General features: G+C 70.9%; 53 protein-coding genes (2 of these 53 only partly in view). 25 read left to right on the top strand and 28 right to left on the bottom strand.

Annotated elements, in window-relative coordinates; genetic code table 11:
• On the top strand, positions 1–1,052 hold the 3' portion of the coding sequence (locus tag NON19_RS01395) for an AMP-binding protein (RefSeq protein ID WP_255924652.1). Its footprint begins 610 nt before the window's first position; 1,052 of the gene's 1,662 nt are visible here — the last part of the coding sequence; its start codon lies beyond the left edge, outside the window; the stop codon is at positions 1,050–1,052.
• On the opposite strand, the gene NON19_RS01390 is transcribed toward NON19_RS01395, so the two are convergent.
• Together NON19_RS01390 and NON19_RS01385 are read right to left on the bottom strand one after the other, a co-directional pair.
• Positions 1,042–2,631, bottom strand: coding sequence for a sodium/solute symporter (locus NON19_RS01390; protein WP_255924651.1), 1,590 nt, complete (start codon positions 2,629–2,631; stop codon positions 1,042–1,044). The two genes, NON19_RS01395 and NON19_RS01390, sit on opposite strands and share 11 nt — an antisense overlap.
• Entirely contained in the window at positions 2,628–3,002 is a 375-nt protein-coding gene (locus NON19_RS01385; protein WP_255924650.1) for a DUF485 domain-containing protein, read from the bottom strand. The genes NON19_RS01390 and NON19_RS01385 overlap by 4 nt, the downstream gene beginning before the upstream one ends.
• A gap of 784 nt (positions 3,003–3,786) precedes the next feature.
• Between NON19_RS01385 and NON19_RS01380 the strand changes: the two genes are divergently transcribed.
• On the top strand, positions 3,787–4,341 hold the full coding sequence (locus tag NON19_RS01380) for a sigma-70 family RNA polymerase sigma factor (protein ID WP_255924649.1): 555 nt from the start codon (positions 3,787–3,789) through the stop codon (positions 4,339–4,341).
• A gap of 5 nt (positions 4,342–4,346) precedes the next feature.
• Here the strand turns inward: NON19_RS01380 and NON19_RS01375 are convergent, their stop codons facing one another.
• From NON19_RS01375 to NON19_RS01355, 5 genes are all read right to left on the bottom strand, one after another.
• Complete coding sequence (locus tag NON19_RS01375) at positions 4,347–5,021, bottom strand: anti-sigma factor family protein (protein WP_255924648.1); 675 nt, start codon at positions 5,019–5,021, stop codon at positions 4,347–4,349.
• Positions 5,018–5,551, bottom strand: coding sequence for a sigma-70 family RNA polymerase sigma factor (locus NON19_RS01370; protein WP_255924647.1), 534 nt, complete (start codon positions 5,549–5,551; stop codon positions 5,018–5,020). The genes NON19_RS01375 and NON19_RS01370 overlap by 4 nt, the downstream gene beginning before the upstream one ends.
• Positions 5,552–5,711: 160 nt before the next feature.
• Positions 5,712–6,377 carry a class F sortase gene (locus tag NON19_RS01365; protein ID WP_255924646.1) on the bottom strand — a complete coding sequence of 222 codons (666 nt, stop codon included), beginning with the start codon at positions 6,375–6,377 and terminating at the stop codon, positions 5,712–5,714.
• A 50-nt stretch (positions 6,378–6,427) separates the two neighbouring features.
• Positions 6,428–7,096 carry a hypothetical protein gene (locus NON19_RS01360; RefSeq protein ID WP_255924645.1) on the bottom strand — a complete coding sequence of 223 codons (669 nt, stop codon included), beginning with the start codon at positions 7,094–7,096 and terminating at the stop codon, positions 6,428–6,430.
• Between the two features lie 189 nt (positions 7,097–7,285).
• Complete coding sequence (locus tag NON19_RS01355) at positions 7,286–9,895, bottom strand: SpoIIE family protein phosphatase (RefSeq protein ID WP_255924644.1); 2,610 nt, start codon at positions 9,893–9,895, stop codon at positions 7,286–7,288.
• Positions 9,896–10,268: 373 nt separating this feature from the next.
• Here NON19_RS01355 and NON19_RS01350 point away from each other — a divergent pair, with 373 nt between their 5' ends.
• On the top strand, positions 10,269–11,948 hold the full coding sequence (locus NON19_RS01350; protein ID WP_255924643.1) for a CocE/NonD family hydrolase: 1,680 nt from the start codon (positions 10,269–10,271) through the stop codon (positions 11,946–11,948).
• A 118-nt stretch (positions 11,949–12,066) separates the two neighbouring features.
• Positions 12,067–12,888, top strand: a complete 822-nt coding sequence (locus NON19_RS01345) for an SAM-dependent methyltransferase (RefSeq protein ID WP_255924642.1) — start codon at positions 12,067–12,069, stop codon at positions 12,886–12,888.
• Here the strand turns inward: NON19_RS01345 and NON19_RS01340 are convergent.
• Positions 12,878–13,177 (bottom strand): ArsR/SmtB family transcription factor, encoded by a 300-nt coding sequence (locus NON19_RS01340; protein ID WP_255925005.1) that lies wholly within the window; start codon positions 13,175–13,177, stop codon positions 12,878–12,880. The two genes, NON19_RS01345 and NON19_RS01340, sit on opposite strands and share 11 nt — an antisense overlap.
• A 121-nt stretch (positions 13,178–13,298) precedes the next feature.
• On the opposite strand from NON19_RS01340, the gene NON19_RS01335 reads away from it, so the two are divergent.
• From NON19_RS01335 to NON19_RS01320, 4 genes are read left to right on the top strand one after another with little or no spacing between them, the layout of a single operon-like run.
• Positions 13,299–13,880, top strand: a complete 582-nt coding sequence (locus tag NON19_RS01335; protein WP_255924641.1) for a M48 family metalloprotease — start codon at positions 13,299–13,301, stop codon at positions 13,878–13,880.
• 3 nt (positions 13,881–13,883) lie between these two features.
• Positions 13,884–15,035, top strand: a complete 1,152-nt coding sequence (locus NON19_RS01330) for an MAB_1171c family putative transporter (RefSeq protein WP_255924640.1) — start codon at positions 13,884–13,886, stop codon at positions 15,033–15,035.
• 21 nt (positions 15,036–15,056) lie between these two features.
• Positions 15,057–15,953 (top strand): NsdA family TPR-like regulatory protein, encoded by an 897-nt coding sequence (locus NON19_RS01325; protein ID WP_255924639.1) that lies wholly within the window; start codon positions 15,057–15,059, stop codon positions 15,951–15,953.
• Positions 15,954–15,966: 13 nt separating this feature from the next.
• On the top strand, positions 15,967–16,437 hold the full coding sequence (locus NON19_RS01320; protein ID WP_255924638.1) for a DUF3574 domain-containing protein: 471 nt from the start codon (positions 15,967–15,969) through the stop codon (positions 16,435–16,437).
• Between the two features lie 15 nt (positions 16,438–16,452).
• Here NON19_RS01320 and NON19_RS01315 read toward each other — a convergent pair whose 3' ends face one another.
• Both NON19_RS01315 and NON19_RS01310 read right to left on the bottom strand, forming a co-directional pair.
• Positions 16,453–17,376: a polysaccharide deacetylase family protein gene (locus NON19_RS01315; protein WP_255924637.1), complete on the bottom strand. Its 924-nt coding sequence runs from the start codon at positions 17,374–17,376 to the stop codon at positions 16,453–16,455.
• Positions 17,377–17,428: 52 nt separating this feature from the next.
• Positions 17,429–19,012: an APC family permease gene (locus NON19_RS01310; protein WP_255925004.1), complete on the bottom strand. Its 1,584-nt coding sequence runs from the start codon at positions 19,010–19,012 to the stop codon at positions 17,429–17,431.
• 258 nt (positions 19,013–19,270) lie between these two features.
• On the opposite strand from NON19_RS01310, the gene NON19_RS01305 reads away from it, so the two are divergent.
• A complete protein-coding gene (locus NON19_RS01305; protein WP_255924636.1) occupies positions 19,271–20,182 on the top strand; it encodes an ornithine carbamoyltransferase in 912 nt (303 codons plus the stop codon).
• Positions 20,183–20,278: 96 nt separating this feature from the next.
• Here the strand turns inward: NON19_RS01305 and NON19_RS01300 are convergent, their stop codons facing one another.
• From NON19_RS01300 to NON19_RS01280, 5 genes are all read right to left on the bottom strand, one after another.
• Positions 20,279–21,919, bottom strand: coding sequence for an APC family permease (locus NON19_RS01300; protein ID WP_255924635.1), 1,641 nt, complete (start codon positions 21,917–21,919; stop codon positions 20,279–20,281).
• A gap of 319 nt (positions 21,920–22,238) precedes the next feature.
• Positions 22,239–23,285 (bottom strand): DUF6528 family protein, encoded by a 1,047-nt coding sequence (locus tag NON19_RS01295; RefSeq protein ID WP_255924634.1) that lies wholly within the window; start codon positions 23,283–23,285, stop codon positions 22,239–22,241.
• Positions 23,286–23,484: 199 nt separating this feature from the next.
• On the bottom strand, positions 23,485–23,985 hold the full coding sequence (locus NON19_RS33560) for a transglycosylase family protein (protein WP_372513957.1): 501 nt from the start codon (positions 23,983–23,985) through the stop codon (positions 23,485–23,487).
• A gap of 351 nt (positions 23,986–24,336) precedes the next feature.
• The gene (locus NON19_RS01285; protein WP_255924633.1) at positions 24,337–24,603 is read right to left on the bottom strand and encodes a hypothetical protein; all 267 of its coding nucleotides are present in this window, start codon (positions 24,601–24,603) and stop codon (positions 24,337–24,339) included.
• A gap of 108 nt (positions 24,604–24,711) precedes the next feature.
• Positions 24,712–25,131, bottom strand: coding sequence for a hypothetical protein (locus NON19_RS01280; RefSeq protein ID WP_255924632.1), 420 nt, complete (start codon positions 25,129–25,131; stop codon positions 24,712–24,714).
• A gap of 334 nt (positions 25,132–25,465) precedes the next feature.
• Here NON19_RS01280 and NON19_RS01275 point away from each other — a divergent pair, with 334 nt between their 5' ends.
• The gene (locus NON19_RS01275; protein WP_255924631.1) at positions 25,466–25,966 is read left to right on the top strand and encodes a hypothetical protein; all 501 of its coding nucleotides are present in this window, start codon (positions 25,466–25,468) and stop codon (positions 25,964–25,966) included.
• An 87-nt stretch (positions 25,967–26,053) separates the two neighbouring features.
• Positions 26,054–27,034, top strand: coding sequence for a helix-turn-helix transcriptional regulator (locus NON19_RS01270; protein WP_255924630.1), 981 nt, complete (start codon positions 26,054–26,056; stop codon positions 27,032–27,034).
• On the opposite strand, the gene ligD is transcribed toward NON19_RS01270, so the two are convergent.
• Entirely contained in the window at positions 27,012–27,941 is a 930-nt protein-coding gene (gene ligD / locus NON19_RS01265; protein ID WP_255924629.1) for a non-homologous end-joining DNA ligase, read from the bottom strand. The genes NON19_RS01270 and ligD overlap by 23 nt on opposite strands.
• 6 nt (positions 27,942–27,947) lie before the next feature.
• Entirely contained in the window at positions 27,948–29,069 is a 1,122-nt protein-coding gene (gene ku, locus NON19_RS01260) for a non-homologous end joining protein Ku (RefSeq protein WP_255924628.1), read from the bottom strand.
• A gap of 172 nt (positions 29,070–29,241) precedes the next feature.
• Here ku and mihF point away from each other — a divergent pair, with 172 nt between their 5' ends.
• Positions 29,242–29,553: an integration host factor, actinobacterial type gene (gene mihF, locus NON19_RS01255; RefSeq protein WP_255924627.1), complete on the top strand. Its 312-nt coding sequence runs from the start codon at positions 29,242–29,244 to the stop codon at positions 29,551–29,553.
• Here mihF and NON19_RS01250 read toward each other — a convergent pair.
• From NON19_RS01250 to NON19_RS01240, 3 genes are all read right to left on the bottom strand, one after another.
• Positions 29,550–31,070 (bottom strand): ABC transporter substrate-binding protein, encoded by a 1,521-nt coding sequence (locus tag NON19_RS01250; protein ID WP_255924626.1) that lies wholly within the window; start codon positions 31,068–31,070, stop codon positions 29,550–29,552. The genes mihF and NON19_RS01250 overlap by 4 nt on opposite strands.
• Positions 31,067–33,160 (bottom strand): hypothetical protein, encoded by a 2,094-nt coding sequence (locus NON19_RS01245; protein ID WP_255924625.1) that lies wholly within the window; start codon positions 33,158–33,160, stop codon positions 31,067–31,069. Before NON19_RS01245 ends, NON19_RS01250 begins: the two co-directional genes overlap by 4 nt.
• A 141-nt stretch (positions 33,161–33,301) precedes the next feature.
• Entirely contained in the window at positions 33,302–35,350 is a 2,049-nt protein-coding gene (locus NON19_RS01240; RefSeq protein ID WP_255924624.1) for an ATP-binding cassette domain-containing protein, read from the bottom strand.
• 931 nt (positions 35,351–36,281) lie between these two features.
• On the opposite strand from NON19_RS01240, the gene NON19_RS01235 reads away from it, so the two are divergent.
• The 4 genes from NON19_RS01235 (at position 36,282) to NON19_RS01220 (ending at position 40,668) form a co-directional block, all read left to right on the top strand.
• A complete protein-coding gene (locus NON19_RS01235) occupies positions 36,282–37,256 on the top strand; it encodes a DUF1611 domain-containing protein (protein WP_255924623.1) in 975 nt (324 codons plus the stop codon).
• Positions 37,256–38,338, top strand: a complete 1,083-nt coding sequence (locus NON19_RS01230) for a hypothetical protein (RefSeq protein ID WP_255924622.1) — start codon at positions 37,256–37,258, stop codon at positions 38,336–38,338. The genes NON19_RS01235 and NON19_RS01230 overlap by 1 nt, the downstream gene beginning before the upstream one ends.
• The gene (locus tag NON19_RS01225; protein WP_255924621.1) at positions 38,335–40,137 is read left to right on the top strand and encodes an ABC transporter ATP-binding protein; all 1,803 of its coding nucleotides are present in this window, start codon (positions 38,335–38,337) and stop codon (positions 40,135–40,137) included. The genes NON19_RS01230 and NON19_RS01225 overlap by 4 nt, the downstream gene beginning before the upstream one ends.
• 123 nt (positions 40,138–40,260) lie before the next feature.
• On the top strand, positions 40,261–40,668 hold the full coding sequence (locus NON19_RS01220; protein ID WP_255924620.1) for an MFS transporter: 408 nt from the start codon (positions 40,261–40,263) through the stop codon (positions 40,666–40,668).
• A 188-nt stretch (positions 40,669–40,856) separates the two neighbouring features.
• Here the strand turns inward: NON19_RS01220 and NON19_RS01215 are convergent, their stop codons facing one another.
• Complete coding sequence (locus tag NON19_RS01215; RefSeq protein ID WP_255924619.1) at positions 40,857–41,387, bottom strand: C40 family peptidase; 531 nt, start codon at positions 41,385–41,387, stop codon at positions 40,857–40,859.
• Positions 41,388–41,743: 356 nt separating this feature from the next.
• On the opposite strand from NON19_RS01215, the gene NON19_RS01210 reads away from it, so the two are divergent.
• From NON19_RS01210 to NON19_RS01195, 4 genes are all read left to right on the top strand, one after another.
• A complete protein-coding gene (locus NON19_RS01210) occupies positions 41,744–42,556 on the top strand; it encodes a ScbR family autoregulator-binding transcription factor (RefSeq protein WP_255924618.1) in 813 nt (270 codons plus the stop codon).
• A gap of 401 nt (positions 42,557–42,957) precedes the next feature.
• The gene (locus NON19_RS01205) at positions 42,958–43,206 is read left to right on the top strand and encodes a chaplin (protein ID WP_255924617.1); all 249 of its coding nucleotides are present in this window, start codon (positions 42,958–42,960) and stop codon (positions 43,204–43,206) included.
• A gap of 145 nt (positions 43,207–43,351) precedes the next feature.
• Positions 43,352–43,771 (top strand): RidA family protein, encoded by a 420-nt coding sequence (locus NON19_RS01200; protein ID WP_255924616.1) that lies wholly within the window; start codon positions 43,352–43,354, stop codon positions 43,769–43,771.
• A 123-nt stretch (positions 43,772–43,894) separates the two neighbouring features.
• The gene (locus NON19_RS01195) at positions 43,895–45,118 is read left to right on the top strand and encodes an FUSC family protein (RefSeq protein WP_255924615.1); all 1,224 of its coding nucleotides are present in this window, start codon (positions 43,895–43,897) and stop codon (positions 45,116–45,118) included.
• 12 nt (positions 45,119–45,130) lie between these two features.
• Here the strand turns inward: NON19_RS01195 and NON19_RS01190 are convergent, their stop codons facing one another.
• Genes NON19_RS01190 through NON19_RS01180 form a run of 3 tightly spaced genes read right to left on the bottom strand, consistent with a single transcriptional unit; the run spans position 45,131 to position 47,677 of the window.
• Positions 45,131–45,427, bottom strand: a complete 297-nt coding sequence (locus tag NON19_RS01190; protein WP_255924614.1) for a hypothetical protein — start codon at positions 45,425–45,427, stop codon at positions 45,131–45,133.
• 59 nt (positions 45,428–45,486) lie between these two features.
• Positions 45,487–47,100, bottom strand: a complete 1,614-nt coding sequence (locus NON19_RS01185; protein WP_255924613.1) for an LCP family protein — start codon at positions 47,098–47,100, stop codon at positions 45,487–45,489.
• Complete coding sequence (locus tag NON19_RS01180; protein WP_255924612.1) at positions 47,093–47,677, bottom strand: DUF6542 domain-containing protein; 585 nt, start codon at positions 47,675–47,677, stop codon at positions 47,093–47,095. The genes NON19_RS01185 and NON19_RS01180 overlap by 8 nt, the downstream gene beginning before the upstream one ends.
• A 220-nt stretch (positions 47,678–47,897) precedes the next feature.
• On the opposite strand from NON19_RS01180, the gene NON19_RS01175 reads away from it, so the two are divergent.
• The 3 genes from NON19_RS01175 (at position 47,898) to NON19_RS01165 (ending at position 51,698) form a co-directional block, all read left to right on the top strand.
• Positions 47,898–48,236 (top strand): ArsR/SmtB family transcription factor, encoded by a 339-nt coding sequence (locus NON19_RS01175; RefSeq protein WP_255924611.1) that lies wholly within the window; start codon positions 47,898–47,900, stop codon positions 48,234–48,236.
• Between the two features lie 192 nt (positions 48,237–48,428).
• A complete protein-coding gene (locus tag NON19_RS01170; RefSeq protein ID WP_255924610.1) occupies positions 48,429–50,096 on the top strand; it encodes an LCP family protein in 1,668 nt (555 codons plus the stop codon).
• 351 nt (positions 50,097–50,447) lie between these two features.
• The gene (locus tag NON19_RS01165) at positions 50,448–51,698 is read left to right on the top strand and encodes a S53 family peptidase (protein ID WP_255924609.1); all 1,251 of its coding nucleotides are present in this window, start codon (positions 50,448–50,450) and stop codon (positions 51,696–51,698) included.
• 79 nt (positions 51,699–51,777) lie between these two features.
• Here the strand turns inward: NON19_RS01165 and NON19_RS01160 are convergent, their stop codons facing one another.
• From NON19_RS01160 to NON19_RS01145, 4 genes are all read right to left on the bottom strand, one after another.
• Positions 51,778–51,942: a hypothetical protein gene (locus NON19_RS01160; protein ID WP_255924608.1), complete on the bottom strand. Its 165-nt coding sequence runs from the start codon at positions 51,940–51,942 to the stop codon at positions 51,778–51,780.
• A gap of 22 nt (positions 51,943–51,964) precedes the next feature.
• Positions 51,965–52,321 carry a PRC-barrel domain-containing protein gene (locus NON19_RS01155; RefSeq protein ID WP_255924607.1) on the bottom strand — a complete coding sequence of 119 codons (357 nt, stop codon included), beginning with the start codon at positions 52,319–52,321 and terminating at the stop codon, positions 51,965–51,967.
• Between the two features lie 148 nt (positions 52,322–52,469).
• On the bottom strand, positions 52,470–52,934 hold the full coding sequence (locus NON19_RS01150) for a MarR family winged helix-turn-helix transcriptional regulator (RefSeq protein ID WP_255924606.1): 465 nt from the start codon (positions 52,932–52,934) through the stop codon (positions 52,470–52,472).
• 37 nt (positions 52,935–52,971) lie between these two features.
• Positions 52,972–54,612: an MFS transporter gene (locus tag NON19_RS01145; RefSeq protein ID WP_255925003.1), complete on the bottom strand. Its 1,641-nt coding sequence runs from the start codon at positions 54,610–54,612 to the stop codon at positions 52,972–52,974.
• A gap of 483 nt (positions 54,613–55,095) precedes the next feature.
• Between NON19_RS01145 and NON19_RS01140 the strand changes: the two genes are divergently transcribed.
• Both NON19_RS01140 and NON19_RS01135 read left to right on the top strand, forming a co-directional pair.
• Positions 55,096–56,547, top strand: coding sequence for a lipase maturation factor family protein (locus tag NON19_RS01140; RefSeq protein ID WP_255924605.1), 1,452 nt, complete (start codon positions 55,096–55,098; stop codon positions 56,545–56,547).
• Between the two features lie 82 nt (positions 56,548–56,629).
• A protein-coding gene (locus NON19_RS01135) for a glycosylasparaginase (protein WP_255924604.1) crosses the window boundary here: on the top strand, positions 56,630–56,672 show its 5' portion. It continues 917 nt past the right edge of the window; the window shows 43 of its 960 coding nt (coding positions 1–43); the start codon lies at positions 56,630–56,632; its stop codon lies beyond the right edge, outside the window.

Raw genomic sequence — 56,672 nt, 5'->3', positions numbered from 1 at the left:
ACATGGGGCTGATCGGCTGCTGCCTGTTCCCGTTCGCCTCGCAGAGCGAGCTGTGGCTGATGCGGCCCGAGCAGTTCATCCGCGACCCGGCGCGCTGGCTAGCCTGCTTCGTCCCGGGCCGGGCCGCGCACTCGGCCGCGCCGTCGTTCGCCTTCGCCTACGCCGCCCGGCGGGTGAAGCCGCAGCGGCTGGCCGAGTTGGACCTGTCCGGCTGGCGCAGTGTGGTGGTCGGCGCCGAGGTGGTCGATCCGGCGGCGCTGGACGCGTTCGCCCGGTTCGCCGAACCGGTGGGCTTCTCCCGCGACACCTATCTGCCGTCGTACGGGCTGGCCGAGAACACCCTGGCGGTCACCGGTGCAGAGGGGCCGATCGTGGTGGTGCGCCCCGACTGGTCCTCGATGCGGCTCGGCGAGCCGGTACGGATCGAGGAGGCGGGCAAGCTGGGCGACCGGCCCATCGAGCCGGGCTCCGGCTGGCTGGTCGGGCACGGCGCCCCGCACGAGGCGGACGGGGTGGAGGTGCGGATCCTGGACGACGAGGGGCGGCCGCTGCCGGACGGCCACCTCGGCGAGGTCGCCGTCACCGGTACCTCGGTGACCGAGGGCTACCACGGCGGCCGGGAGGGCGGCTCCACCCGGTTCGTTGACGGTGAACTGCTCACCGGGGACGCCGGGTTCCGCTACGGCGGGGAGCTGTTCGTGCTGGGCCGGATGGGAGACAGCCTCAAGCTGCGCGGCCGCAGTGTGTACATGGACGACCTGGACGCCAAGGTGGCCGCGGCGGCCGGGCTGGACAAGGACCGGATCGCCGTGGTGGCGGTCAACGACCGCGGCCGGACCGGGTTGGCCGTCTTCGTGGAGTCGGCGCCCGGGCCGTGGACGGAGGCGGTGACCGAGCTGCTCCGCGGCGAGCTGGGGCCCGAGCCCTCGCTGACCGTGGTCGCCGGGCGGCGCGGTCTGCTCAAGCGGACCACCAGCGGCAAACTGCGGCGGCGGCACATGTGGCAACTCCTCCAGGAGGGCAGGCTGAAGTCGGTGACCGTCATCCACTAGAGGCCACCGCCGCCCGCAACGCGCCCACCACGGAACGCCATCCGACGCGGCTGCCGAAGCGGCTGCCGAGCCAGCCGCTGAGGAACCCGACCGGCACCGAGACGATCCCGGTGGTCCGCAGCGGGAACCAGTGGAAGTCCTGGTGCGGAAAGAGCGCGTCGGGCCCACCGGACACGGCGCGCGAGAACGTCATCAACGCCAGCACACACACCGTGCCCCCGACCAGTGTGCACAGCAGTCCGGTACGGGTGTAACCGCTCCAGAACAGGCTGTAGACCAGCGCCGGAGCCACCGCCGAGGCGCCGACGCAGAACGCGGTGGCGATGAGCACCTGCAGGTTCCAGTCGCGTACCAGCGCGGCGAGCACGATCGCCACCAGGCCGATGCCCAGGATCGTCCAGCGGGCCACCGTCAACTCGTCGCGTTCGGTGGCCCGTTCACGGCGAAGCACACCGGCGTACAGGTCATGGGCCACCGAGGTGGCGGCGGCCAGGGTCAGTCCGGCCACCGAGGCCAGCAGCGTCATGAAGATCGCGCCACCGATGGCGGCGAACAGCACCGCCTCACCGATCGAGGGGTAGTCCATGCCCAGCGCACTGGACAGCAGCAGCAGCGAGGTGCCGCCCTGCGGATCGTTGGCGGTGATCATCTGGTGGCCGACCAACGCGGCCGCCGCGGTGCCCATCACGGTGACGAACATCGCGATGACCACGGTCGACCCGACCGCCCAGGACATCGACCGGCGCAGCGCGGAGGAACTCGTGCCGCCGTTCATCCGCATCGTCACGTGCGGCAGGCAGGCCGCGCCGAGCACCACGCTGATCTGGACGCTGAAGAAGTCGAGCCTGCCCCGGGCACCGCTGCCGAACTCCAACCCCTGGCGCAGATACGCCTCCCCCGCACCGCTGCCCTGCCGGGCGGCGGACAGCAGCTCGGCGGGGTTCCAGTGGAAGCGGCTGAGCACCAGCAAGGTGACGGCCAGGCTGGCGCCGAACAGCATCACCATCTTGATGATCTGCACCAGGGCGGTGCCCTTCATCCCGCCCATCGCCGCGTAGCCGATCATCAGCGCGCCCACGACGCATATGCAGGCCGCTTTCGCGCCGTCCACCGAGATGCCCAGGATGAACGTCAACAGCGAGCCCGCGACCGAAAGTTGCACCAGCAGGAACGGCAGCGAGGCGGCCAGGGTGACCGCGCAGGCGGCACCGCGCACCGCGCGCCCGGGCATCCGCCGGGCCAGTACGTCGCCCATGGTGAACCGGCCCGCGGTGCGCAGCGGTTCGGCGAGCAGCCGCATCAGCAACAGCAGGGACAGCACGGTGCTCAGCACCAGGACCACCCCGTCGTAGCCGCTGAGCGCGATGACTCCCGAGGTGCTCAGCACGGTGGCCGCGGAAACGTAGTCGCCCGCGACCGCCAGGCCGTTGCGCAGCGGGGTCAGGGTGCGGTAGCCGGTGTAGAAGTCGGCCAGGTCGTCGGGCTCGGAGCCGGTCAGGATGCACAGCAGCATGGCGAGCGTGGCCAGCACGGAGAACATGATCAGGGCCGCGGTCTGCGCCGAGTTCGAGGCGGTCACCGGTACGGCTCCACGGGCTCGCCGAGTTCACCGGACCAGGGATCACCACGGCAGTCGGTGCGCAGACCGTGGGCGGCGAAGGCGAAGAACACGATGAACTGCGAAAGGCCCAGCAGCACACCGACGTTGCCCAGTCCGGGCACCGGCAGGCTCATCACGCCTCCGAGGAACGAGGAGAGCAGGACGTACAGCAGAAAGCCGACCAGCGTCGCCATGCTGGGTGCCCGGCGCAGCTCGTAGTAGATCCGGCGCGGCCAACTGCGCCGCGCCCGCAGGCGGTTGAGATACTCAGCCAGGGCTCCGCGCTCGACCGCGCGGTGCCGTCCCCGGCCATGCGGGCGCAGTGACAGCAGTACGTCCAAACTGGTCATCACTCGACCCTTCCGTTGGATCCGGTCCCGTTCGGCTCCCCGGTACACACAGCACCGGCCCCGGCCCGGGGGAGGCGGTGCCACGGGGCGGTGCTGTGTGACCGTTCAGTACGGCCGGGAGTCGGTGGAGGTTCAACGGACACATTCCGTTGACCGTCTCTTTGCCGTTTGGCACGGACTTTGCCACGAACGGCGGGGAGAATCGTGCGGCATCATCCCGAATTTCTCCAGGACGCCGGGTAACCCCTGACAGCGAATCGGCAGGCCAGACCGACCGTCACCCCATTGATATGTACTGGGGCTTGTGGTTAACCTTCGCGGTACTCCGGGGTAACTCCCCCGAAGCGGCGGACAGTTGACCTTCACGGTACCCGTCAAGGTTTTCCAATTCCGATCCCAGCACCCCTGTGATCGCCAAGCTGAGGATGCCCCACCAGGCCGTCTTCCATGCACGCATTGCGCACGCCACGCAGGCGCCGGGCCGCCCCCCACGGCACGTCGCGGCAGCCGCACTGACCCTGACCGTCACGTCGAGGAGCGTGTTGCCATGTCCCCCCACCAGCGTCGCGGTACCGCCGCGGCTTCGGCGTACGGATCGCATCCGGCGGCCGCCGACTCCGCCGCCTTACTCCGTTTCCACTTCAACGAAGGCGTCCCCGAATTCACCGGGACCAGCGCGCCGCCACGCACCCGAAATCAACCGCACCCACATAACGTCCTGATAAATACGGCAACCCGGGTTGACCGGCGGCGATGCGCCGAGATGGGCGGGTGAGGCTGACCGATGCTAATCCAACGCAGACGGTCTAAACGTTCGCAAACGGCCGAAGCGGATTCGGAGTTGGTCAGAAGGCTCTACCGCCAGCACGCCGCCGCGCTGCTCAGCTACGTGATGACGCTGACCGGCGGTGACCGGTACTGGGCCGAGGACGTCGTCCAGGAAACCCTGCTGCGCGCCTGGCGGCACGCCGCCCAACTCGCCGACCCCACCCGCAGCGCGCGCCCGTGGCTGGCGACGGTCGCCCGGCGCATCGTCATCGACGACTACCGCAGCCGCAAAGCGCGGCCGCAGGAGATGGGCGACACCGCGCTCGAACTGCTCGCCGGACCAGACGAGTTCGACCGCGCGCTGTCCGCCATGACCCTCACGAAGGCGCTGGCCACCCTGACCCCGGCGCACCGCGAGGCCATAGTGGAGTCCTACCTCGCGGGGCGCACCGTCCAGCAGGCCGCGGCGGTGCTGGGCATCCCCAACGGCACCGTGAAGTCCCGGATCTACTACGGGCTGCGCGCGCTCAGACGGACCCTGGAGGAACAGGGCGTGGGCGTGCCCGGATGACGGGGTTACTCGGGTACGGAGACGAGCCGGTGGCCGTCGACGGTCTCCACGTCGAAGCGGCTGATGTCGCCCGGCTGCATCGCGGTGGCGCCGGGGATGGTGAGGTTGCCGCGGTACTTCGCGGTCCAGCTCGCCGTGACCTGGCGTTCGCCGTGCCGCCCGACAGCGACCAGTGAACAGCTTGAGCCCGGTGGCGCGTTGTGCAGGGCGAGGGTCAACCGGCTGCCCCAGGCAACCGGTTGGACCGACACCGATGCGCCCACCCCGGTGGTGCTGTCGGTGGCCGACGCGACATGGACGGGCGGTGCGCTGTGACCGCCCGTGCTCATCGCCCAGGTGGTGCCGATTCCGGCCAGCACCGCCGCCCCCGCCATGGCGACGGCCATCCTGCCACGGCGGCTGCGGCGGCGCCGCCCGTGCCGCCGCAGCCGCCCGACCGGGATGCAACCGGTGGCGGCCGGGGCCGAGGCGGCACACACCGCCTCGGCCTCGGCCTGGGACACCAGCGACAGCAACGCGGGCACCCCGGCCAACTCGTCGTGCTCCTGGCGGCAGTCGGGGCAGGCCGCCAGGTGCTGGCGCACATCGAACGACTCGCCCGTGGTCAGCGCGCCCAGCACATAGGCGCCGAGCGAGAGCCGAACCGGCTCGCACTCCTCATGTGTTCCGGAGAACGTCATCGGCTCAACCCTCGCTCCTCACATTCGACGCGCAACGCGCGCACCGCGTAGTAGGCCCGTGACTTGACCGTGCCCGGTGCGATGCCGAGCGCCTCGGCCGCCTCCGCGACCGAGCGCTCCCGGTAGTACAGCTCCAGCAGCACGGCACGGTGGTCCGGGCTGAGTCCGGACAGCGCGTCGGCGAGCTGCCAGGACAGCAGAGTGCGGGCGAACGCCTCGTCCGGGCCAGGAGTTGACGAGGGTTGCAGCACCAGCGACTCGTCGCCCACCTCGGTGGGGCGGGCCCGGCGCATCCGTTCCTGGTCGATGACCAGGTTGCGCGCCACGGTGAACAGCCAGCCCCGGGTCGACCCGCGCTCCGGGTCCAGCGCACCGGCGCTGCGCCAGGCCCGGAGCATGGTCTCCTGCACCACGTCCTCCGCGCGCTGGCGGTCGCCACTGGTCAGCCGGAGTACGTACCTGAGCAGCGAACCGGCGTACGTGTCGTACAGCGTTCGCAAGGTCTCGTCGTCCGCGGTCCGAGAACCCATCCGTCCCCCCGCGTCATCCGCGGGGCTCGGTCGCTGGGGGCACGGCGGCCGGGGCACCGCCGCCGCCGCTGGTTACCGGTTCGGTTATGCGGGCGTAGCCATCCGCTGCACGCATGGACACTTGTTCACTCCTATCTCCCCGCCTGCCACGGAATTCCGGTCAGGCCTTTGCCGAAGTGGCCGATACCAGTGACGCGAAGACCACGACATTGTCCGGATAGGCATGCGTCGTGGGGTTCTTCGGACCGCCGCAGGTAATGAGCCGGAGTCCGGCGTGGTCGATGTTTCCGTACACCGCTTGGCTGGGGAACTTCTCCTTGGGGTATTCGGCGGTCTGGTCCACCGAGAAAACGGCGACACTGCCGTCCGCACGGGACACTGACACCTTGTCACCGGTGTGCAGTGCGGCGAGCCGGAAGAAGACGCCGGGGCCGAAATTACCAAGGGTCACGTGGCCGAGTATGACGGAAGGGCCGAGTTGTCCGGGGGTGGGCGAGAACTGATACCAACCGGCCGGCGAGTTACTCTCGATGGGCGGAACTTGAACGGTTCGGTCCGAATTGAGTCCCAATTGCATCAGTGATGTGTGCACACCGATCGCGGGAATGTCCAAACGCACCGGGACCGATCTGGCCAGGGTCAGCCCGCCGGACGGCTTGGCCGAGGAGCCGGGAGCGGAGCTGGTCGGAGCGGTGCCGCCGGGGGCGGTGCTGCCCGGGGCGGCCAGCTCCGCGGGCGGCCGCGATGACGCGCGCCATTCCTCGTAGCCGAACCCGAGACCGACCGCACCGGCCAGCGCCAGCACCGCGGCCACCGTGGTGGCCAACCGGCCCCCACGGCGGCCCTGCGACGCGCTGGCCCTCGCGGAGTGCCGGGTCAACGGCCAGCCCTGGCCCGGCGGCGAAGCAGCAGGCCGGCGCCGCCCGCGCCGAACAGCAGACCGCCGACCACACCCGCGGTGGCATAGCCCGGCAGACCGGAGGAGGCCGCACCGGTGTTGGGTGCGCCGCTGGGCATGGTGGCGACCTGTCCGGATGTGCTGGACATCGAGGACGAGGAGGTGGGCATCGGCATGGTCCCGGAGGCGGGTTGCGAGGCCGACATGGTGGGGTGCGGCATGGTCATCGTCGGCTTGGGCATCGGCTTCATGCCGCCGGTGCGCACCACGACCACGATCCGTGTCGTGATCCGGACGTTTCCGCACAGCGCGACGATGGCGGTGGTTCCGGGTTTGGCGTGCTGGGATATCTTCGCCCAGCCCGACCAGTTCATGGGATTGGTGGACGTCATGGTCGCGGAACCGCCGGATCCGGTCATGGCGGTGTAGGGGTCGCTCATCTTCGGGGAGAACGCGGATGAACCCACCCACTTCAATCCACTGCCGTTATTCGGGCAGGTACCGATGACATGCACCGTCTGGCCGACGCTGACGGTTGTCGGCGTGGCGGTGATCTGTCCTGTTCCAACACCCGCGAAGGCGGGAGCGGCACCGACCGCCAGGGCCGCCGAGGCCGTTGTCAGGACCGCCAGGTGTGAAATGCGCACGGGGTTACTCTCCTCCACGCTGCTTTCGCCGCCCCGGACGAACTCCCCGTCGGATTACCGATCTTGCCGAGGCTGCGGTTGACGGTAACAACACGTAGGGCGGGCGGTTCCGGTTCAATTACCGAGCGGACGACCGGATTTCTTTCCGTCTGCTTGACCCGGCAGCGCCGCGGGCGAGCCCGCACGGCCCTAGGCCAGCGGCAGTTCGGCCCAGATGACCTTGCCCCCACTGGTGTAGCGGGTGCCCCAGCGGTCGGCGAGCTGGGCGACGAGGAACAGCCCGCGACCGCCCTCGTCCATGGTGGCCGCGTAACGCAGGTGCGGCGAGGTGCTGCTGCCGTCGGAGACCTCGCAGACCAGTGTGCGGTCGCGGATCAGCCGCACCCGGATCGGGCTGGAGGCGTAGCGGATGGCGTTGGTGATCAGCTCGCTGAGCACCAACTCCGTGGTGAACACCGCCTCCACCAGTCCCCAGCTGGTCAGCTGCTCGGTGACCTGGGCGCGTACCCCGGCCACCGCCGCCGGGTCGAACGGCACGTCCCACTCGGCGATCTGGTCGGCGCCCAGGAACTGCGGGCGGGCCACCAGGAGCACGATGTCGTCGCTCTGCCGGGCGGGCAGCAGGGCGTTGAGCACCGCGTCGCAGGTCTCCTCGGCGGGCCGGTCGACATGGGACAGGGCGGTGGTCAGCATATCGAGACCGACGTCGATGTCCCGGTCGCGCTCATCCACCAGGCCGTCGGTGTACATCACCAACTGGCTGCCCGGCTCCAGCCGCAGTCGCGCGTTCTGGAACGGCAGCCCGCCCAGGCCCAGTGGCGGACCGGCGGGCAGGTCGGCGAAGCTCACGGTGCCGTCGGGGCGTACCAGCGCGGGCAGCACGTGGCCCGCGCGGGACATCGTGCAGTCCCCGGAGACCGGGTCGTAGATCGCGTACAGACAGGTGGCCCCGGTGATGGCGCCCTCGCCGCCCCGGCTGGTCTCCTCCCGGTCTATGCGGGTGACCAACTCGTCCAGGTGGCCGAGGAGTTCGTCGGGCGACAGGTCCAGCGAAGTGAAGTTGTGCACCGCCGTGCGCAGCCGTCCCATCGTCGCCGAGGCGTGCAGGCCGTGGCCGACCACGTCTCCGACCACCAGCGCCACCCGGCTGCCCGGCAGCGGGATGACGTCGAACCAGTCACCGCCCACCCCCTCCTGCGCGGGCAGGTAGCGGTACGCCACGTCGACGGCGCTCTGCTCGGGCACGCCGCGCGGCAGCAGACTGTGCTGCAGCGTCACCGCCATCTTGTGCTCGCGGGTGTAGCGGCGGGCGTTGTCGATGGACACCGCCGCCCGGATGACCAGTTCCTCGGCGAGCGACACATCGTCCTCGTCGAACGGGTTCGGGTCCCGGGAGCGCCAGAAACTGGCCACCCCCAGCACCACACCGCGGGCGTTCAGCGGCACCGTGATCAGCGAGTGGATCCCGTAGTCCAGCACCCGCTTGGCGCGCGCCGGGTCCTGTGTCTTCCACCCGGAGGCGAGCCGCAGATCCGGTTCGATCACCGAGGACCCCCGGTCGAAGCCGCGGGCCTGCGGGGTGGAGCGGACGAACTCGATCGTCTTGCCCAGCGAGTAGAAGGGATGGTTCTTGCGCACCCCGCCGAGCGCCACCCGCACCATCTGGGTGCCCTCCTCGATCGGCGGCTCCTCACCGCGCAGCACCGGCTCGGCCAGGTCCACGGTGACGAAGTCGGCGAACCGGGGCACCGCCACCTGCGCCAGTTCCTGGGCGGTGCGCTGGATGTCGAGGGTGGTGCCGATGCCCACACCGGCGTCGTAGAGGAGCTTGAGGCGCTTTCGGGCCGCTTCGGCGCGGCCGGACAGCAGCCGCAGCTCGGTGGAGTCGCGCAGGGTGGCGACGCTGCCCGGCGGGCCGCCGTTGCGGTCGGTGGGCCGGTTGTTGACCGCCAGCAGGCGGTCCCCCGACTGCAGCATCTCGTCGGTGGCGACCCGGCCGGAGGCCAGCAGTTCCGCCATGTGGGGGGCGATGCCCAGCTCGCCCACGTGCCGGCCCTCGGCGTTCGGGGGCAGCTCCAGCAGCCGGGCCGCCTCGTCGTTGGCCAGCAGCAGCCGACCGTCGCCGTCCACGATGAGCACTCCTTCGCGCACCGCGTGCAGCACGGCGTCGTGGTGCTCGTACATCCGCGTCATCTCGATCGGTTCCAGGCCGTGCGTCTGGCGGCGCAGCCGTCTGCTGACCGCCGCCGTGCCGCCCATGGCCAGCGCCAGCGCCACCGCGGCGGCGCCGAACAGGATGGGCAGCTGGCGGTTGACCGCCCGGCTCACCTTGCTGATGGTGATGCCCGCCGACACCAGGCCCACCACCTTGCCGCTGCGGTCGGTGACCGGTACGACGGCCTGCTCCAGGGGTCCGATGGTGCCCTTGATGGTCTCGGTGACGACCTGCCCGTGCAGCGCCGGGCCGATGGTGCCGACGAACTTCTTGCCGATCCGGTTGGGGATGGGGTGGGTGTAGCGGACGCCGTCGGTGTTCATCACCACGATGAAGTCGACCCCGGACGAGACGCGGGCGGCCTCGGTGAGCGGTTGCAGGACCGCCGTCGGGTTCGGTGACTGCAGGGCCGGGATGATGCCCGGCGAGTGCGCGAAGGTCTGGGCGACAGCCACCGAGCGGTTGCTGGCCTCGCGCTGGCTGTCGCGCTGCGCCTGGAGGATCAGCTCCGCTCCGGCGGCCAGTACCAGAAGGATGACGATGAGCACCTGGAGCACGAACACCTGGCCGGAGACCCGGCGCATCGGACGCAACATGACATGGCGCCGCGTCGACCGCGGTGCCTGTTGTCCGGTCCGGCCTTGCCGGTCAACGTCCGTATTCACGCGCTCACGCCGACTCCAGGGGCGCCGACCGCGGAACGGACGGGCCGACACGGCCCGGGGTCGGCCCACACCTCGGGCCATAGCCCCTGTCTACACTGCCCACTCCGTGGAGGCGAGCGCTGAGCGCCACTAGGGGGTGGCGGCCGACGACCGAGAGGCCCAGCGCTGTTACCGGCCAGTAGATTTGGCTGATCACGCACTCCCCGCCACCACTGGCGTCCCCCTAGGCTCCCTGCACCCGAACCGTACGCGTGCCGCAGGGGCACCACGGTCTGAGCCTGATGGGACACCCATGACGCGATCCGGCCCCACCCGTGAACGCCGCAACCGCGACCAGCGCCGCGCCCGGCGCTGGATGACAAGTACCCTGGCCGCCGCCGCACTTGCCCTCACCGGAACCTTCGCCGCCACCCCCGCGTCCGCCGCCCCACCGGCCGGGCAGCGGACCGCCCCGGCGAGTTCCACCGGCTCCTTCCGACTGGTCGACATCCCCATGAAGGACGGCGTCGTCCTCAAGGCCGACGTGCTCACCCCCGCCCCCGGTACGCCCGGCGCCGACGCGCGGGGACGCTACCCGGTGGTCGTGGAGCCTGCCTCCTGGGGGCAGAACGACCTGGAGTTCCTGCTGCAGAGCCGCAAGCTGGCCGCCGACGGCTATGTGGTGGTCACCTACACCGTGCGCGGCTTCTGGCTCTCCGGCGGCCAGGTGGACGTCGCGGGCCCCAAGGACGTCTCCGACATCTCCTCGGTCATCGACTGGACGCTCACCCACACCCCCGCCGACCCGGACCGCGTCGGTATGACGGGCCTGTCGCTGGGCGCCGGGATGTCGCTGATGGGCGCCGCCTTCGACCCGCGGGTCAAGGCGGTGGCCGCGATGAGCGCCTGGGGCGACCTGGTCAACGCGCTCTACAGCGGACAGACCCGGCACGTCGGAGCGGTCGGCATCCTGACCGCCGTACAGATCCCCACCGGCCGCCAGAGTCCCGAGACCCACCAGGCGATCAGCGACATGTTCGGCGACCAGCACATCCCGGAACTGGTCAAGTGGGCCAGAACCAGGTCTCCGGGCAGCTATGTGGACCGCATCAACGCCCACCACACCGCGGTGTTCATCGCCAACGCCTGGACCGACAGCATCTTCAACCCCAGCCAGATCGCCGACTTCTACCAGCGGCTGACCGGCCCCAAGCGGCTGGAGCTGCGTCCCGGCGACCACGCCACCCAGGAGGTGGGCGGCATGCTGGGCCTGGACAACCCCGCCTGGGACGACGGACGGGCATGGTTCGACCAGCACCTGAAGAACCTCGGCGGCCACGGCGGCGACCACCAGGTCCAGCTCCAGGTCAGGGAGGACGCCGGGCAGGAGGCCTACCCCGACTGGCGGTCGATCAGCACCCGCAGCGAGCGGCTGCGACTGGGCCGGGCCGACCTGCTCGGCACCGGCACGCTGGGCGGCACGGCCGACACCGGATGGCGCACGGCCATCACGGGCGGCGTGGACTCCGGCGCCGACTCCGGGATCACCGAACTGTCCGGCGGGCTCGACCAGTTCCTCGGCATCCCGCCGACCGTGGAGGTGCCGCTGCTGCCCCGCGGCCTCGCCGCGGTCTGGCAGTCCGCGCCGTACTCCGGCGTCCAGCGCATCCGCGGGGTGGTCGGGTTCCACACCACGGTGACCTCGTCGGCGCCGAAGGGCACCGTGTTCGCCTACCTCTACGACGTGAACGCCCTGGGCGCCGGCAGGTTGATCACCCACGCCCCGCAGAGCTGGTCGGCTCCCGCGGGACAGGCCGTACCGCTGGACCTCTCGCTGTTCGCCACCGCCTACGACCTGCCCGCGGGGCACCGGCTGGCGCTGGTGCTGGACACCGAGGACCCGATGTACGGCAGCGACACCCCGCTGGGCAGCCGGTTGTCCTTCTCCTCCCCGGCGAACGACCCGTCCCAGCTGACCGTGCCGCTGCGCTGAGCGACGGTCTCGAATGAACGTCCCCGGCCATGGCGTTCGGTGTCCGCGCCGGTGCGCACGGCGCGGTTCTCCTACGATGGGGCTGGTTACAACACCCCACGCAGATAAGGCAGTTGCCATGGTCGAGGACGTTACCGAGGTGGACCAGTCGAAGCCGAGCATCGCCCGGGTCTATGACTACCTGCTCGGTGGCAAGGACAACTACGCGGTGGACCGGGAGATCGGCGACAGGTTCATCAACGACCTGCCCGGTTCGGTCGCCATCGCGCACAGCAACCGCCAGGTCCTGGTGCGGGCGGTCCGGGACATCACGCTGCACCTGGGGGTACGGCAGTTCATCGACATGGGCAGCGGGCTGCCGACCGCGGACAACGTCCACCAGGTGGTCGGCCGCCACGCCCAGGACGCCCGGGTGGTCTACGTGGACAACGACCCCATCGTGCTCGCGCACGGCCGGGCACTGCTGGAGGAGAGCCCCAGCACCCGGGTGATCCGGGCCGACGTGCGTGACCCCCGGTCCATCCGCGAGCACCCGGACACCGCGGCGCTGATCGACTTCGACCGGCCGGTGGCGGTGGTGCTCAGCGCCATCCTGCACCACATCAACGACGACGAGGACCCGCGCGCGGTGGTGCGCTACTGGCAAGAGCAGGTGCCATCCGGCAGCTGCTTCTTCATCAGCCACTTCCGTACCGGCCACAACCCGCAGACCAGCGAGGCGGAGCAGGTGCTGCAGGCGACGTTCGGGCGCGGCCGGTGGCGCAGCGACAAGGAGATCCACGAACTGTTCTGCGGCATGGAGATCCTGCCGCCCGGCATCGTCCCGGCGGCGCACTGGCGGCCGGATCCGCCCGACGGGGTGACGCTCGTCGGGGACGCGAACCGTGAACTGACCGTGTGGGAACAGCTGATCGTGGCGGGGCTCGCGGTCAAGCGGTGACGGCCAGCGCGGGCTGCATCCGGGCCAGCAGGCGCTGCAGCCTGGTCAGCCCCTCGGGCCGTACCGAGTAGCAGATCCGCGCGCCCTGGCGGCGGGAGGCGACCAGTCCGGCCTCCCGCAGCACCTTCAGGTGCTGGCTGATGGTGGATTGGGTCACGTCGAACAGTTCGGTGGACTCGCGGGCGCGGATCTCCGGTTCGGCCGCCAGCGCGCGCATGATGCCCAGCCGTACGGGGTGCCCGAGCGCCCGCAGCATCGCCACTTCCGCGAAGTCATCCGCAGTCCGCATCACATGTGACACGGTATCAGGCCACGTCCACACAGCGGGTCGCCGAACAGCCAACCGGCCCTGGCGCAACGGGAGTTAGACTCAGTGCGTCGTCCAATCTGCTGCCCAAAGGGAGGTGCGGATGTCCGGCAGCCGGGACCGAGCGGCAGGGCCGGCCACCGGGCGGCAGCTGCGGCGGATGCGCGCCGCGTGCGAGGCTCTCCTGGACAGCCTGTCAGTGCCCGACGGCTGCGACATCCGGCAGCTGTGTGAGCACCTCGGCGCACGCCGCGGCCGCCCGATCCAGCTGCTGCCGATCGAGCTGCGTAGCCCCGGTCTGTATGGGCTGTGGCTGGCCACCGACGTGATGGACCTGGTCGTCTACGAGGCGCACACCAGCAGACCGCACCGGGAGCACATCATCGCCCACGAGCTGTCCCACATGATCTGCGGGCACCACAGCGGCGGAACGATGGACGACGGGATGGCCGGACACCTCTTCCCGGACATCGACCCGGAGGTGGTGCGCGGCATGCTGCGCCGCTCCGGCTACTCCGACCACGACGAGCAGGAAGCCGAGACGATGGCTTCGCTGATCCTCACCCGCTACCGGCGGCACACAGCGGAGCCCGCTCCCAGCACGCCGCTGGAACAGGCCGAGGCCATCGCCCGCATCGAGAGGGTCGTGGGCCGCCCCGGGATCGGCCGCGACGGCCGGGCCTGACGCATGGCGTACCAGATTCTCTCCTGGGCCTGCGCCATCGCGGGGCTGGCGGCGTTCTGCTACAAGCTGCCCGCCCTGTCGCGCAGCCGCCGGAACCCGGCGATGATCGCGCTGTGCGGGTACTTCCTGTGCTCCGGGCTCAGCTTCCTGGTGGACCTGGACGCGATCCGCGAGCACATCTGCCGGTTCCTCTCCTATCCCAACATCACCACGATCATGGTGCAGGCCGCCGTGGTGGTGCTGACCGCGGCCCAGCAGGTGGTGCTCATCCACTGGTCGCACCCGCCGGACGAGGCGCGCCGCGGGACCCGGCGCAGACTGCTGGGTTTCGGCATCGCGCTGACCGTGCTGCTGATCATGTTCTACCTGGTGGACCCCAGTCGGCATCCGGCCAGCGCGCGGACCTCGGTCCTGCTCAACATGAGCAATCCGTACTACGCCGCCTATCTGTGCTGCTACCTCGGCGTGTGCACGGTCGGCCAGCTCTCCGCGTGCCGGCTGTCGCTGCGGTACGCCAGGATCGCCAACCGGCAGTGGCTGCGGCTGGGCATGTGGTCGGTCACCGCCGGGGCGACGCTGGTCCTGCTGTACTGCGCCGTACGGTACGCCGAGATCGCGGCCACCCGGCTGGGCTTCGACACCGGGTCGTGGGACTCGCTGTACTGGTTCACCGGGGACATCGGCTCGCTGCTGCAACTTTTCGGGTGGACGGTGCCGTCCTGGGGTCCCCGCCTGTCGGCCGCCGCCCGCTGGCTGCGCAGCTACCGCGCCTACCGGCGGCTGCGGCCGCTGTGGTGGGCGCTGTACCGCTCGGTGCCCACCATCGCGCTGGACCCTCCGCCGTCCCGGCTGCTGGACCGGCTGCCGCCGCGCGACCTGGAGTACCGGCTCTACCGCCGGGTCATCGAGATCAGGGACGCCCAGCTTGCGCTGCGCCCCTACCTGGCCCCGTCCGGCGCCGCCGCGGACGAGCCGTCCAGCGCCGCCGACGAGGCGCTACGCCTCAAGGCGGCGCTACGGGCCAGGTCGCAGAACGCGCAGGCGCCCGGCGCGCCAGCGGTGGCGTTCCCCGGCGCCCGCGACGAGGATTTCGGCAAGGAGATCGCCTATCTGACCCGGGTCGCCGACAGCTTCCGCAAGGCCCCGTACCGCTGAACCCGGTTGGAGGAGGAGTACATGGAAGGCCGGGGTCCCGGCTGCCGTGCGTGCGTCATCGCGACGACCCAGCGGTTGCTCACCCTCGACCGGCAGGTGGGCGCCCGGGCCGCCGCACGGGCCGCCGCGCTCGCCGCAAGGCGGCCGTACCAGCCGCTCACCGACCGCGAACTGTGCGCGGCTGTGGCCGAGTTGCTGGAGGTGGCGGGCTGGATCCTGTTCGACGCCGAGCGGCAGGCCCTCGCCCACCGGCTCAACCAGCGGGCGCTGGCGCTGGCCCGCTGCTGCGCGGACCGCGCCACGGAGCGGCTGGTGCTGGCCAATCTGAGCATGCAGCAGGCGCACATCGGCCACCCGCGCGCCTCATACGACACGGCCGCCCTCGGCTTGGCAGGCGGGCCCACCGCCCGGGTCGGCACGGTCTTCGCCGTACGGCAGGCGCGCGCGCTGGCCATGACCGGCCAGCGGGCCGCCGCGCTGAGGGCGTTCGACCTGGCGAACAGCCTGTTTCTGGACGGCCTGTCCGACCGGGACCCGCGCTGGGCCTGGTGGGTGGACCAGGAGGAGCTCGACGGCCACCGCGGCATCACCCTCGCCGCGCTCGGTGAGTGGGACAAGGCGATCGAGCTGCTGGAGGCCGTCAGCCAGGACGGCGGTGCCAACTCCCCGGCGTACCGGGTGCTGTTCAGCACCGAGTTGCTCTCGGCGCTGGTGGGTGCCGGTGCCTGGCGGCAGGCCGGACAAGTGGCGGAACGGCTGATGCCGTACGCGAACGGGATCGGTTCCGGCCGGGCGGTCAGCTCACTGCGGCGCACGATCCGCGCGGTCGTCTCCCGCACCGGCACTCCCGTCGCGCTGCGGGACGCCGCACACCAGCTCGCCGTACTGCTGCCGCCCAATCCCCCGGAACCGAGCTGAAGGGACCGCCGCGTTGTACGTCTCCAAGCCGTATCTGCTCCTCACCGCGCTCACCGCGATGGTGACCGCGCTACTGGTGGTGGTCGTCGCGGTGCCCGTGGTCCATGCCGACCTGTCGGCACAGTGCGCGCCGGTGGCCGGTACGCAGCGCGGCGACGCGTACATCGACACCCGGCTGTTCTTCGGCACCGGGCGGCACAACGGTCAACCGCCCGTCACCGACCAGCAGTTCCTCGCCTTCGTCGCGCAGCAGGTCACCCCGCGCTTCAGGTCGGGCCTGACCATCGAGAAGGGCCGGGGCCAGTGGCGGGACCGGTCCGGCAGCGTCAACCGCGAGCGCTCCTACGAGTTGATCCTGCTCTATCCGGCGTCCCAGGCGCGCGCCCGGGACGCGGACATAGAGCGGATCCGCGACGCCTACAAGCGCGCCTACGGCATGGAGTCCGTCGGCCGGGCCGACGAGGCGGCCCGCGTCAACTTCTAGGGGGGGGCGGTGGCGTCAGGTCAGGCCCGCGTCGCGCGCCACGTAGTCGGCGATGTCCGCGTGGGTGGCGTACCACACGTCCCCCCGGTCGTGGATGTAGTCCAGCAGTTCCTCAAGGACGACGAGCCGGGAGCGGTGCCCGATCACATGCGGATGCAGGGTGAGTTGGAACAGCCCGCCCTGCGCGTACGCCCCGTCGAACTCGTCCCGCCACAGCCGTCCGACATCCCGGGGCACCGCACCCGGGTGCGCTGCGGGCCCGGGGTGCCGGGGGAAGTACGGGGCGTCGTCGCGTATCCACTCCACCGGGATCTCCACCATGCCGGTGGGCTGGCCGTCCGCGACGATCTCGTACGGCTCGTCGTCCGCCATCAGTGAGGAGTCGTAGCGCAGCCCCAGCTCCCGGCTGATCGCCAGGGTGTGCTCACCGAACTCCCAGGAGGGGGTGCGGATGCCCACCGGCCGCTTGCCGCAGACGCGCTCCAGGGTGTCGGCGCTGCGGCCCGCCAGTTCCCGTTCGGTGTCGGGGCGCAGCGCGGTGTTGCGTTCGTGGATCCAGCCGTGGATGCCGACCTCGTGGCCCGCCTCGACGTAGCCGCGCGCCTCGTCGGGGCGGAGCAGGGCCATGACCGCGGGCACGAAGAACGTGGCCGGGATGGACCGCCGCTCCAGCAGCTTCATGATCTTCGGGACCGCGACCCTGGCCCCGTACTCGCCCTGGGAGAGCCTGCCGGGGCCGGTCTGCCGGTCGCGCAGCGGGATCGACTCGTGGTCGGCGTCGAAGGACAGCGCCACCGCCGCCCGCGCGCCGCCGGGCCAGCGCTGCGGTGCCAGGCTCCGCCCGGCCCGTACCCGCTCGACGTGCGCCCGCCAGACGGTCTCGCTCCACTGCCAGGGTTCATCCGGTCCGTCCGCGCTCCGTGGCTCGGGCTGCGTCATGGGAACTCCCCTCCTGATGGAAGTTCCTACGCTAATCAGCGGTCACCGGCTGTCAGCGCGGGATTTCCGCCATACCGTCCGGTGCGCTCGCGCCCTCGGCGAGGTGCCTCCGGCCCGAGCGCACCGCCCAGCGGAACACGCCGAGGCTGAAGGCGGCGACCGTCACGGAGTCGTAGGGCTCGGGCAGCGCGCCGGTGCCGCCGAAGCCGCCGAGCGCGGAGCAGGCCAGCAGGCCCAGCAGCCAGGCGGGCAGCCAACCGCCCTTGCGCAGTTCCCTCAGCAGTACCGCGGTCGGCTCCCGCCGCCGTACCCACCAGAACAGCGGTACCCCCAGCAGCGCCAGCGGCAGCGTGACCCGCAGCCGGTACCAGCTGGACCAGTACACGAACAGCGTGGCCACCACGAAGCTGACCGGCGCGATCCACCGCACCCCCGGCACCCGCCCGCGGCCCGCCACCCGCAGGGTGTACGCGGCCACCGCGGAGGTGGCGTACCCCAGCAGGAACAGGTTGCCGACGGTACTGACCACGTCCTGCCAGCCGCCGAACGGCAGCAGGAACAGCAATGTCACCGCCAGGTTCAGCGCCAGCCCCCGGCGTGGGATGCCGGAACCGGCGTGCACCCGCAGGAACCAGTGCGGCAGCATCCGGTTCTTCGCCAGCGCGTAGGTCCGCCGGGCGTGCGCGGCCACACCGACGAACGCCCCGCCAGCGGGTGAGACCACGGCGTCGGTGTAGAGCAGGAAGGCGAGCCAGTGCAGGTTGAGCAGCAGCGCCAGCTGGCCGAAAGGCGAGTCGAAGCTGACCCCGCGCCAGCCGTGGGCCAGCGCCCGTTCCGGCATCGCGCACAAATAGGCCAACTGCAGTCCGACGTAGAGCAGTACCGCGAGCCCGATCGCGGTCAGCACCGCGCGCGGTACGTCCCGCCGGGGGTCGCGGGCCTCGCCGGAGAACTCCACGGGCGCCTGGAAGCCGTTCACCGAGTAGACGACGCCGCCCATCGACAGCGCGGTCAGCCCGGCCGACCAGCCGTAGGGGGCGAAGCCGCCGTGCTCGGTGAGCCGGTGCGGATGGAAACCGGAGGCCAGCAGCAGGACGACGGTGAGCGCGGGCACGGCCAGCTTGAGCACCGAGACCAGCAGATTGACCCGGGCGAACAGCCGCACACCGAACCAGTTGAGCGCACCGAGCGAGACGATGACGGCCGCCGCCAGCGCCATCCCGGCCCAGCTGAGCCGGGCGCCGTGGTAGAGCCAGGGCAGCCAGTGCGAGACGTACCGCAGGATCGCCGTCACCTCGGCGGCGTGCGCTCCCACCGACAGCAGCACCGCCCAGCTGATCACGCCCGCCACCAGTGGCCCGTTGGCGTACAGCGGCCAGCGCACCGTACCCCCGGCCTCCGGACGGCTGGCCGCCAGCTCGACCATCACCAGCGCGACCAGCCCGGCCAGCACACCGGCCGCCACCCAGCACAGCAGGGACAGCGGACCGGCGATCCGCGCGGCGTACATCGCGCCGAACAGCCAACCCGAGCCGACGATGTCGCTGAAGCCGATCGCGCCCAGCCCCCAGCAGCCCAGACGGCGGCGGAGCTTGCGCTCCTCGACCCTGACGTCCTGCGCGGCACCAGGGACCAGGGTGCGCGCGGCGTTCACCGCGCGAGGTGGCGGCGTGTGCTCCAGCGGCGGTTGCGACACCAGCGATGGGTACCACCGCGCGCGGGGAGAACCACGCACCGTGACCGTGCTTCACCGGCCCGCAGCAGCGATCGGGCTCGCCCGGCCCGCCGAGGGGGTGACGCACGGCCGATTCGCTTCCCCGCCGCATGGTGCCGGGGGGCTCCGGTTGCTACCTTCCCCCCGCTGGGGCCGCTTCCTACCGGACGACGGAGGGGCATGGTGGAGACCGCGTCGAGACCGCCGGGACCGGAGCGGGGGCTGTTCTCACTGGCCGACCTGGAGCCGGGCGCCGTGCTTCGGCTGGCCCGCAGGTCAACGGAGCTGTTCGACGACCGGGAGGCGCACGACCGGCCGCTGTGCGACCAGGTCGTCGGCACGCTGTTCACCGGTGGCTCCACCCGCACCCGTACCGCCTTCACGGTCGGCACGCTGCGGCTGGGCGGCACACCGGTGTCGTACGAGCCGTCCGACGGGGAACCGCTGCCGGACACCGGGCGGGCGCTCGGCTGCATGCTGGACGCCCTGGTGGCCCACACAACCGGGCCGCTGACCGAGCTGCGGGTGCTGTCCCGGTACGGGCAGCTGCCCACCGTCAACGCCATGGCCGCCGAGGAGCACCCCACCCAGGGCATCTGCGACCTGGCCACCCTGCTGCTGCGCTTCGGTGACCTGTCCGGGCTGCAGCTGCTCTACGTGGGCGAGGGCAACAGCACCGCCGTCGCCCTGGCCCATGGGCTGAGCGCGGTACCGGGCGCCCGGGTCAGCTTCGTCTGCCCGCGGGAACGCCGCCTGCCCGACGGGGAGCTGGCGCGCGCCGCCCGCCGGGCGGCCGCCACGGGTGCGCGCCTGGACCAGGTGGCCGACCCGGGCCGCCTGCCGCGCGAGGTGGACGTCGTCTACACGACACGCTGGTGCGGGGCCGGTACGCCCGAGCGCGCGTTCCAGGTGAATCAGGCGTTCGTCAACCGCTGGCCGGACGCGTGGTTCATGCACGACCTGCCCGCCCGACGCGGCGACGAGGTCTCCGCGGCCGTGCTGGACGGCCCGCGGTCGCTGGCCTGGACGCAGGCGGCGATGAAGCTGCCTAGCGCGATGGCCGTCCTGGAGTGGGTGACCACGGGCCGGTGAGGCGTGACGGCCCCGTTGTACCGCGGGCTGCCCCGCACATGCGTGGAGCCCGGCCGGAAGGACCGGCCGGGCTCCACGTGTCGGAGACGGGAAGGCTCAGTGGCCGCCCTCGTCCACCACGGTCACCGATTCGATGTTCTCCTGGATCTCGTCGGTGGGCAGTGCGGTGGCACGCGCCCAGTAGTAGATGCCCAGCGAGAACACGCTGATGAGCGCGATGTCCCACCACAGCGGGATGGCACCGGTTCCGTTGCCGAAGCCGCCCTGCCAGGAGATCACACCGACGCCGATCAGGTAGACCGGCAGCCACTGCGCCGACTTCCAGTTCAGGATCGGGGCGTTCGGCAGACCCTTGCGGTTGGCGTACAGCGCGTACGAACCGAGCAGGACGTAACCGAGGATGATGGCCACACCCAGCCGCCACAGCGTGTCCCAGCCGGACCAGTAGATGATCAGGGTGGCGATCACGAAGGACACCGGCGAGATGATGCCACCGACGGGCAGCCGGTACGGCCGCTCGCGGTCCGGCAGCCGAAGCCGCAGCGCGCCGAAGGCGAGCGGGGCACCCGCGTACATCAGGACACTGGCCGAGCTGATGAAGCTGACCAGCTGCTGCCAGCTCGGGAACGGCAGGAAGCAGATCACGCCGGTCACGAAGGCCATGATCAGGCCGAACCACGGAACGCTACGGGCGTTGGTGCGCTCGAACAGCTGGGGAGCGTAGCCGTTCTTGCTCAGGCCGTAGGAGATGCGCGACGTGGAGGTGGCGTAGATGAGGCCGGTACCGCCAGGGGAGATGACCGCGTCCAGGTAGAGCACCCAGGCCAGCCAGCCGAGTCCGATGACGGTCGCCAGACCGGCGAACGGGCCGCTGATCCCCGCGTAGTCGAGCTTGGCCCAGCCGTGGGCGAACGAGCTGCCGGGCAGCGCGCCGATGTAGACGATCTGCAGCGCCAGGTAGATGCCCGCACCGATGAAGACCGAGCCGATCGTGGCGCGCGGGATGTCCCGCTTGGGGTTCTTGCTCTCACCGGAGATCTGGATCGCCTGCTCGAAGCCGAGCAGCGCGAAGATGATGCCGCTGGTGCTGATCGCGCCGAGGACGCCCTTGGCGCCGAACGGTGCGAAACCGTGCGAGGTGAAGTTGCCGCCGTGGAAGTGGGTGGCCGCCAGCACGAAGATCGTGAGCAGCGGAACAGCCACCTTCCACCAGGTGGCGGCGCTGTTGGTGTGCGCCAGCAGGCGGACACCGAGGAAGTTGACCGCGACGAAGACGGCCATCAGGACCACCGCGACGATGAAGCCGCTCACCGTCAGGGTCTGGTCCTTGTTCAGGAAGCCCTGCGCCCAGGACCAGTGGCCCGCGTAGCCGATCATCGCCTCGACCTCGATCGGGGCGACGGTGGCGGCCTGCAGCCACGAGAACCAGCCGAAGGACATACCGGCCAGTCCGCCGAAGGCGTAGTGCGGGTAGCGAGCGGTACCGCCCGCCACCGGGAAGAGACCGCCGAGCTCCGCATGGACCAGGGCAAGCAGCACGATCGCTATCGCGCCGATGGTCCACGAGATGACGGCGGCCGGGCCGGCCACGACTACGGCCTTCTGGGCGCCGTACAACCATCCGGAACCGATGATGGAACCGACAGACGCCCAGAGCAGTCCGATCAGGCCTACGTCGCGACGGAGCTTGCTGGGGTCTCGAGCCGTCTGCGGGGCGAACTTGTCCACACTGACCATGAGGGGCCTCTCCATTTAATGGCAGAGCTTGCTGAGAAGAGTTGCCTCAGAGTAGGGAGCGTTCATACATCCGCAAAGAGCCGACGATGAATAGTTATCTTCCAGAGATAATTTCCATCCGCTCGGTACGTTTCCTCAGGCAGACTGCTCTCAGCTGCCCCTCAGGCCCCTGGCAAAGAAATGGTCAAGGTCCTGGTCGCGCCGGGGGAAGGCCCGCAGCCGCTATTACCCGCCAGTCACCGGCGGAATGACTTGAGCGTAATTTGAGCCTTCTGGCGCGGCCTTTCCCGCGCCGTTTCCCGGCGGGCACGCGTTGCGGTCACTCCTCGTCGCTGTCGTACGGCTGGAGCCAGCGGGCCTTGTACAGGCTCGCCCCGGCGGTGTCCTGGTGGCCGTCGGGCGAGTGGAAGTCGATGGTGGACGTGCACCACTGACAGGGGTTGCCCGACTGCGGGGTCACGGTGAGCACCCGGCCGGTCGCCGGGTCGTCGCCGACGCTCTTGACCCCCGCGCGGTCGATCCCGGCCTGACCCGGGTATCCGACGAAGGCGTCCTCGGAGATGGAGTACTGGCGCACATGGTGGGTGGTGGAGACCCACAGCCGGTTGCGGTCCCTCGCCACCGCGGCCAGGTCATGGCCGCCGGTGTCGGGCAGGTTGACGGTCACCCCGGTCGACACCTCGGGTTCGCCGTCACCGCCGTCCAGCTTCAGGCCGACCAACTGGGCCTCCCCCAGGGCCCACAGCGTGTCGTTGGCGTCGTCCCACTGCACGCCGTGCGCCCCGGGCAGGTTGTACTGCGCGTACCGCGCGGAACCCTGGGAAGCGGCATAGATCCGCACGAACCCTCCGGTGCTCGCCGCGACCGCCACGTTGCCGCCCGGCAGCAGTTCCAGGCTGTGCGCGTTGCCGCCGCACACGGTGGCCCAGGCGACCTTGCCGTGCGGGTACGACACCACCGCGACCAACCCGGCCGACGCACAGGTCAGCAGCCACTGCCTGCCGTCCACCACCCGGTGCTTGGCCTCGCTCACGTTGCGCCAACTGCGTTGCGGATTCAGGGCGTTGAGGCTCCCGTCGTCGGCCGGGGACCAGGACCACAGCGCCGCCCTGGCGGCGGCGCGCTGGGCGGCGCGGGTGCCGTGCGCCGCCCAGGACTCGTCGTCGGGGTCGAGGACCAGCACCCGCTCGCTGGCCTGGTCCGCGGCGAGCAGCAGGCTGCGGGTCCTGGCCGACGCCCTGGTCCGGGTGCCCGGCCGGGTGCCGGGCCGGGCGGCGAGCGCCGACGCGGGCGCGGCGCCGGTGGTCAGGGCCACCGCCATCATGCCCAGCACGGCGCGCCGGGACCGTACGGCCCGGGCGCTCACCACCGCGCTCCGATCGCCGCGCGTGCCGTGCCGACTCGGGTACCGCGGGTCAGTAGTACGAACGCATCCATTGGGCCATTGGAGCCCGGCGCGCCGCGCGCCCCCGGGGTTACACGCCCCGGCTCCCTCCAACGGAGGACGCATCTCTCCCCCGGTTCACCGCACCGGCGGCCCGGCCGGGACCGGGCCGCCGCGCCGGTCAGCGGAACCGGTACCGATGGTGGTGGCGGTGGCGCCAGTACCGGTAGTGGTAGCGCCAGCGGAACCAGTGGCGGTGATGCCCGTGGAACCGGTGCCGGTGCCGCAGGAAGCCGTAGTGGTAGGTGCGGCGCCAGTAGCTACGGCTGACGCGGCTGCCGTAGTCGGGTACCGCGGCATGTCCCGAGCAGCCCGGCCAGGCGCTCAGCCCTTGGTGGGACAGGACCCTGCTGGCGACCTCGATCTGCTGTGAGCGGCTGGCCTGGTCGGCGCGCGGAGCGTAGGCGCCGCCGCCGTAGGCGCGCCAGGTGTGCCCGCTGAACTGCAGACCGCCGTAGTAGCCGTTCCCGGAGTTTATGTGCCAGTTGCCGCTGGCTTCACATTGCGCGAGATGGTCCCATGAACTCGCGGCGTCCATACGGGAAGCCGCTGCTGCGGGAGTGCCCACCGCGCCCGCCGCCACCGCGGCGGCGAGCCCGTACGCGAGAAACCTTGCCTGCATGCCGTGCTGCCTCCTGAAACGGACCAGGGAATTCTCCCCGGCGGGCCCACTGGCAGTGGTGGCCTTGGCCGTTTACTGCCATGACAACACCGGTAAGCGATTGCCCGGCAATTGGCAAGGCGTCAGATTCCATGCGCGTCGCGGCCGTTCCGGTTGTTCTCCACCGACATCGCACAGCCGCTTGGCGGAAAGCGCCGGGCGTGTTCTCCGGTACCGTTTCCCGGGCGTGGCGACGTATTTCCGGCCGGAAGACCTGCCGAATGGGCGGCACCCCGTTCGGGCGTCCACCGCCGAACTGGCGTTCCCTTTTCGGCGACTTCGGCGGGTGGCGGCGAATTCGCCCGCCTGGCGTCAGTCGCGGTGCCGGGCGGCGGCGCGCAGCGCGCCGCGCATCTCCCAGTGGCGGCGTTCCGCGGTGGCCTGGCGCATCAGGGGGTGCTGGTTGAGGGCGTGCGCGGCCTGCCGGTAGGCCTCCCAGCGTTCGTCCCATGCCTGGCGCTGCCGCGGTGACCAGTTCGACGGTGACCCCACATCGGGACCACCCAGCGCCGCCAGGGCCGCGTCCGCGGCGCGCTGCAGGGCGATCAGGTCGTCGGGGAGTTCGATCGCGTTGGTCATGTGGCGATCGTAAGGGCCTTGTGTGATGGGAATGTGACGAGCGGACGTCGTTCAGGGCTGACCCCGCATGTGCGGGACCAGCCCTGAACGGTGGGCGCTCCTGGCGCGTCAGCGCACGGTGACGGTGACCGGCGACGACGCGGTCGTGCCGTCGAGGACGCGCAGTATCTGCCTGCCTCTGATGCTGAGCGGGGTGGTCAGACTGTAGACGCCGCCCCTCCGCAGGGCGGTGCTGGCGGGCAGCGAGCTCCACCTGCTGCCGATGCGGCGCTGCAGTTGGACCCTGCTGCCGATCGCCAGGCCCGTGCCCTGGCCGGCGGCGGTGATCCGCTGCCCGGACCGCAGGGAGGAGGGCCTGACGCGGAAGGTGATGGACGACTTGGCTGGCGCGCGGTGGGGTACCGGACGAGGCGCCGGGTGGACGGTGTTCGGTGCGGCGAAGGCGGTCGCGGTGCCGCCGGTCAGCAGGGCGGCGGACAGCGCCGCGGCAACGCCGAGGCGGGCGGAGCGGGACTTCGTGGATATCACTGGGTTTCTCCCTTCGTCACGAAGTGCACCTACCGCGAGAAGTAAGTGCACTTACTGCGAATGAGTCCGCCATGTCACACTATCGGGCTACCCTCGAACCCGCCACATTTGCTGACTTGTCAGCAATTCTCCCCCAACTTCACCCGGTTGGCGCCGTTGGAGTGGCGTTCAGCCGACGGCCGGTAAAGAGTCCGGTCAAGGGCCTCGGCCCCGCCGGGACGCCCAGGAAACCGCCCAGGCCTCCGTAGACGTGGGACGGGCCGCGAAACTCAAGGGAAGTGATCCGGTGCTGTCATCACCCTCCCGACCACGGCGCGGTGTTCTCGCGGCGGTGATGGCCGTGCTGCTGTTGGTGGCGCCCGCCTGTTCCAGCAAGAGCAAGCAAACCTCCGCCGCGCCCTCCGCCTCCAGTTCGGCGGAGAAAGTCCGGTTCGCCAAGACGAAGTTCGTGACCAACGCCAGTCTGGCGTCCGGTGCCGTGTACCAGTGGATTTACAAGCCGTACAAGGCGGGCACCTTCAAGAAAGGCGCCAACCGACGCACCTCCGCCCTGGTAAAGGGCGGTCTGGCCGCCACCTTCGCCTATAACCGCTACAAGGCGGCGATCCGCGACGCGAAGGGCGATCCGCTGCTGTCCAAAGCGGTCGCGCCGCTCACCGGAGGCGTCGACAAGCTCAAGGAACTGGGGTCGAAGATCAGGAGCGGAAACGCCACCGATTCCGACTTCAACCAGATCCAGAACACCGTCAACGGTGTGAAGGGCGCCGGAAGTCAGAACGGCGCCGACGTCACCGACAAGGTGCCCTCCCAGAAGCAACTCAGCGGCGGCTCCTGACCGCCGACGGGCCAGCGCGGTAACCAGACGCCAGGGGCGGCCCCGTACAGGTCGAATCCTGTCCTAGACGCACGGCACCCTGGGTCCATGACGACAGTGCCTTCCTCGGGAAGTTCCGGCCCGGCCCGGTTGCTCAGTCTGCTGTCCCTGCTCCAGACCCCGCGCGAGTGGCCGGGCAGTGAGCTGGCCGAACGGCTGGGCGTCAGCGCGCGGACCATCCGCCGGGACATCGAGCGGCTGCGCGAGCTGGGCTATCCGGTCGAGGCGACGAAGGGCGCGGTGGGCGGCTACCGGCTGGTCGCGGGCAGCGCCATGCCGCCGCTGCTGCTGGACGACGAGGAGGCCGTGGCGATCGCCGTGGGCCTGCGCACCGCGGCCCGACATGCCGTGGAGGGCATCGAGGAGGCGTCGCTGCGGGCACTGGCCAAGCTCGAACAGGTGCTGCCGTCCCGGCTGCGGCACCGGGTGACCGCGTTGAACACCGCCACCGTCCCGCTGCTCGGCGGCGACGGGCCGACCATCAACCCCGCCGACCTGACCGTACTGGCCGCCGCGGTCGCCGCCCGGGAACGGCTGCGCTTCGGCTACCGGGCGGGCGACGGCACCGAGAGCAAGCGGCTGGTGGAACCGCACCGGCTGGTATCGGCGGGACGCCGCTGGTATCTGGTCGCGTTCGACAACGACCGCGACGACTGGCGGATCTTCCGCGTCGACCGGGTGAGCGAGCCGAGGCCGACGGGGGTGCGCACCGCACCGCGCCGCCTGCCGGAGAGCGACGCCGCCGCCTACGTCGCCCGCAAGCTGTCCGGGCTGACGCCGAGCTACCGGGCGGTGGCGACCCTCCACGCCCCGATGGAGGAGGTGGCGCGCCGACTCGGCGGCGCGGTAGGCCAGTTGGAGCGGGTCGACGAACGCAGTTGCCGACTGCGCAGCCGAGCTGACGCGTTGGAGTGGCTGGCGTTCCGACTGGCCACCCTGGGCTGCGAGTTCGAGGTGCACGAGCCGCCGCAACTGGCCGAGTACCTCAGGCAGTTGGGCGCCAGGGTCACCCGCGCCGCCGGTCCCTGACCGGGTCCGGGAGGTCGGCGGCGGCCGCCGGATCCGCCAGGTCGGCCAGTACGTCGCCCTGCTCGGTGACGCGTTCGGCGACCTGCTCCGGGGTGAAGCGCAGGTCGTCGGGGTGCTCGCAGGCGGTGACCTCGTCCCAGGTGACGGGGGCGGTGACGGCCGGGCGCGGTCTGACGCGGAGGGTGTAGGGGGCGGCGGTGGTCTTCGCCGAGGCGTTCTGCGACCAGTCGATGAACACCTTGCCGGGCCGCGCCGCCCGCGCCATCACCGCCGTCACCAGATCGGGCCGCTCCCGCTGCATCCGTACCGCGAGCGCCTTGGCGTAGTCCGACGCCCGCCGCTCCGCCGCCGGGCGCAGCGGTACGTACAGGTGCAGCCCCTTGGAGCCCGAGACCACCGGATGGGCCCGCAGGCCGTCCTCCGCCAGGAGTTGCCGCAGGTCCCCTGCGATCCGGCAGCAGAGCACCAGGTCCACGCCCTCCCCCGGATCCAGGTCGAACACCAACCGGTCATGGGCGTTCGGACCGCCCGCGGCGGTCCACTGCGGTACGTGGATCTCGTAGGCGCCGAGGTTGACCATGGCGAGCAGGGACGCGGTGGAGTCGATCACCACATAGGGCGCGGAGCCCTCCCGGCTCGCGACCTGGGTGACGGTGACCCAGTCGGGCAGGCCCGGCGGCGGGTTCTTGGCGTACCAGGTCTGGCCGTCGGGGCCGTCCGGCGCGCGCACGAAGGAGGCGGGCCGCCCGGCGCAGTGGTCCAGCATCTCGGGGGCCACCTGTACGAAGTAGTGCAGCACCGCGGCCTTGGTGGTGCCCGTCCTCGGGAAGAGGACCTTGTTCAGATGGGTGAGGATCAGCCGGTGGCCGTCGACGTCCAGGGCCTGGCGGTCCGGCGCTACGGGCATCGCGGGTCAGGCCGAAGCCCTGGCCCGGCGCCGACCGCCCTTGGCGGAGAGCGCCTCGACCAGTTCCTCACGGCTCATCGTGGACCTGCCGGGGATGTCGGCCTCACTGGCCAGTTCGTACAGCGCGGTCTTGCTCAGCCCGGCGAGGTCGGCCGCCTCGGGCGCCTTCTTCTCACGCTTCCTCGCGGTGGCCTTCTCCGCCTTCTTCACGGCCTTCTCGGCCTTCACGGCCTTCTCGGCCTTCACGGCCTTCTCGGCCTTCACGGCCTTCTCGGCCTTCACGGCCTTCTCGGGCTTCTCGGCCTTCTCGGCGCGGGCGCCCGCGCGCTTCTTGCCGCCCGCGCCGCGCTTGCCCCTGGCCCGCTCGACGCTGGCCCGCAGCGCCTCGTTGAGGTCGATGACGTTGGTGGAGCGCGGTGGGGGCTCCGCCTTCTCCACGGTGCCGCCGGTGCGTTTGGCCTCCAGCAGTTCCCGCACCCGCTCCTGGTAGGTGTCGCGGTACTCCTGCGGGTCCCAGTCGACGCTGAGCGCGTCGACCAGTTGCACCGCGGTGTCCAGCTCGCGCTTCTCCACCCGCGCGTCCTCCGGCAGCCCGCCGATCTCGCGGTACGGGTCGCGCACCTCGTCCGCCCAGTGCAGGGTGTGTACGACCAGGACGTCGTCGCCCGGCTTGACGACCACCAGGTACTCGCGGTTGCGCATCACGAAGGTGGCGACCGCGGCCTTGCCCGCCTTCTTCATCGCCTCGGCGAGCAGGGCGTACACCTTCGCGTACTCGTCGCCGCGCGGTGCCAGGTAGTACGTCCTGTCGTAGTAGACCGGGTCGATCTCCTCCACCTCGATGAAGCCGCTGATCTCCAGCTTCTTCGACCGGCCGGGAGCGATCTCGTCCAGTTCCTCGGGTTCGACGACCACGTACTCGTCACCGATGTCATAGCCCTTGACGATGTCCGACAGCGGGACGTCCTCACCGGTGCGCTCGTTGACCCGCTTGTTGCGCACCCGGTCGGCGGTGCCGCGCTGGAGCTGGTGGAAGCGGATGGTGTGGCTCTCCGTCGCGCCGAACATCTGCACGGGCACGGTGACCAGGCCAAACGACAGGGCGCCGCTCCAGACCGCATGCGCCATGGTGTCTCCACCTCCTCCCTCCCAGTGATCACACGGTATCTCCGACCGGTCGCGACCGCCTGTCGGTCCAGGGACCCCTTCGGGTGATCGAGGTCAAACCGGCACCGGCGAGAGGGCACGTATTCACGGTGTCCGCCCCGAGACGATGTCCGCCCCGAGCGAAGGAGCCCGCATGCCCCTGCCCCAGATGACTCCGGAGCAGCGCAAGGCCGCGCTGCAGAAGGCCGCCGAGGCCAGGAAGGCCAGGACCCAGCTGCTGGACGCGGTCCGCTCGGGCCGAAAGCGCCTCAGTGAGGTGCTGGCGGAAGCCAAGGACAACCCGGTCGCCGCCAAGACCAAGGTCTCCCAGCTGCTGCGAGCCGTTCCCGGCATGGGTCCGGCGAAGGTGGCCGCGCTGATGGAGGAGATCGGCATCGACGACAACCGCCGGGCCGGTGGCCTGGGCGACCGGCAGCGCCAGGAGCTGGTGAACAGGGTCGGCTAGCCGCCGTTCGGCGCGGTGCAGTCGGCGGTGGGCGGATGGCCGGTGGGCCAGGCCAGCCCGGCGAAGTCGGCGCGGCCCGTGGCGGGGCTGAGCCGTACCACGGAGACCGCCTTGTCGTACGGGTTGCCGTAGTTGTCCAGGCAGATCCAGCCGCTGACGCCGAGCACCTTCTGGGCACCGTGCAGTCTCAGCCATTCGTCGGCGACATCGGTGGTCGTGGGCAGGCCGCTCCCGCCGTGCGTGGCGTCACGGATCGCGGTGATCGCCGTCCAGGCCGAGTCGTAGACGCTGATCGCCCGGGAGTCGGTCAGGTCGACGGCGCCCGCACCGGCCTCGCCGATCACCTTGGTGAGGGTGCGGTACGCGTCGGCGGAGCCGCCGGTCGCGGGCGCACCGGCGCTGGTCCAGGCGTCCGGGTGCCCGTCGGAGGCGTACAGCAGGGTGACGCCGCGGCGCAGCGCGTCCCAGTCGAACAGCGGGTCAAGGGCGATGGTGGAGGCGCCGGAGCCGCTGATCACGGTGTAGTCGTGGTCGGTGCAGCCGCGGGCGCCAAGCGCGTTGACGAACTGGCGTAGTTGGACCGGTCGTCCGGCGAAGTAGATGACCTTCGCGGGGGATTCGCAGATGGTGGAGACCATCTGCTGGAAGTCGTTTGCCGTGCTGCCCTCGGAGTTGGTGTCCGGCGGGGAGCGGAACTGCTCCGGGGCGAGCGGTGCGCCCTTCGTCCGTGACTCGAAGGCCTGCCTGAGCGTCCTGACGTAGTTGTCGCCACCGCGCACGTCCTCGACCACCAGGGTCTGCTGGGGCCGCACACTGCGATCGTACGAGGCGAGCGCCGCGGCCTGGTCGCTGTTGGTGGCCGCGATCCGGGCCAGTCCCTTGTACTTGGCGGGCGTGCTGGGGCTGTTGGCGATGTCGTCGGCGGTCATCGGGCCCTCCACCACCGGAACGCCATAGGTGTTCGTCAACTCGTCGATGGTGGCCTGGGTGTTGGGCACACTGATGTCGAACCCGACGACGGCCCGCAGGTTGTCCTGGGTGGAGGCGGCCATCCGGGCCAGCTCGGCGGCGACCGGGGGCCAACTGCCGCTGTCGCGCCCGGGGTTGGCCAGGACCAGCCGGATCGCCGGAGCCCGCCCGTTGTCGTCGTGGTTGGCCCGGTACTGCGCCAGGTACGCCCCCTGCACCTCGTGCAGCACCTGCTGCTGGTCGGCCGGGCCGGTGGAGCTCATCGGCACCATCATGGCGACCGTGACATGCGGTCCGCGCGCCACGGCGGGGCTGTCGTTCTCCGCCCTGATCCGGTCGGTGACCTGGTCCAGGTAGCGCCCGAAGCTGACCCGGCCGTCGCTGACGCCGGTGCACTCATGGGCCGGTCCCCGCTTGACCACACCGGGCCCGCAGGACAGGTCGGGGCGCAGCACGAGGTAGACGCCCCACCCGGCGGCCAGCAGGGCCACCAGTGCCACGGTCGCGGCCAGCCATCTGGTCAGCGGGCCCCAACTTCCGTACCTCACGAGCCGACCCCTCCCGGTACCGGTAGATCAGGTGCCTGCGTCCGGTCACGCAGCCGCTGCGGCCACTGACTGCCGGCCGTCAGGAACGCCTGGCCGTCGTCGCTGTGCTGGTACAGCGTCTTCAGCGTCGCGGCGACCCGGGCGAGGTCGTCCTCCGCGGGGGCGATGGCCAGCGGATCAGACAGCCGCCACAGCGTGTGCGTCAGCCGGTTGATCGCCCGGTGCACGGCTTTGCCTTCGGCGTCCTGGCACGCCCGGCAGAGCCCGGCGGTGGCCGGATCGGGGAACCCGTCGGGCGGCCGCGGCGCGGCACACACCAGGTTCACCGTGGCCAGCCACTCCTCGGGCGGCTCCAGGGCGAACCGGTGGTGCAGGCAGCGTACGACGAGGTGGTCTTCGCCGAGCGCCAGGCTGTGGTGCAGATAGGGCGTGCTGTACGCCGGGTACCGGGAGTCCAGGCCCGGCGGATCGTATCCGGCGCGCAGCAGCTTGTGCGTCTGGTCCCAGCGGTCGCCGCCGCGCAGTCGGCGCAGCAGCAGCGTGCGCAGCGCACGGTCGGCGATCAGCGGCCGGGAGCCGTTCGCACCGGGCCACGGCTCGCGGAAGCAACGCCCCCGCGCCGCGTACGAGATGGCCTCGGCAACCCGTGCGCGGGCGTCCTCATCGGGGCGGAGGAGCGCCCACAGCCGAACCGCCGCGGGCTCGTCCAGAGCGGCCGACATCAACGTCAGCCGATCACGGACCTCCTCATCGGGCACCAGTGATTCGAGCATGTGCTCGGCGACGTCCCGGCCGTCCGGCTCGCGCAGGTCCAGCACGTCCGCCGCGCGCAGCGTCGCCCCGGAGCGCAGGTGCCGGGCGACGGCGTCGCACATCGTGCTGGCGCTGCTGGCCCGGCCGCCACTGAGCCGTTTGACCAGCGGCGTCAGCTGCGTCAGCTGCGACGGCTGGACGGCCCCACCGAGCATGCCCCGGATATCGGTTGTGGTGACCGGGTGGATGCCGAGGCGCAGCAGCCAGCGATCCGGTGGACCGTCGGGCTCCGGCGACCAGTGCGAGGAGTGCGCCACGTCGCTCAACGGCCGGTGCTCGCGGCCGTCCCCGAGCGCGGTGGTGACCACGACAGGGCGGGTCGGCGGTGAGCCCGAGCCGAGCGGCACGTCGTACCCACTTAACAGCGTCGCGATCACTCGTCTGCCGAGCGGGGTGTGGGCGTTGTCCAGCAGGATCAGCGGGCGCGGTTTCCGGTTGATCCGGCGCAGCAGGCAGTAGTGGTGGGCGATGTCGTCGAGGAACGCGGCCACCAGTAGCGCCTCGGCGCTGTCCCGGCCGTCGCCGGGTTGGCGGAAGTCGCGGACGAAGGTGAACAGCCGCTGTACGTCGTCGCCTTGGTACAGGGTGAGCCGCGATCCCCACCAGCGCAGCGTGCGGTGGGCCGGGCCGGACTTGAGCAGTTGGTCGCGTGCGGTGGTGAGTGCCGCCTGGATCATGGCGTCAAAGCCGGGGAGCCCGGCGAACACGGTGGGCAGACTCGGTATCAGCGCGTCGAGCCACTGCGTGAGCAGTTCCTTGCGGCGCTTGGTTTCGGGCCGGTCCTCGGCGATGACGGCACGTAGTCGGCTCTCCGCGTCGCGCAGTTCGGCGGGGTCCACCGGCCGGTCGGCCTCGCCGGTGTCGCCGGGCTGCGAGGCGGTGATCACCAGCAGGCCGAGGAGCAACCGGGGGAACTTCGGCGGCCGGTTGAACAGCCGGTGGGTGCGCAACCCCAGTTTGTACGAGAGCAGATAGAGCAGATGCGTCACCGGCGAGGCGTTGGGTGCCTGCCGGTCCGGCAGGTCGGCCAGGTCCCTCTCGCCGAACCCCGCCGCCGCCAAGTCCACCCGGGCCAGCGGTAAGCGGCCGTTGTACCCGTGGTAGAGGGCGTCCAGGGCGGCGCTCTTGCCGCTGCCCTGGACGCCGAGGACCTGCACGACAGGGCCACCCTTGGGATGTTCGAGGCGGACCAGGCGCTCGCGGGTCCGCTCCAGGCCGACCAGCCGCGGTACCAGGCCGTCGAGCAGTGCCTCCTGCCCGTAGAGTCGCTCCCCCACTGCGTCTCCTCATCGGATGCGCGTGCGCTGATGAGGCGTCACGCGCCGTTGCAAGGTGACGGCAGCATAAGGGTGTTCCAGCCGGTCCACGTGCTGTTCCGGATATTTCCGGGAGCGCCGGTGCCCGGGGAGCGGCTGGGCTCAGCGGCGGCGCATGACCTGGGGCTCGTGCCGCCGCAGCATTACGGTCACCACTGCCACGCCCACCACGGCGAGCCCGACCAGCACGCTGACGTCCAGGTACCACTGGGTGGCGGTGTGCGCCCACAGCGGGTCGGCCAGCTTGGGGCGCGCGGCGTCGGCGGGCGGCCCGATCCGGGTCAGGTCGATGGTCGCGGCCTGCGCGGCGACCGCCCAGCGGGACGGGGAGAGCCAGGAGAGCTGGGCGAGCCCGGTGTCGTTGAACATCGGGAAGATCGCGCCGGTGAACATCACCTGCGCCACGGTGGAGACCACCAGCAGCGGCATGGTCTTCTCTGCGGTGCGCACCAGCGCGGAGATGATCAGGCCGAGCATCATCGAGGTGATGGCGAGCAGCACCACCACCAACACCAGCTCCACCGCGGAGGGTTGGCTGACCAGCCCGGCGGAGGGCAGCTTGCGCCCCGCCAGACCTATCACGGCGAGTATCAGGCCCTGGGTCGCGGTGATCACGCCGAGGACGGTGACCTTGGAGACCACGTACGCCGATCTGGACAGCCCGGTGGCACGGTCGCGTTGGTAGATCACGCGTTCTTGCACCAGCTCGCGCACCGAGTTGGCGGTGCCGGTCAGACAGGCGCCGATGGCCAGCACCAGCAGGACGCACTGCGCGTCGACGTTGGCGATCGGACCGCAGGCGAGCGGACGTCCGGCGGGCTGGGCGGCCGCCATGAAGCCGTACGCGGCGGGTACCGCGGCGCTCAGCACCCCCATGATCAGGGGCAGCGCGGCGAGCAGTCCGACGTGCCCCCGGTCCGCCACGATCACCGAGAAGTTGCGGCGCACCAAGGTCACCAGTTGGGAGACCCAGCTCGGCGGCCTGGGCGGCCGTACCGCGGGCGCGCTCTGCCGTTCGGCGGCGTCGTCCGCGGCGGGGCTGGCCGCCTCCTCCGCCTTGCCCGCGGTGTAGGTGCGGTGGTGGATCGACCCGCGGTAGATGGCGGCCCAGTCGCGGTCGGGGTACTGGTCGAAGTCACGGAAGACGTCGGCCCAGTCGTCGTGGCCGAAGAACTCCAGCGCGTACTGCGGCGGGCCGAAGTAGGCGGTACGGCCGCCGGGGGCCAGTACCAGCAACCGGTCGCACATGTGCAGGTTGGCCACGCTGTGGGTGACCACCGCGATCCTGCGGCCGCCGTCGGCGAGGCCGCGCAGCATCTGCATCACCTGCCGGTCCAGCCCCGGGTCGAGCCCGGAGGTCGGCTCGTCGAGCAGTAGCAGCGCGGGTTTGGTGAGCAGTTCGAGGGCGACCGAGACGCGTTTTCGCTGCCCGCCGGAGAGCGCGGTGATGCGGTTGTCGGCGCGGTGGGACAGTCCCAACTCGGCCAGTACCTCGGTGACTCGGGCGTCCCTCTCGGCGGCGTCGGTGTCCTGCGGGAAGCGCAGCCGGGCGGCGTAGCGCAGTGCCTTCATCACGGTGAGCTGCGGGTGCAGGATGTCGTCCTGCGGCACCAGGCCGATGCGGTGCCGCAGCTCGGCGAACTGCTGGTAGAGGTCGCGTCCGTCGTACAGCACCTCACCGGAGTCGGCGGGCCGGTAGCCGGTGAGCGCGCGCAGCAGCGTGGACTTACCGGATCCTGACGGGCCGACGATCGCGACCAGTGACTTCTCCGGCAGGTCGATGCTGACCGAGTCCAGCAGGGTCTTGTACTCGCCGCGGTGCCGTTCTCTCACGGTCAGGTCGTGGGCGGTGAACGCGCCGGACTGGGCGTCCCCGCGCTCCACCAACCGGTCGCCCTCGAGTTGGAACGAGGTCTGGCCGATGCCCACCAGATCGGTCGGACCTATCACGCATCGTTCGACCGCACGGCCGTTGACGTATGTTCCGTTGGAACTGTCCAGGTCCACGACCTCGAACTCACCGGTTTCCGTGGTGCGCAGTTCGGCGTGGTGTCTGGAGGCCATGAGGTCCTTGACGACGATGTCGTTGTCCGGGGCACGACCGATCCTGACAGTCCGTTTGGAGTGCAGCAGCCGGCTCGTGTCTGTCATGGTCCCTCGGGAATTGCTTGTCGTCTTGGCACCCGCCGGACACCGGTCCGGCCTGGGCACGGCAAGGTGACACCGGCAGCTCGCGCCGCGCCCCCTCCCGCACTCGCAGAGGTTATCCGTTGTACAAGAATGCGATTCGCGAGGATTCGGTTCCCGGACCGCGGGTAACCTTCGGCCCCCCGGACCAGCCGCGGTCGGCAACTACGCACATCCCCCCACATCCCCCGGTGGCGGCGGCCCGAACGCCGTCCCGGATTCGCACCCGGTGGCGGCCACAGCGACCGGTCGAGGCCGGAAATTTACCAAGAATTTCTGTTTACGTCAGGCGCTGCCGGAGTACGGCGGCTCATCAAGCGCACAGTCAACTCACAGCGCCGACACAGCCGATCAGGAAACGCCCCGCACGGCCGCGACCACGCCAGCTCGGACCGAACCGCGCGGCCAGTCCGGTGATCCGCCAGCGGAGCGACGGCTGGCTGCCGAATCCGGAGATTCCACGGATCGCCCCCGTTCGAACTACCGCGCGGCATGGCCCATATGGCCGACAAGCACATCCGGGCCGCGCGATCGGACGATGTCCGATCCAGCGTCAGAACAGCACCCGGCGCGCCGTCAGGAGCCCGGGAAAACCGGGCCGTTACCCGGCTGGCTCACCGGACTGGCGTGCCGGATTGCAAGCACATCGGGGAGGAATCACGATGATAGTGCTGATAGTGCTGATGGCAGTGCCGCAGCTTTCCACCAGCCCGATTCCGGCGTAGCCGCAATGCCCGCGCGAAACGCCCTCGTTACCGGCCGGGACCGCGACGGCTGCGGCTTTGCGAAATCTACGAAAGGCTCCTCGCCGGTCGAGGCTTTGGGCCTATTGGGAGTACCGATGAGGGACTTGTCCACGGCTAAATGGAGTCATGTGACCCGCCGGATCCCCGACATGAGACGGTGTCGGCTGGGCGGCCTGTCCTCGCCGCCGCAGCTGGGCGACCTGGTCGTGGCGGAGGTCACCCGGGTGGGCGGCCATGAGCGGCTGGAGGACGCCCACGGCCGCGGTGTGCGGCTGCACAAGGGTGACCTGGTGGTCGGCGCGTGCGGCAACCGGTACGCGACCGACTTCTACGAGGGCTACCACCGCCCCGGCCCCCGCGCTCACCTGCTGACCGCGGGCGGCGTGATCGGCACCGCGGTCTCCTGGCACACCAGCTGCCAGGCCCCGACCGACCTGGAGATCGTGGGCGCGCTCACCAACGAGGACAACCTGCCGTTGTCCCTGGAGCACTTCGCCAGACCGCGCCCCCCGTCGCCGGTCCGCGCGCCGCAGGCCGGGCCGCACGCCATCGCCGTGGTGGGCTCCTCGATGAACTCCGGCAAGACCACCACCGCCGCCGGGCTGATCAGCGGCTGGGCCCGCGCGGGACTGGTGCCGGGCGCCGCCAAGGTGACCGGCTCCGGCAGCGGCAAGGACCGGTGGACGTACCTCGACGCCGGGGCGGCCCATGTGGTCGACTTCCTGGACTTCGGGATGTCCTCCACCTTCGGCTACCCCACCGACCGGCTCCGCACCACGATGATCACCATGCGGGACACCCTGGTGCACGACGGGGCGAACGCGATCGTGCTGGAGATCGCGGACGGGCTGCTGCAGGACGAGACCCGGTTGCTGACCGCCTCGCTGTCCGAGGTGTGCCAGGGCACGGTGCTCGCGGTGGGCGACGCGCTCGCCGCCCACGCCGGAGTGGAACTGCTCCGGTCCACGGGCGTGCCGGTGGTGGCGGTCAGCGGCCTGGTGACGGCCAGCCCGCTGGCCGCCCGGGAGGCCGCCGCCGTCACCGGTCTGCCGGTGCTCTCCCCGGCCCAGCTCGCCGAAGGGGCGGCGCTCGACCTACTGGCCGACCACGCCCTCGCACAGTGATGCGGGCCGCCGTTTACCTGCCGGACGGCGGCATCGGGCCGGGCCGGTTGGCTGAGGTGGAACTGGCGGCCGAGGTCGCCGGGCCCGCCGAGCTCGCACTGCCCGAGGTGACGGTGCGCGACGAGCGCGGCGGTGAGCTGCTGCACCGCCCCGACCTGGTGTACGAGCCGGCGGCGGGCGGCGGCCCACTGGCCGGCGTCGAGGCGGAGCGACAGGCACGGGCGTTCGGTCTCGCCAACGTGGCGTACCATGCGCGCCGCGCACTGCGCTTCGCCGCCGACCTGCTGGGCGCACCGCTGCCCCACCTGGTGGTACGGGTCGGCGCCCACTCCTCCGCCAGCCGCTGGGGCGGCGGGCACTACCGGCTGCCCGGCGACACCGACCCGCCTGAGCCGTACCCGGTGGCGGAGACCGGCGAGGTGCACCTCGGCGGCGGACGGGCCTTCGTCCCGGGCACCGGGACGCCGTACTTCCACGCCCCGGCGCACAACGCGGCGATCGTCTACCACGAGGTGGGCCACCACATCTGCCGGCACACCGCCGACTTCCGGGCGAACCGGCTGCGCCCACCGGACGACCAGCACAGCGGCAAGGTCGCCCTGGACGAGGGCACCGCCGACTTCCTGACCGCGCTGCTGCTGGGCACCCCCGACATCTACGGCTGGCACCGCAGGCACATCCCGCAGTGGGATCCGCGCCGCCGCCAGCTCGACGCCCGCTGGACCATGGCCTACCTGCGGCCCAAGTCCGGCGGGCACGCGCACGCCAACGGAACGATCTGGGCCTCCGCTCTGTGGACGGCGCGCGGCCGGGTGCTGGCGCACGGCGGCGACGGTGAACGCTTCGACCGGATGCTGATGCGCGCGCTGTCCGGCCTGGGCAGCTGCGACGGACCGGTGGAGCGGGAGCAGGACCGGCGCAACCGCTTCGGCGAGTTGCTGGGCGAACTGCTCGCCGCCGACGCCGAGCTCGCCCCGGTCGTCCGCGCCGCCATGGCCGACCACGGCATCCACACCGAAGGCAGCAACGCCCAGTTGCGGGCCCGGATGAGAGGCACGTCCACCCCGGCGGTGACGACATGAGCGGCACCCGCAAGACCGAGCGCGCACTGTGGCGGTTCCGCGGTTACGGCACGCCGTATCTGCGGATGCTCTCGCTGGGATTCGGTCTGCGCATCTGCGAGATGGCCGCTGACCTGGCGACTCCGTGGCCGGTCGCCGCGGTGATCGACCGGGTGCTGGGAATGAGCTCCTCGCACAATCCGCTCAGCTCGCTGCTCGATCTGTTCGGCACCGGGAAGACCGCGATGCTGACCACCGCCGCGGCCGCCGTGGTGCTGCTGGCCGTGGTGTCGGGGGCGTTCGACTACGCGGGCGACCGGGTGATGAACGGCACCGGTGAACGCATCAGCGTGGCGATCCGCGCGGACGCGTACGCCCATCTGCAGCGGCTGCCGATGAGCTACCACGACCGGCAGGCGGTGGGCGAGTCGACCAGCAGGATCATCACCGACTGCGGCCGGATCAAGGACTCTCTGGTGGCGCTGTTCTCCACCCTGTTCCCGGGGCTGCTGTCGATCGCCAGCTTCGCCCTCGCCCTGTTGCTGCTGGACTGGCGGTTCGGCCTGATCGGCCTGGGCTGCATTCCGCTGGTGCTGGTCACCGGGGCGCGCATCCGCCGGCTCGGCCACCGGGCGGCGCGGCGGCAGCGGGAGGCCGAGGGACGGCTGGCCGGTCTGGTCACCGAGTCGCTGCGCGGCATCAGGACCGTGCACTCCTTCGGCCGACAGGACCTGCACGACCAGCATTTCGCGGTGGAGAGCGACGGCACCCTGCGGGCGGGCCTGGACGCCACCGACATCCAGGCCCGCCGGGTGCCGATGCTGGAGGTGGCGACGGCGGTCGGCACCGCGTCGCTGCTGTGGGTCGGCGGAACGGGGGTGACGCACGGCTGGTGGAGCGTGGGCCATCTGGTGGTTGCCCTCAGCTACCTCGCCGGAATGGTCAACCCCATCCGGTCGCTGTCGAAGCTGTCCATCACCTTCAGCCAGGGGCAGGCCTCCGCCGAGCGGATCATCGCGATCCTGGACGAGCCGCGCCCGTCCGGCGGCACCACCGAGCGGCTGCCCGCCCGCGCCCGCGGCCGGATCGAGTTCCACGGCGTCACCATGGCCTACGGACGGCGGCCCGCCCTGCGCCGCCTCGACCTGACCGTGGAACCCGGCGAACGGGTGGCGCTGACCGGTCCCAACGGGGTCGGCAAGTCCACCGCGCTGGCGCTGGTCGCCGGGTTGTACCGGCCGACCCGGGGCTCGGTGCGCATCGACGGCCACGCCACCACCGAGCTCCCGGAGCACTGGCTGCACCGCCAGGTGGCCGTGGTACTCCAGGACACCTTCCTGTTCTCCGGCACCCTGGCGGACAACATCCGCTACTCCCGGCCCGACGCCTCACCCCGCGAGGTGGCCGAGGCCGCCGAGGCCGCGCTGGTCACCGACTTCGCCCAGGCCCTCCCCGACGGCCTGCGCACCCGGCTCGGCGACGGCGGCACCGGACTGTCCGGCGGGCAGCGGCAGCGGGTGGGCATCGCCCGGGCACTGCTCGCCGACGCGCCGATCGTGCTGCTGGACGAGCCGACCTCCGGGCTCGACATGGAGGCCGAGCGGCTGGTGGTCGCCGCACTGCGCCGACTGGTCACCGACCGGACCGTGGTGATGACCACCCACCGGCCCGCGCTGCTGCGCATGGCGACCCGCGAGGTCCGGCTGACCGCGGCGGACAGCGCCCGCCACAAGGCGCCCCCGGGCGTCCCGCTGGGCGGCGGCCCACTGCTGGCCGACCCCCGCGACCCGGTCAACGCACGGCCCGCGGACGGCGGTTGAGCCATCCCGGAGCGGGCGGGCGGCGACCGGCGGCGTCCGCTCGCCGGTGATCGACTTGCCGTCTCCGCCACACGGGTGTGGCCTGGGAGCGGGGTCCATGACGCGGCGGAAGGGAGGCCCGCCATGAGCATGACGCAACCCGTCCCGACGGCTCGGAACGAAAGGCCGCACCCGCGCGTCCGGCCGCGCCAGCGCAGGGCCTGGGTGGTACCGGCGATCATCGGTCTCGTCTTCGGCGGCTGGGCCCTCTACCTCGAACAGGACAACGGCGTCGACGCCGGTACCGCGGCATGGCACGGACTGGTCGCCTGGGTGGTCATGGGCGTGGTGTGCTTCCTGATCGGCAGGCGGCAGCGCTGGATGCAGGCGGAGAGCCAGGCGCTCGCCTACGGCGTGGTCTTCGGCATCGCGATGGGCTATCTGATCAACCTCGGCGGCCACGGGTGGCTCAGATCCGTGCTGATGGGACTGGCCTTCGGCCTCGCGATGGGCGCGACCACCTTCTACTACTCATACGCCCGTCGGCACTGAAGCAACCGCGGCGCTGCCGGGGGCGCGGCAGGGCCGTGCCGACACCGAACCGCAGGCGCCAGCCCGGGAGTTGGGCGCGGCGTCTCTGTCCGCAGCCGCTGTTCGACGCGGTCAGCGCCGATCCGGAACACCGCCCACCGCCTGGCCACTGACGCCGGACAACGCCCAATCACCGATGTGAGGGGTCGTCAGGCCGCCGCGCGCTGCTCCTGCTGCCCCCTCGCCAGCAGGTCGTAGAGGGCCTCGGGAGTGACGTAGCCCGGCCAGCGGTTGTCGTTGAACAGGTGGACGCCCGCGTCCTGGTAGCACTGGTCGACCAGTTGGGAGCAGATCATATGCCGGGTCGAGGCCACGTACCGGCGCAGTCCGGGTACCGGTAGCTGGAACCGGTGCGCGGCGATCGCCGCGTAGTCCAGGAAGCTGTACGGCACACCGACGTAAGCCGCGGCGGCCGCGCAGATCGCCGCTCGCTGCTGGTCGGTCAGGCCCGCCGGATAGGCGTAGAGGGTGTGCTTGCCGGAGTACTCCTCCAGCGACGCCATCCGAGCGCCGCCCGGCTCCGCCTGCAGCAGACGACCGTCGGGCAGTACCAGAAAGGCGTGTTCGTAGTCGGCGAACCCGTTGCCGTTCACCCACTGGCCGATTCGGATGAACACGCCGCAGGATCCGGGGATTTGGGTGAGCCCGATGTCGCCGGGCAGGGGATCGGTGTGTATCACGGCGACGCCCCCTTCGTTGGGGTCGACGAGCCCGTCGGTGGGCGGAATCCGCGGACCGACATGGCGATTCCTGATTCAACCAGTGTGGCAGGCTACGGGTGATATGACGATCCCTCAGCAGCACTGTTCTGGGCCGGATTTCGTCTGTCGATGCCGCGTTGGCCAAGGATGTTGCCACTGTGGCTGAAGATCCGTACTTGCCGGAGCCGTCCGCGGACCGACACGATGCCCGGACAGCAGGGCCACCAGACAGGACAACCAGACGAGCACCGCCGCGGCCGGACGGGCACGACCGACGGACGTGCGGCGGCCGAACCGGGATCGGGATGACAGGGGCAAGGCGCGCGGGGGACGGGATGGGACAGCAGGACCGGGCCGCGAGGACCCGGCGAGTGATCGTGGAGACGGCGGCGGCCGTCTTCGACGAGTTGGGCTACGACGGTGCGAGCACCACCGAGATCCTCGCCAGGTGCGGACTCACCAGAGGCGCCCTGTACTTCCACTTCCCGTCCAAGGAGGCGATCGCCCAGGCGGTGGTGGCCGCGCAGGCGGAGGCGCTGGTCCCGCCGGAGCGGGCGGTGAAGCTCCAGGCGGCGATCGACCTCACCCTGCGCTTCGCGGACCGGCTACAGCACGACACGGTCCTGCGCGCGGCGGTACGGCTGACGATGGGCCAGTCATCGTTCATGCGGCCGGACACGCTGCCGTACCGCAGTTCGACGGACGTCATCCGCGCACTGCTACGAGAGGCCGCGGAGGGCGGCGAACTGCTCGCCACGGCGGAGCCGGGCGAGGTCGCCCAGCTGATCGTGGGGTCGTTCACCGGAATCCAACTGCTCTCCCAGGTCTACGAGGAGCGGCGGGACCTGACGTCCCGGGTGACCAGGATGTGGAAGTACCTGCTTCCCGGGCTCGCCGTGCCGGGCCTGCTGCCACGGCTGGTGTTATCCCCTCCGCGCGGCAGCGAGCCGCGCGCCGCGGAGCCGTGCGGTACGCGGCTGGGCGACGGGCCGTGCCGGGTACCCACGACGCCCGGGGTCGCCGCGTCGGCGTCGACCGTGTGCCGCGCCGCCTCCTCACCGGCCGTCAGCCGGGTGCCACACGCACGGGTGCGGTGCGCCGACGATGTGGCGGGCGGCTGGCGGTCACGGCGCGGGCCCACCGGGTGATGGGCGGGGCGGCCTGGAGTCATTCCCCCCGGTCGTCGCCCGGAGGGGTGATCGGGGGGCCTGGAGCGTTGCCGATCGGGTCGGGAGATCGTTCACCGGGCGTAGCACTCGCACATGGGTGCATGCTTACAGCCGTGCCGAATTCGGTTTGAGGAATCGATTTTTCAGACGGCTGGACCATAGACCCGGCGGCCTTCCGCCATTCCTCCCGGCAGGTCGCCGTACCTGGGCCGGGCAGACGCAGGCGACGGCGTCCGCCCGGCCCTCATCCGTGTCCCAACGGACCGTCACATTAAGCACTCCGGGTGCACTCCCGTGGCAAATGGCACGAAATACTACTTATCGTCCCTTTCGCCGGGTATGACGGACTCCGTTCTACCACCTGAATGAGGAGGACGAAAATGAAGCGAATCATCAAGGCCACCGCCCTGGCCGCGGCCTCGTGTGCGGTGGTCGTCGGCGCCGCCGGTGCCGCTTCGGCCCAGCAGGGCGGCGCGTCCGCGAACGGTGCCACCGTGGGCTCCCCCGGCGTACTGTCCGGGAACGTGATCCAGGTTCCGATCAACCTTCCGGTCAGCCTGTGCGGCAACTCGATCAACCTCATCGCGCTGCTGAACCCGACCGCGGGCAACGCCTGCGCCAGCAAGTAACCGCCAGCGGTCGACGGACCCCGACCATCACCTGGTCGGGGTCCGTCGGCGTGCCACGGCCCGCGCGCGGTCTTCCCCGGCCGACCGGTCAACGGATAGATGTACCGGGCGATCGCATCCGGCACCGACGGTGGGAGGCAACGACATGGGCACGGACGGTACGCAGGGCGGGCTGGAGCGGATCAACCCACCGCAGTTGCCGCCCAACACCGGCTTCAGCCACGCGGTCCGCGCGACCGGTGGCAACCTGGTCTTCCTCGCGGGCCAGACCGCGCTGTGCGCCCAGGGCGTGATCGTCGGCGAGGGGATCGTGGCGCAGTTCGAACTGGCCCTGGCCAACCTGCTGTCCGCGCTGCGCGCCAGCGGTGGCGAGCCGGACCACCTGGCCAAACTGACCGTCTACTGCGTCAACATCGACGACTACCGGGCACACGCCGCCGACCTGGGACGCGTCTGGCACCGACTGGTCGGCCGCGACTACCCGGCGATGGCGGTCATCGGCGTGAGTCGGCTGTGGGACCCCGAGGCACTGGTCGAGCTGGAGGCGACAGCCGTACTTCCCTGACGCGTCGTCAAGGCGATGCAGTCCGGCGCCTTTTTGACCGCACCAGGACCGTTTTCGTCCCGATTCACCCCGGTGGCCCAGCCGTACGGTGTCCGCGCCGCGCACGGCGGGGATAGCTGCAAGGTGCCCGCAGTCCCCGCTCCGCTCACCGGCCTGATCAGGCTGCGCAACGAACCCATCGTCGTACAGATGCTGCGGTCCACGGCCGCCGCGGTCATCAGCTACATCGCCGCCGTCCGGCTGTCGAACAACCCGTCTCCGCTCACCGCACCCCTCACCGCGCTGCTGGTCGTCCAGGTCACCCTCTACACCACGCTGACCACCGGCATCCGCCGGGTAGGCAGCGTGGTGGCCGGGGTACTGATCGCGGTGGCGTTCAGCGCGCTGTTCGGGCTGACCTGGTGGAGCCTCGGGCTGATCATCCTGGCCTCGCTGGTCATCGGCCATCTGATCCGGGTGGACGAGTTCGTCGCGGAGGTCGCCATCAGCGGCATGCTGATCCTCGGTGTGTCCACCCCGCAGAGCCAGGCGCTGGACCGGGTACTGGAGACGGTGATCGGCGCCGTGGTCGGGGTGCTGCTCAACCTGCTGGTCGCACCTCCGGTGTTCGTCCAACCCGCCGGTGAGGCGGTGGCCGAACTGGCCGACAACGTCCGGCAGTTCCTGCTCCGCATCGGTGTCGAACTGCGCGCCGGTGCCAGCTCCGAGCAGACCGTCGCCTGGCTGTACGAGGCACGTCGGCTGGACAACGACATCGCCCGGTTCGACGAGTTGCTGCGCCGGGCGGAGGAGAGCACCCGGCTCAACCCACGGGTCCGCCAGGGCGCGATGGCCCGGTTGATCCTGCGCAGCGGCCTGGACACCCTTGAGGTGTGTGTCGTCGTGCTGCGCACGCTGTGCCGTTCGCTGAGCGATCTGTCGATGGAGCGCAGTCAGCAGGAGTCGGTCTACGACGATGAGTTTTCGGCCGAACTCGACCACCTGCTAACCCATATCGCCGACGCGGTGCACAGTTTCGGCCAACTGATCAGCGCCCAGATCACCGAGGGCGCCGAGCGCGCTGAGGCCCAACTGGAGCAGGCGCTACGCGACGCCCGCGAGGACCGGGACCACATCTCCGCACTGCTGCACGCCGAGGCGCAACAGCACTGGGAGCGCTGGCAACTGCACGGAGCGCTGATCGCCGCCATCGACCGGCTGCTGGACGAACTGGACGTGGAGAAGCGGTCCCAGTGGCTGGCAAGCCAGTTGGCCAGGACCGTTCCGGCCGAGTCGGCGCTCGGTCACCGGCTGCGCCGCGGCGCCCGTACCACCAGGGGCCGGTTGCGGCGGCCGTTCAACCGGTGACCGGGCCCGCGGTCATCCACGGCCGCGGCCCGTGAACCGGTCCATGACCCAGGCGGCACCGCGCTCGGCCAGCATCCGGCGGCGCCGACGCCGGGAACCGGAAGCCGGGGTGGGCGGCAGGCGTTCGGGCGGCAGCGCCGCCAGGACGGTGAGTCGGCGGCCCGCCCGGGCCAACTCGGTGAGCAGGCGGGCGCGTTGGCGCGGCTGGGTGGTGCGTAACAGCGCGGCGTACAGGCCCTCTATCTCGGCCACGGCCGCGCCGACGCGCAGGTTGACCTCCCGCCGCTGTCGTATCTCCCCCTGCGGCATGCTGGGCGACCGTCCTTTCCTTCTTCTCATATCCGGGGTTCGCTGGTGTCGCTGCCGGGCTAGTCGACGCAGGGAATGCCGCCCATCTTGACCGTCTGGCCCTGGAACGCCGAGGCGGGCACCGGGTCCGGGGCGTCTCGCGCCGCGGCCTGCTCGCCGGTCGCGGGCTCGTGCGGCGCCTTGCCGTCGGACTGCGAGGTGTCCGCATCCCGCGGGGTGAACCCGGCGCCAAGGGTCACCACGACATGCCCGGCCGGTACGGCGCTGCTGCTCAGCGGCGCCGCCGCCACCTCGGCCGCGATCTGCCGTGCCGCCTCCTGCGCACCGGCGCCGTAGACCACCGTGGTCGTGGCCCGCGCGGGGGCGTTGCTGACGGCGCCCGCGAGGTACCCCAGTGCGGTCAGCGCCCTGGACTCCGCGGCGGCGGCACCGGCGACCCCGGAGCCGTTGCGCACGTCGACCACCGCGGGCGCGCCGTGCGGGAACGGTCGGCGCGCGGCGTCGGCGGAGGAGTCCCGGCCGATCATCCGGCCGACGATGGACCGGATCTGCTGTGGATCGACGAGGTTGACCGACTCCCCGCCGCGCTCGGCGAACCCGGCGATCGGCAGGGTGTGGAACTCCACGTTCCCGCCGGTGAGGTTGGGCGCCTGCTGGGCGAAGTCCAGTACGTTCCAGCTGCTGTCGATGACCAGGTCCTTCTTGACCACGTCCAGCAGCCCCTGCATCTTGCCCAGGTCGCCGAAGATCCCCTCGGCCTTGAGCTTGTGGGTGACGGAGGACAAGAACGCCTGCTGCCGGTGGGTACGGTCCAGGTCGCCGCCGGTCAGACCGTGCCGCTGGCGTACGAAGGCGAGCGCCTGCCGGGGGTTGAGGTCCTGGTACCCGGCGGGGAAGTCGGCGCCCGAGTAGCGGTCGTGGACCGGGTGCTTGAGGCACACCTGGACCGGCTGCAGCACCTTGGCGATGTCGTAGAAGCCGAGCAGGTTGACCTCGGCGAAGTGGTCGATCGGCACGCCGAGGAACTGCTGGACGGTGGCCAAGGTGGCCTCCCTGCCGACCTCGCGGCTCTGCCGCTCCAGATCGGCGCCGCTGACACCCCGCGCGGCCAGCCGGTTCTCCGCGGAGGCCTTGGCCAGCCCGTAGGCCTCCTTCATCTTGTGCATCCCACCGGGGGTGCCGTCACCGCCGAGCACCTCGACGTAGTCGTCCCGGGGCACGGAGAAGGCGGTGACCTTGCCGCCGTTCGCCGGGATGTGCATCAGGATCAGGGTGTTGGTGTTGTAGCCGCCGATGTCGCTGGATCCGGCGTGCAGTTCGTCCTCCACGAACTGCTTCGGCAGGTCGTTGCCGTCCATGTCCTTGCGGCTGTCCAGGCCGATCAGCAGCAGGTTGACCGAGTTGTCCAGATGCGCGGGCGCCCGGCCGCGCACCGCGTCCAGCGCGTCGGAGGTGTTCAGTCCTCCGGTCAGATAGTGGTACGCGGCCCAGGCCATGCCGCTGGCCACCAGCACCAGCGCCGAGGCACAGCACAGCAGCACCCGGCACGCCACGGTCAACGCCGAAGGCGACCCCGGCCGCTGCCGCTTGCGGGCCCCGGCGTCCCGCTGTGCGAGCCGCCGCATGCCGTGGCCGCCCGACCGCGACCGGTCCACGCCGTACCGCTCAGGCACTCCCGGCCCTCCCACCACGCCGGGTCCGTAGGTACCGGACCAGCAGCACCGCCAGTACGGCCGTCTGCGCCGCCGCCATGGCGGGGAACGCGTCGACGCCCCAGCGCACCGCCCCGGTGGTCAGCCCCTTGCCGCCCCGGAAGGCGGCCGGGCCGCACAGCACCTCGGCGCCGACCGTGACCAACGCCACCACCAGCGGCGGCGCCGGGACCAGCCACCACAGCGCCGACCGCGGGCAGGAGACCGCGCCGGCCCCGGCGGCGCCGACCGCGGCGAGCAGGAAGGCCCAGCCGAGCCGGGCGCCGAGCGCCTCGTCCAGTGCCGCCCCCATCACCGGCAACGTCAGCAGCAGTGCCACGCCCCGGGCGCGAGAGGCACGACGTTCCCCCTTACGCGCTCTGACGGCCGCGCCGCGTACGGCCCGGGTCCGCGCGGCGGCCGCGCCGACCCGCCCGGCGCGCATCCGGCTCGCCGCCTGCTGCGGCAGCCGTGCCGAGAGCGGCTCGGCTCCCGATCCGTTCCCGTCCTGCCACCGCTCCGCGTTCTCCCCCAAGGCATCGGCTGGGCGGCCCGCCATACGCAATCCCTCAATCGATCGGCCGGTGGAGTCCGGCAGCGTCCTGGGCTTGCCCTGTGGGCAGGGCAAGGCGACCCGGCTACGGTCGTGGCACCTCTCGCAACGGATCGCTACTTGCTTAGTTGCGCAATGTAGCAAGCTATTCGGCTACTCTGGAGCCACTCGCCGACCGTGGCGGGTACACGGACGCGCACCTTGGCGACGGAGGGGTCCGGGACAGATGGCGGCACCGGCTGCGAGACGCGAGGATCCCCCGGCGCGGGCCCTGGGCCTGGCGGCGGCCACGTTCGCACTCTTGTCGTCTCCGATGCGTCTGCACATCGTGTGGGCCCTCGCCCAGCAGGAAAACGATGTCTCGCAGTTGGCCCGCCGGGTGGGCGGCACGCCGCAGGCGGTCAGTCAGCATCTGGCAAAACTCAAGCTGGCGGGCGTGGTCCAGGTCCGCAGACAGGGTCGCCACAGCGTGTACCGGGCGGTCGACCCGCACCTCGTCACCGCCGCCACGCTCATGGTGGAGCGGCTCACGCAGGACGCCGCGCCGGTCACGCTGGGTGCTTGACGTAACGTATCGCCCCAGCCCAAGGGCGGTGCGGCGGCACGGCGAGCCTTGCTAGATTGCGCAACTGTGCAACCTGTGTTCGACCTCGTTCGTCTATCCGGCCAGGGATGCACCGCGACGCACGCCTGCCATCGTGCCGTCGCCTGGTAGCCAGTGCCGGAGCCGCCCGGCTTGACCGCGTGAGGGTGACGCATGACTGACGCAACGGACAACACGGACGCCGCCGTGGCGGAGGACGAGGCCTCAGTGAGCGGGCGCGGCGGCCGGGCGCGAGGCGGCAGGAAGGTCCAGCGGCGGGCCCGGCGCAAGCGCCGGGTCGGGCGCACGGTAGCGATCACCGCCTCAGTGCTGGTGCTGGTGACGGCGGGCGGGGTGGCCGTGCTCTACGAGCACCTCAACGGCAACATCAAGGGCGTGCCGCTGTTCGGCGGCACCAGCGGGGACGCGGGCAAGGAGAAGCCGGACGCCTTCGGCCGCACGCCGATCAACATCCTGGTGATCGGCTCCGACGGCCGGAACAACGCCGCCGACTGCAAGCTGGGCGGCGACTGCGGCGGCGGCGGGCAGAACGCCGACGTGGAGATGGTGGTCCATGTCTCGGCGGACCGCTCCAACGCGACCGTGATGAGCGTGCCGCGCGACACCATGACGAACCTGCCCTCCTGCAAGGATCCGCAGAACGGCGCGGTGATGGCCGCGCACCGGGACCAGATCAACAGCACCCTGCAGTACGGCCCGGGGTGCACGGTGGCAGCCGTGCACCAGCTCACCGGGATACCCATCGACCACTTCATGATGATCGACTTCCAGGGCGTGGTGAACATGTCGGACGCCGTGGGCGGCGTTCCGGTGTGCGTGGACAACAACGTCTACGACCCGTACTCGCACCTGAAGCTGGCCAAGGGGACCCACACCCTCAAGGGCCTGTCCGCGCTGGAGTTCGTCCGCTCGCGGCACGGCTTCGGTGACGGCAGCGACCTCGGGCGCACCTACGGCCAGCACATATACCTGTCGTCCATGATCCGCACGCTGAAGGGCGCGGGCACGCTGACCAACCCCGGCGCCCTGTACGGGCTGGCCGACGCGGCGACCAAGGCGCTGACCGTGGACAACGGCCTGGACAGCATCCCCAAGCTGCTCGGCCTGGCAGGCGACCTCAACAAGGTGCCGTCCAACCGCATCACGTTCACCACGATGCAGAACATCCCGGACCCGCAGGACGACTCCCGGGTGCTGGTCTCCCCCGCCGCGCAGAACCTGTTCGACGCGATAGCCAACGACCAGTCGCTGACCACCGGCAACGGCGACAAGTCCTCGGCCGCGGCCGCCGCGACCTCGACCGCGACCGCCTCGCCCTCCCCGTCGGCCAGCAGTGTGCCGGACGACCAGATAGCCGTGGCGGTGGAGAACGGCAGCGCGGTCACCGGCCGCGCCTCGGAAGTGGCAACCTCCCTGGTGGACAAGGGCTTCAGCCCCTCCACCAGTTCCAGCAACGCCCCCTCCCCCGCCTCCTCCACCACCCTGCGCTACCCCGCGGGCAAGCGCTCCGAGGCCCAGACGGTGGCGCGGGCGCTGCATCTGCCCGCCGCACGCCTGAAGCAGGACGACGCGGTCTCCGACGTGACCCTGGTCATCGGCACCGACTGGACCACCGGCGACACCTACCCCGCCGCGCCCAACTCGACCCCGGTTCCGGCCGACACAGCGGCGGCCACCAACAACGCGCACGCCCAGACCGCCGACCAGGCCAAGACGTGCGCCCAGGTCAGCACGTTCAAGACGGTGAGCCTGGGCGGCGTTGCCATGACGCCGATCCAGGCCTTCTCCGACAGCCCCGACGTGCCCGTCTCCGCGCCCTGATCGCGGGCTCGGGGCGGCTCCCCAGCGGCCTCGTCCCTCTCTGACCAACCAATGCTCACCCGCCCATAAGCGCGGGTTCACCATGCTCGGCTACGCCAACTCCCTTGTGGACCAGGGAGGATGTCGGCTACTTTGCTCCTCGTTAGACACCACTCTGCGGGGTGGCAGGCCCGCCGGAATGTCATGACCATGACTTACTTCCCCCTGGCCGCCGTCGCCCCGCATCTGCCGAGAACCTTTCGCGCAGCGCACTTCACGCTCCACTTCCCTGCACCGGGACGCGCACGACGGCGTGCGACCCCACATCGACGCCACCGTGAGTCGTCCCAACCCCCACTGGAGGGCCGTACTTTGCGCACCCTGTCCTTCTCGCTGAACAGACGCGCGGTCAGACGTACCGCCGCCGCGTCCCTGTCCGCCGCGGCGCTGGTCGCCGCGGGCCTGGCCACCGCCGCCCCGGCGGGCGCCGCGGTGGCGACCCCGGCCGCCCACCACCCCCATGTCAAGCGGCTGTGCTCCGCCCCGACCAAGCCCGGCATGATGGCCTGCAACGCGCTCGTGCGGACCGACATCATGCAGCACCGCTCGCTCGGTGCGAACGCCACGCCCTCCGGCTACGGCCCGTCCGACCTGCTCAGCGCCTACAACCTGCCCGCCAACGGCGGCGCCGGTGCGACGATCGCCATCGTCGACGCGCAGGACGACCCCAACGCCGAGGCCGACATGGCCACCTACCGCCAGCAGTACGGCCTGCCCGAGTGCTCCACCGCCAACGGCTGCTTCAGCAAGGTCGCCCAGGACGGCAGCACCAACTACCCGTCGGCCGACTCCGGTTGGGCCGGTGAGATATCCCTCGACCTCGACATGGTCTCGGCGATCGCGCCCAACGCGCACATCATCCTGGTCGAGGCGAACTCTGCGAGCATGAGCGACCTGGGCACCTCGGTCAACGAGGCGGTCAGCCTCGGCGCCGGATACGTCTCCAACAGCTACGGCGGCTCCGAGGACCCCTCGGACACCCAGGCCGACAGCCAGTACTTCAACCACCCCGGCGTGGTGATCACCGCCAGCGCGGGTGACTCCGGCTACGGCGTGGAGTACCCGGCCGCCTCACCGAACGTCACCGCGGTCGGCGGCACCTCTCTCACCCAGGACTCCAGCTCGCGCGGCTGGTCCGAGACCGTGTGGGGCTCCAGCGCGGGCGGCGAGGGCACCGGCTCCGGCTGCTCCACCGTCGAGCCCAAGCCCAGCTGGCAGACCGACACCGGCTGCTCCGGCCGTACGGTCGCCGATGTCGCCGCGGTCGCCGACCCGGCCACCGGCCTGGCGGTCTACGACAGCTACCAGTCCAACGGCTGGCAGGTCGTCGGCGGCACCAGCGCCTCGTCGCCGATCATCGCCAGCGTCTACGCCCTGGCCGGCACCCCGTCCTCGGGCAGCAACCCCGCCTCGTTCCCGTACAACAACACCTCCGCGTTGAACGACGTGACCTCGGGCTCCAACGGAAGCTGCGACACGTCCTACCTGTGCAACGCGGGCCAGGGCTATGACGGCCCGACCGGGCTCGGCACGCCGAACGGCACCGCCGCCTTCACCGGCTGACGCCCACCCGTAAAGCACACCGGGCCCCCGCCGCTGCGCGAAGCGCGGCCGGGGCCCGGTGCCATTGTCGGCAACATGTTCAGCGCGGTGAACGTCGACGCCTGCGCGCCCGGGCGCGCAGGTAGACCAGGTCGACCAGGAACACGATCACGCCGATGACCAGCAGGTAGAACAGTCCCTTGATCACGGAGCCGATGATGCCCAGCGCGATCGCCAGGATGACGATCAGCAGGAACAGTGCCATCCCATCCTCCTTCCAGACCCGGTCACCGGCGGGCCAGCCGCCGTTCGCCACCGGCCCCGGTCTGGTACGCCAGCTTGTAGTGCGCGAAGACCGCCGCTTCCTGTGCGGCCAGTAGTTCGCCGTCGGTATCGATCCACGGGGCGTCCTTGACCTGGGCCTTGGAATATCTGACCTGGAGGTACGCCGGTCCGACCGTGGCTCCGTCCAGGGGTACGAAGACCAGGCGGCGCCGGGTGGGGAGGCCGGTCGTCACCGTGGCGAAGGCGGGCTGGTCGGTGGCCGTGTCCACATAGACCGACTCCAGGAAGCCGATCTTCTTACCCTCGGCGTCGACCACGTCATGGCCGCGCCACTCCCGGATGTCGCGGGCCTCGAACATCGCTGCGCTCCACATCTGCGTCACCGCACGGGTGAGGGGTGGGGGTATCCCGCGTTCCTCCCTGTTTGCTCCTCCTACTCTGCCCTGCTACCCGCGGCCACGCCCCTTCAGCGGGCACCCGGGTACCAAATGCTCTCCCCCGGGCGGGCTACTCGGGCTCGTCCGACAGCGCCTCCAGCACCGGGATCGCCGCGTACAGGGCCGCTCGCCGTTCGGCGGTGAGCCTGCCGACGCGCGCCGCGAGCATCTCCGAGCGCTCCCGGCGGATGTCGGCCAGTACCTCACGGCCGTGTGCGGTGATCTCGATCAGCCAGGAGCGGCCATCCCGCGGATCGGGTGCCCTGCGGACCAGACCGGCCCCAGTGAGCGGAGCCAGGGTCCTGGTCATCGAGGAAGCCGCCACCCGTTCGCGGGCGGCCAGTTCCCCCAGGCGCAGCGGACCGTGCTGTTCCACCCGGGCGAGCGCGGACAACTGGGCGAACGTCAGGCCCTGCCCGCTGGAGGCCTGAGCCATCTGCCGGTGGATACGGGCGATCGCGAGACGCAGCCGGGAGATCATCGCCGGATCGATTCTGCTCGGCGCGTTCGGATTGGTCGTCTGTATGTCGGTCATGTCCACCGCGACCCTTTCTGGAGCCTTGACCGCCTGGTCAGCGGGTGGGTGCCCGCATGGAGTGCTGTTCGCTCACCGCGTCCGCGCCCCGCGCCTGCTCCGCGCGGCCGCGTACCAGGGAGGCCAGCGCGGCCACCAGGGACATCGCGATCGCCAGGCAGAAGACCACCACCAGGCCGTCGTGGAACGGCCCGGATATCAGATGCGGGAAGAACTGACGCCCCGTCAACACTGCTGCGTGGCCCGGCGGTAGCTGGGTCAGCACATGGGGTCCGAGCAGTTGCTGGACCGGGTTGTACCCGAGGAACGCGGCGAACAGCGTGCCGACCGGGGGCAGCGCGGCGATGGCGTGCGCGGAACCGGCGGGCACGCCCTGCGCGGTGAGGCCGCCGCTCAGCGCGCCCGGCAGCGAGCCCGACAGACCGGCCACCATCAGCGAGAAGAACACGCCGATGGACAGCACCATCCCGGCGTTCTGGAACGTGGCCCGCATACCGGAGGCGGCGCCACGGGCCTGGGCTGGCACGCTCGACATGATCATCGAGGTGTTGGGCGCGGAGAACAGTCCACTGCCCAGCCCGTTGAGGAACACCAGCAGGGCGAACGGGGTGTAGCCGAAGTCGGTGGGCAGCAGCAGGAGCCCGCCGAACGAGACCGCGATGACCACCAGCCCGCCCGCCGCGAACGGCCTCGGCCCGAACCGGTCCGACAGATGCCCGGCGATCGGCCCGGCCGCCAGGAAGCCGACCGTCAGCGGTATTAGGTATATGCCCGCCCACAGCGGGGTGTCGGCGTAGTCATAGCCGTGCAGCGGCAGCCAGATGCCCTGGAGCCAGACGATCAGCATGAACTGCAGTCCGCCGCGCGCTATCGCGCCGAGCAGGGTGCCCGCGCTGCCGCCCGCGAAGGCCGCGTTACGGAACAGCCCCAGCGGGAACATCGGCTCCGCCGACCTGACCTCGATGACGCAGAACAGCGCCAGCACCGCGGCCCCGCCGACCAGCCCGGCCAGTACCCATGGGTTGCCCCAGCCCATCGTGGAGCCGCCGTAGGGCTGGATGCCGTAGGTGATCGCGGCGAGCAGCGCGGTCAGGCCGACGGCGAAGGTGATGTTGCCCCACCAGTCGATCCGGGCCCGGCCGCGGACCCCGGTGTCGTGCAGCGAGCGGTACGCCCATACGGTGCCGAGCAGGCCGATCGGCACGTTGACCCAGAAGACCGACCGCCAGTTCCACTCGGCGAGCAGCCCGCCCAGCAGCAGGCCGATGAACGAGCCGGAGATTCCGGCGACCACGTTGACGCCCAGCGCCATTCCGCGCTGCGAGACCGGAAAGGCGTCGGTGATGATCGCCGCGGAGTTGGCCATCAGCATCGATCCGCCGACCGCCTGCGCCACCCGCCAGCCGATCAGCCACCACGCCCCGGCACCGCCGTGGAACGGGTCGAGCGAGAGCACCACCGACGTCAGGGTGAAGATCAGGAATCCGGCGTTGTAGATCCTGACCCGGCCGAAGATGTCACCCAGACGACCCAGTGTGACCACCAGGACCGCGGTGACCAGCATGTAGCCCATCAGCATCCACAGCAGATAGCTGATGTTCGTGGGCTGGAGCGGGTCGAGGCGCAGTCCGTTGAAGATCGCGGGGAGCGAGATCAGCACGATGGAACTGTTGATCATCGCGATCAGCGTGCCGAGGGTGGTGTTGGACAGCACCACCCACTTGGCGCGGGGGTGGTCCTGGGCGGTCCAACGCACGTTCGCCTCCCGCGCGGGTCAGGGGGCGGGGGCTGCGTCCCCGTGCCCCGGGCTTTCGGGGGCTGCGTCCCCAGGCCCCCGCTCTGGTGGCGCGCCCGCGGGCGGGTGCTCCGAGGGCTGCGCCCCAGGCTCCTTATGCTGCTCCGCCCCTCGGGCGTGTTTCGGGACCGTGTCCCTGGTGGCCGGGGTGGACCCGGCGGTCCGTCTGCTGGGCGGTGGTCTTGGGAGCTGCGCCGCAAAGGCCGTTTGGCGGGCGCACCTCGCGTCCGAACGCGTGGGGCTCGTCCGCCTAGGTGTCTGCGACGTGCCCAGCCAGCCAGCCAGCCAGCTAGTTAGCCGACGTAAAACAACTATGCGGCCGTGGTTGGGTGTGCGCAAGGGGGCGGGTTGTTCACACAATGGGGCATGCAGTGGTTCACCGCGCCGGAGTACTGGCTGACCCGCCTGGTCGTCCAACGGGCGCTGGCCGCGCTGTACTTGGTCGCGTTCCTGGCGGCGGCCAACCAGTTCCGCGCACTGCTCGGCGAACGTGGGCTGCTACCGATTCCGCGCTTCCTGGCCTGGGCGCCGTTCCGCCGTGCGCCCAGCCTGTTCCACCTGCACTACTCGGACCGCTTCTTCGCCCTCACCGCCTGGACCGGCGCGGTGATCTCGGCCGCGATCCTGGTGGGCGCGGCCGACCTCGTTCCGCTCTGGGCCGCCGTGCTGCTGTGGCTGGTGCTGTGGGCGCTGTACCTGTCGATCGTCAACGTGGGTCAGCTCTGGTACGGCTTCGGCTGGGAGTCGCTGCTGCTGGAGACCGGTGCCCTGGCCGTCTTCCTGGGCAACAGCAGCACCGGCCCGCCGGTGCTGGTGATGTGGCTGTTCCGGTGGCTGGTGTTCCGGGTCGAGTTCGGCGCGGGTCTGATCAAACTGCGCGGCGACCCGTGCTGGCGCGATCTGACCTGCCTGTACTACCACCATGAGACCCAGCCCATGCCGGGGCCGCTGAGCTGGTTCTTCCACCATCTGCCCAAACCACTGCACCGTGCCGAGGTGGCGGCCAACCACGTCGCCCAACTCGCCGTGCCGGTGGCCCTGTTCACCCCACAGCCGGTCGCCAGCGTGGCCGCGGGACTCATCATCGTCACCCAGTTGTGGCTGGTCGCGTCCGGCAACTTCGCCTGGTTGAACTGGTTGACGATCGTCGCCGCGTTCGCCGCCGTGGACGGTTCACGGGCCGCGGACGTGCTGGGGCTGCCCAAACCGCCCGCGCAGCCCGCCACGCCGCTGTGGTTCGAGGCGCTGGTGCTGGCCTTCGTCGCGGGGGTGGCCGTCCTGAGCTACTGGCCCGCGCGCAATCTGGTCTCGCGCGGCCAGGTCATGAACTACTCGTTCAACCGGTTCCATCTGGTCAACGCCTACGGCGCGTTCGGCAGTATCAACCGGATCCGCACCGAGATCGTGGTCGAGGGCACCGACGAGCCGGAGATCACCCCCGACACGGTGTGGCGGGAGTACGGCTTCAAGGGCAAACCAGGCGATCCGCGACGGCTGCCGCGCCAGTGGGCGCCCTACCATCTGCGGCTCGACTGGTTGATGTGGTTCGCCGGAATGTCGTCCATCTACGCCGAGTCCTGGTTCGTGCCGTTCACCGCCAAGCTGCTGCACAACGACCGTTCGACCCTCAAACTGCTGCGCTCCAACCCGTTCCCCGGCACCCCTCCGACCTACGTCCGCGCCCGGCTGTACGAGTACCGGTTCACCAGTTGGCGGGAGCTGCGGCGCACCGGAGCGTGGTGGGAGCGCACGTTGATCCATGAGTACCTGCCGCCGGTCACCCTGCGCCACCTCGACTCCGACATGTATCACCCATAAGCCTGCAAGGCGTTCTGGAACGGACGTGGTGTGCGGTGCCAGACTGCGCCCCAGCACCTGCACGTCCTACGTACGGAGGGCCATGGCGGACGCAGTCATCATCGGAAGCGAGCGCAGCGAGATCG

The organism is Streptantibioticus rubrisoli (genome assembly GCF_024436055.1).
Taxonomy (GTDB): domain Bacteria; phylum Actinomycetota; class Actinomycetes; order Streptomycetales; family Streptomycetaceae; genus Streptantibioticus_A; species Streptantibioticus_A rubrisoli.
The sequence above is the reverse complement of the archived record's forward strand: the minus strand, read 5'-3'. Positions and strand labels throughout refer to the sequence as shown.

Excerpts from the sequence above, each read along its gene's own strand:
- NON19_RS01385 (WP_255924650.1), bottom strand. The coding sequence starts at position 3,002 with ATGACCAGTTTGGACGTACTGCTGTCACTGCGCCCGCATGGCCGGGGA.
- NON19_RS01380 (WP_255924649.1), top strand. The coding sequence starts at position 3,787 with ATGCTAATCCAACGCAGACGGTCTAAACGTTCGCAAACGGCCGAAGCG.
- NON19_RS01375 (WP_255924648.1), bottom strand. The coding sequence starts at position 5,021 with ATGACGTTCTCCGGAACACATGAGGAGTGCGAGCCGGTTCGGCTCTCG.
- NON19_RS01370 (WP_255924647.1), bottom strand. The coding sequence starts at position 5,551 with ATGGGTTCTCGGACCGCGGACGACGAGACCTTGCGAACGCTGTACGAC.
- NON19_RS01355 (WP_255924644.1), bottom strand. The coding sequence starts at position 9,895 with ATGCGCCGGGTCTCCGGCCAGGTGTTCGTGCTCCAGGTGCTCATCGTC.
- NON19_RS01350 (WP_255924643.1), top strand. The coding sequence starts at position 10,269 with ATGACGCGATCCGGCCCCACCCGTGAACGCCGCAACCGCGACCAGCGC.
- NON19_RS01345 (WP_255924642.1), top strand. The coding sequence starts at position 12,067 with ATGGTCGAGGACGTTACCGAGGTGGACCAGTCGAAGCCGAGCATCGCC.
- NON19_RS01340 (WP_255925005.1), bottom strand. The coding sequence starts at position 13,177 with ATGCGGACTGCGGATGACTTCGCGGAAGTGGCGATGCTGCGGGCGCTC.
- NON19_RS01335 (WP_255924641.1), top strand. The coding sequence starts at position 13,299 with ATGTCCGGCAGCCGGGACCGAGCGGCAGGGCCGGCCACCGGGCGGCAG.
- NON19_RS01330 (WP_255924640.1), top strand. The coding sequence starts at position 13,884 with ATGGCGTACCAGATTCTCTCCTGGGCCTGCGCCATCGCGGGGCTGGCG.
- NON19_RS01325 (WP_255924639.1), top strand. The coding sequence starts at position 15,057 with ATGGAAGGCCGGGGTCCCGGCTGCCGTGCGTGCGTCATCGCGACGACC.
- NON19_RS01315 (WP_255924637.1), bottom strand. The coding sequence starts at position 17,376 with ATGACGCAGCCCGAGCCACGGAGCGCGGACGGACCGGATGAACCCTGG.
- NON19_RS01305 (WP_255924636.1), top strand. The coding sequence starts at position 19,271 with ATGGTGGAGACCGCGTCGAGACCGCCGGGACCGGAGCGGGGGCTGTTC.
- NON19_RS01300 (WP_255924635.1), bottom strand. The coding sequence starts at position 21,919 with ATGGTCAGTGTGGACAAGTTCGCCCCGCAGACGGCTCGAGACCCCAGC.
- NON19_RS33560 (WP_372513957.1), bottom strand. The coding sequence starts at position 23,985 with ATGCAGGCAAGGTTTCTCGCGTACGGGCTCGCCGCCGCGGTGGCGGCG.
- NON19_RS01285 (WP_255924633.1), bottom strand. The coding sequence starts at position 24,603 with ATGACCAACGCGATCGAACTCCCCGACGACCTGATCGCCCTGCAGCGC.
- NON19_RS01275 (WP_255924631.1), top strand. The coding sequence starts at position 25,466 with ATGGCCGTGCTGCTGTTGGTGGCGCCCGCCTGTTCCAGCAAGAGCAAG.
- NON19_RS01270 (WP_255924630.1), top strand. The coding sequence starts at position 26,054 with ATGACGACAGTGCCTTCCTCGGGAAGTTCCGGCCCGGCCCGGTTGCTC.
- ligD (WP_255924629.1), bottom strand. The coding sequence starts at position 27,941 with ATGCCCGTAGCGCCGGACCGCCAGGCCCTGGACGTCGACGGCCACCGG.
- ku (WP_255924628.1), bottom strand. The coding sequence starts at position 29,069 with ATGGCGCATGCGGTCTGGAGCGGCGCCCTGTCGTTTGGCCTGGTCACC.
- mihF (WP_255924627.1), top strand. The coding sequence starts at position 29,242 with ATGCCCCTGCCCCAGATGACTCCGGAGCAGCGCAAGGCCGCGCTGCAG.
- NON19_RS01240 (WP_255924624.1), bottom strand. The coding sequence starts at position 35,350 with ATGACAGACACGAGCCGGCTGCTGCACTCCAAACGGACTGTCAGGATC.
- NON19_RS01235 (WP_255924623.1), top strand. The coding sequence starts at position 36,282 with ATGAGACGGTGTCGGCTGGGCGGCCTGTCCTCGCCGCCGCAGCTGGGC.
- NON19_RS01230 (WP_255924622.1), top strand. The coding sequence starts at position 37,256 with ATGCGGGCCGCCGTTTACCTGCCGGACGGCGGCATCGGGCCGGGCCGG.
- NON19_RS01225 (WP_255924621.1), top strand. The coding sequence starts at position 38,335 with ATGAGCGGCACCCGCAAGACCGAGCGCGCACTGTGGCGGTTCCGCGGT.
- NON19_RS01220 (WP_255924620.1), top strand. The coding sequence starts at position 40,261 with ATGAGCATGACGCAACCCGTCCCGACGGCTCGGAACGAAAGGCCGCAC.
- NON19_RS01210 (WP_255924618.1), top strand. The coding sequence starts at position 41,744 with ATGGGACAGCAGGACCGGGCCGCGAGGACCCGGCGAGTGATCGTGGAG.
- NON19_RS01205 (WP_255924617.1), top strand. The coding sequence starts at position 42,958 with ATGAAGCGAATCATCAAGGCCACCGCCCTGGCCGCGGCCTCGTGTGCG.
- NON19_RS01200 (WP_255924616.1), top strand. The coding sequence starts at position 43,352 with ATGGGCACGGACGGTACGCAGGGCGGGCTGGAGCGGATCAACCCACCG.
- NON19_RS01190 (WP_255924614.1), bottom strand. The coding sequence starts at position 45,427 with ATGCCGCAGGGGGAGATACGACAGCGGCGGGAGGTCAACCTGCGCGTC.
- NON19_RS01180 (WP_255924612.1), bottom strand. The coding sequence starts at position 47,677 with ATGGCGGGCCGCCCAGCCGATGCCTTGGGGGAGAACGCGGAGCGGTGG.
- NON19_RS01175 (WP_255924611.1), top strand. The coding sequence starts at position 47,898 with ATGGCGGCACCGGCTGCGAGACGCGAGGATCCCCCGGCGCGGGCCCTG.
- NON19_RS01170 (WP_255924610.1), top strand. The coding sequence starts at position 48,429 with ATGACTGACGCAACGGACAACACGGACGCCGCCGTGGCGGAGGACGAG.
- NON19_RS01160 (WP_255924608.1), bottom strand. The coding sequence starts at position 51,942 with ATGGCACTGTTCCTGCTGATCGTCATCCTGGCGATCGCGCTGGGCATC.
- NON19_RS01155 (WP_255924607.1), bottom strand. The coding sequence starts at position 52,321 with ATGTTCGAGGCCCGCGACATCCGGGAGTGGCGCGGCCATGACGTGGTC.
- NON19_RS01150 (WP_255924606.1), bottom strand. The coding sequence starts at position 52,934 with ATGACCGACATACAGACGACCAATCCGAACGCGCCGAGCAGAATCGAT.
- NON19_RS01145 (WP_255925003.1), bottom strand. The coding sequence starts at position 54,612 with ATGATCAACAGTTCCATCGTGCTGATCTCGCTCCCCGCGATCTTCAAC.
- NON19_RS01140 (WP_255924605.1), top strand. The coding sequence starts at position 55,096 with ATGCAGTGGTTCACCGCGCCGGAGTACTGGCTGACCCGCCTGGTCGTC.